37 protein-coding genes are annotated in these 44,121 nt (G+C 41.1%); 27 read left to right on the forward strand and 10 right to left on the reverse strand.

All coding sequences use genetic code 11. The features are described 5' to 3' along the window. The 6 genes from Q0V26_RS12180 to Q0V26_RS12205 form a co-directional block, all read left to right on the forward strand. The coding region (locus tag Q0V26_RS12180) for a DNA translocase FtsK (RefSeq protein WP_297481922.1) at positions 1-2,093 on the forward strand (2,093 nt) is incomplete at its 5' end. 103 nt (positions 2,094-2,196) lie between these two features. Next, on the forward strand, positions 2,197-2,817 hold the full coding sequence (gene lolA / locus Q0V26_RS12185) for an outer membrane lipoprotein chaperone LolA (RefSeq protein ID WP_080157893.1): 621 nt from the start codon (positions 2,197-2,199) through the stop codon (positions 2,815-2,817). A 73-nt stretch (positions 2,818-2,890) separates the two neighbouring features. Then, positions 2,891-4,231 carry a replication-associated recombination protein A gene (locus Q0V26_RS12190; protein ID WP_297481923.1) on the forward strand — a complete coding sequence of 447 codons (1,341 nt, stop codon included), beginning with the start codon at positions 2,891-2,893 and terminating at the stop codon, positions 4,229-4,231. A gap of 126 nt (positions 4,232-4,357) precedes the next feature. Then, positions 4,358-5,665, forward strand: coding sequence for a serine--tRNA ligase (gene serS / locus Q0V26_RS12195; RefSeq protein WP_080157891.1), 1,308 nt, complete (start codon positions 4,358-4,360; stop codon positions 5,663-5,665). A 225-nt stretch (positions 5,666-5,890) separates the two neighbouring features. Next, positions 5,891-6,229 carry a hypothetical protein gene (locus Q0V26_RS12200; RefSeq protein ID WP_297481924.1) on the forward strand — a complete coding sequence of 113 codons (339 nt, stop codon included), beginning with the start codon at positions 5,891-5,893 and terminating at the stop codon, positions 6,227-6,229. A gap of 401 nt (positions 6,230-6,630) precedes the next feature. Continuing rightward, positions 6,631-7,515 carry a DMT family transporter gene (locus Q0V26_RS12205; RefSeq protein ID WP_297481925.1) on the forward strand — a complete coding sequence of 295 codons (885 nt, stop codon included), beginning with the start codon at positions 6,631-6,633 and terminating at the stop codon, positions 7,513-7,515. 762 nt (positions 7,516-8,277) lie between these two features. On the opposite strand, the gene Q0V26_RS12210 is transcribed toward Q0V26_RS12205, so the two are convergent. The 4 genes from Q0V26_RS12210 to metG form a co-directional block, all read right to left on the reverse strand. Continuing rightward, the gene (locus Q0V26_RS12210; protein ID WP_297481926.1) at positions 8,278-9,603 is read right to left on the reverse strand and encodes a dicarboxylate/amino acid:cation symporter; all 1,326 of its coding nucleotides are present in this window, start codon (positions 9,601-9,603) and stop codon (positions 8,278-8,280) included. A gap of 408 nt (positions 9,604-10,011) precedes the next feature. Next, complete coding sequence (locus tag Q0V26_RS12215; RefSeq protein ID WP_080157884.1) at positions 10,012-11,340, reverse strand: CoA-disulfide reductase; 1,329 nt, start codon at positions 11,338-11,340, stop codon at positions 10,012-10,014. 72 nt (positions 11,341-11,412) lie between these two features. Further along, positions 11,413-12,813, reverse strand: a complete 1,401-nt coding sequence (locus Q0V26_RS12220; protein ID WP_297481927.1) for an L-cystine transporter — start codon at positions 12,811-12,813, stop codon at positions 11,413-11,415. A 349-nt stretch (positions 12,814-13,162) separates the two neighbouring features. Beyond that, positions 13,163-15,205 (reverse strand): methionine--tRNA ligase, encoded by a 2,043-nt coding sequence (gene metG / locus Q0V26_RS12225; RefSeq protein WP_297481928.1) that lies wholly within the window; start codon positions 15,203-15,205, stop codon positions 13,163-13,165. A 259-nt stretch (positions 15,206-15,464) separates the two neighbouring features. Between metG and apbC the strand changes: the two genes are divergently transcribed. The 6 genes from apbC to Q0V26_RS12255 all read left to right on the forward strand — a co-directional run bounded on the left by apbC (position 15,465) and on the right by Q0V26_RS12255 (position 23,376). Beyond that, positions 15,465-16,553: an iron-sulfur cluster carrier protein ApbC gene (gene apbC / locus Q0V26_RS12230; RefSeq protein ID WP_297481929.1), complete on the forward strand. Its 1,089-nt coding sequence runs from the start codon at positions 15,465-15,467 to the stop codon at positions 16,551-16,553. 149 nt (positions 16,554-16,702) lie between these two features. After that, positions 16,703-17,347, forward strand: coding sequence for a uridine kinase (udk, locus tag Q0V26_RS12235; RefSeq protein WP_080157880.1), 645 nt, complete (start codon positions 16,703-16,705; stop codon positions 17,345-17,347). A 188-nt stretch (positions 17,348-17,535) separates the two neighbouring features. Further along, the gene (gene dcd / locus Q0V26_RS12240) at positions 17,536-18,129 is read left to right on the forward strand and encodes a dCTP deaminase (RefSeq protein ID WP_080157879.1); all 594 of its coding nucleotides are present in this window, start codon (positions 17,536-17,538) and stop codon (positions 18,127-18,129) included. A 209-nt stretch (positions 18,130-18,338) separates the two neighbouring features. Beyond that, positions 18,339-20,450, forward strand: coding sequence for an AsmA family protein (locus Q0V26_RS12245; RefSeq protein WP_080157878.1), 2,112 nt, complete (start codon positions 18,339-18,341; stop codon positions 20,448-20,450). A gap of 195 nt (positions 20,451-20,645) precedes the next feature. Continuing rightward, on the forward strand, positions 20,646-21,632 hold the full coding sequence (gene yhjD, locus Q0V26_RS12250) for an inner membrane protein YhjD (RefSeq protein WP_297481930.1): 987 nt from the start codon (positions 20,646-20,648) through the stop codon (positions 21,630-21,632). A 421-nt stretch (positions 21,633-22,053) separates the two neighbouring features. Then, entirely contained in the window at positions 22,054-23,376 is a 1,323-nt protein-coding gene (locus Q0V26_RS12255; protein ID WP_297481931.1) for an anaerobic C4-dicarboxylate transporter, read from the forward strand. 106 nt (positions 23,377-23,482) lie between these two features. Here the strand turns inward: Q0V26_RS12255 and Q0V26_RS12260 are convergent, their stop codons facing one another. The 4 genes from Q0V26_RS12260 to rne form a co-directional block, all read right to left on the reverse strand. Beyond that, the gene (locus Q0V26_RS12260; RefSeq protein WP_297481932.1) at positions 23,483-23,917 is read right to left on the reverse strand and encodes a phosphate-starvation-inducible PsiE family protein; all 435 of its coding nucleotides are present in this window, start codon (positions 23,915-23,917) and stop codon (positions 23,483-23,485) included. A 158-nt stretch (positions 23,918-24,075) separates the two neighbouring features. Beyond that, on the reverse strand, positions 24,076-24,681 hold the full coding sequence (gene cobO / locus Q0V26_RS12265) for a cob(I)yrinic acid a,c-diamide adenosyltransferase (RefSeq protein WP_297481933.1): 606 nt from the start codon (positions 24,679-24,681) through the stop codon (positions 24,076-24,078). Positions 24,682-24,803: 122 nt separating this feature from the next. Continuing rightward, positions 24,804-26,360, reverse strand: coding sequence for a SulP family inorganic anion transporter (locus Q0V26_RS12270; RefSeq protein ID WP_297481934.1), 1,557 nt, complete (start codon positions 26,358-26,360; stop codon positions 24,804-24,806). Positions 26,361-26,595: 235 nt separating this feature from the next. Next, complete coding sequence (rne, locus tag Q0V26_RS12275; protein ID WP_297481935.1) at positions 26,596-29,838, reverse strand: ribonuclease E; 3,243 nt, start codon at positions 29,836-29,838, stop codon at positions 26,596-26,598. Positions 29,839-30,277: 439 nt separating this feature from the next. On the opposite strand from rne, the gene rluC reads away from it, so the two are divergent. Then, positions 30,278-31,222: a 23S rRNA pseudouridine(955/2504/2580) synthase RluC gene (gene rluC / locus Q0V26_RS12280; RefSeq protein ID WP_297481936.1), complete on the forward strand. Its 945-nt coding sequence runs from the start codon at positions 30,278-30,280 to the stop codon at positions 31,220-31,222. A 209-nt stretch (positions 31,223-31,431) separates the two neighbouring features. Here rluC and Q0V26_RS12285 read toward each other — a convergent pair whose 3' ends face one another. Further along, entirely contained in the window at positions 31,432-32,013 is a 582-nt protein-coding gene (locus Q0V26_RS12285; RefSeq protein ID WP_297481937.1) for a nucleoside triphosphate pyrophosphatase, read from the reverse strand. Between the two features lie 390 nt (positions 32,014-32,403). Here Q0V26_RS12285 and yceD point away from each other — a divergent pair, with 390 nt between their 5' ends. The 14 genes from yceD to Q0V26_RS12355 all read left to right on the forward strand — a co-directional run bounded on the left by yceD (position 32,404) and on the right by Q0V26_RS12355 (position 43,543). Further along, positions 32,404-32,922, forward strand: a complete 519-nt coding sequence (gene yceD, locus Q0V26_RS12290; protein WP_297481938.1) for a 23S rRNA accumulation protein YceD — start codon at positions 32,404-32,406, stop codon at positions 32,920-32,922. A 20-nt stretch (positions 32,923-32,942) separates the two neighbouring features. Further along, positions 32,943-33,113, forward strand: a complete 171-nt coding sequence (gene rpmF, locus Q0V26_RS12295; protein WP_006231206.1) for a 50S ribosomal protein L32 — start codon at positions 32,943-32,945, stop codon at positions 33,111-33,113. A gap of 9 nt (positions 33,114-33,122) precedes the next feature. Next, positions 33,123-34,148 carry a phosphate acyltransferase PlsX gene (plsX, locus tag Q0V26_RS12300; protein ID WP_162494756.1) on the forward strand — a complete coding sequence of 342 codons (1,026 nt, stop codon included), beginning with the start codon at positions 33,123-33,125 and terminating at the stop codon, positions 34,146-34,148. A gap of 5 nt (positions 34,149-34,153) precedes the next feature. After that, complete coding sequence (locus Q0V26_RS12305) at positions 34,154-35,110, forward strand: beta-ketoacyl-ACP synthase III (protein ID WP_080157867.1); 957 nt, start codon at positions 34,154-34,156, stop codon at positions 35,108-35,110. Between the two features lie 136 nt (positions 35,111-35,246). Next, positions 35,247-36,176, forward strand: a complete 930-nt coding sequence (gene fabD, locus Q0V26_RS12310) for an ACP S-malonyltransferase (RefSeq protein ID WP_080157866.1) — start codon at positions 35,247-35,249, stop codon at positions 36,174-36,176. 23 nt (positions 36,177-36,199) lie between these two features. Beyond that, on the forward strand, positions 36,200-36,934 hold the full coding sequence (fabG, locus tag Q0V26_RS12315; RefSeq protein ID WP_080157865.1) for a 3-oxoacyl-ACP reductase FabG: 735 nt from the start codon (positions 36,200-36,202) through the stop codon (positions 36,932-36,934). Positions 36,935-37,092: 158 nt separating this feature from the next. Further along, on the forward strand, positions 37,093-37,326 hold the full coding sequence (gene acpP / locus Q0V26_RS12320) for an acyl carrier protein (protein ID WP_027697107.1): 234 nt from the start codon (positions 37,093-37,095) through the stop codon (positions 37,324-37,326). 88 nt (positions 37,327-37,414) lie between these two features. Further along, entirely contained in the window at positions 37,415-38,653 is a 1,239-nt protein-coding gene (fabF, locus tag Q0V26_RS12325; protein WP_297481939.1) for a beta-ketoacyl-ACP synthase II, read from the forward strand. Between the two features lie 105 nt (positions 38,654-38,758). Then, on the forward strand, positions 38,759-39,568 hold the full coding sequence (gene pabC / locus Q0V26_RS12330) for an aminodeoxychorismate lyase (protein ID WP_297481940.1): 810 nt from the start codon (positions 38,759-38,761) through the stop codon (positions 39,566-39,568). Further along, entirely contained in the window at positions 39,562-40,578 is a 1,017-nt protein-coding gene (gene mltG / locus Q0V26_RS12335; protein WP_297481941.1) for an endolytic transglycosylase MltG, read from the forward strand. The genes pabC and mltG overlap by 7 nt, the downstream gene beginning before the upstream one ends. Further along, a complete protein-coding gene (tmk, locus tag Q0V26_RS12340) occupies positions 40,575-41,204 on the forward strand; it encodes a dTMP kinase (RefSeq protein ID WP_297481942.1) in 630 nt (209 codons plus the stop codon). The genes mltG and tmk overlap by 4 nt, the downstream gene beginning before the upstream one ends. Positions 41,205-41,206: 2 nt before the next feature. Then, on the forward strand, positions 41,207-42,169 hold the full coding sequence (gene holB, locus Q0V26_RS12345; protein ID WP_297481943.1) for a DNA polymerase III subunit delta': 963 nt from the start codon (positions 41,207-41,209) through the stop codon (positions 42,167-42,169). Positions 42,170-42,230: 61 nt separating this feature from the next. Further along, positions 42,231-43,007, forward strand: coding sequence for a YchF/TatD family DNA exonuclease (locus Q0V26_RS12350; RefSeq protein WP_045031351.1), 777 nt, complete (start codon positions 42,231-42,233; stop codon positions 43,005-43,007). A gap of 386 nt (positions 43,008-43,393) precedes the next feature. Continuing rightward, positions 43,394-43,543: a Hok/Gef family protein gene (locus Q0V26_RS12355; protein ID WP_043128471.1), complete on the forward strand. Its 150-nt coding sequence runs from the start codon at positions 43,394-43,396 to the stop codon at positions 43,541-43,543. A gap of 97 nt (positions 43,544-43,640) precedes the next feature. Here the strand turns inward: Q0V26_RS12355 and Q0V26_RS12360 are convergent, their stop codons facing one another. After that, entirely contained in the window at positions 43,641-44,036 is a 396-nt protein-coding gene (locus Q0V26_RS12360; RefSeq protein ID WP_297481944.1) for a hypothetical protein, read from the reverse strand. Positions 44,037-44,121: the final 85 nt, after the last annotated feature.

The following is a 44,121-nucleotide window of genomic DNA, read 5'->3' on the forward strand; positions in this document are numbered from 1 at the left end:
AACCTCAAACCAATGTTGCACCAGTAGAACAGGCAGCACCGTATGTTGAACCTCAAACCAATGTTGCACCAGTAGAACAGGCAGCACCGTATGTTGAACCTCAGCCATACGTTGAGCCAGTAGAACAGGCAGCACCGTATGTTGAACCTCAGCCATATGTTGCGCCAGTAGAAGAAGCTGTACCGTATGTTGAACCTCAAGCCAATGTTGCGCCAGTAGAACAGGCAGCACCGTATGTTGAACCTCAGCCATATGCTGCATCAGTAGGACATGCTGCGCCGATACAAGGTTTATCTGTTTCTGCACTGGAGCGTGAGCTTGAAAGAGATGAAGATTTTACTGTTGCCGTTGATGAACAAACACAGCATGTGATTAATACTGTTGTTAGTGAGCAACCAGCGGCATCACAAGTCTATGCGGAACCTGTTGCTGCGTCTTTTGCACCGATAGCTGATGTTGATACCTCAGAAGAGGGGTTAACAGACGAGGAAATTTTCCTAAAACGTATTCGTGATAAACAAAAAGAACAAGCGCACCTTGCAGGATTAGATAATCCATTTTTAATGCAAAATGAGCCTGATCTTCCGGTTCCAACATCACCAATGCCGACATTGGATCTTTTACAACCAGCACGTAAAACGGTTGAGAAAGCGTCAGATGAAGAGTTGCAAGCGATTGCTGCTTTGATTGAATCAAAACTTGCGGATTATAAAATCAAAGTCCAAGTTAAAGGTATTTATCCTGGCCCTGTTATTACTCGCTATGAACTTGATCTTGCTCCCGGAGTAAAAGTTAGCCGTATTTCTGGCCTATCAAAAGATTTAGCGCGCGCATTATCAACCACATCAGTACGTGTTGTTGAAGTAATTCCGGGTAAACCTTACATTGGTTTAGAGCTACCGAATAAGAGTCGTGAAACGGTTTATATGTCGGAAGTGATTGCCAGTGAGCAATTCCAAAATGTTGGTGGCGCATTACCTATCGTGCTTGGTAACGATATTGCGGGTGAAGCCGTTGTTGCTGATTTAAGCAAGATGCCGCACTTATTGGTAGCAGGTACTACAGGTTCTGGTAAATCAGTTGGCGTAAACGTGATGATTTTGAGCTTACTTTATAAATGTAAGCCAGAAGATTGCCGCTTTATTATGATTGACCCGAAAATGTTGGAATTATCGATTTATGAAGGTATTCCACATCTATTAACGGAAGTGGTTACGGACATGAAAGATGCCGGTAATGCACTACGTTGGTGTGTCGGTGAAATGGAACGCCGTTATAAAGTATTAGCCGCCTGTGGTGTACGTAGCCTTGCAGGTTATAACGCCAAACTAAAAGAAGCAGCAGAAGCGGGTCACCCAATTCACGATCCATTGTGGAAACCAGGTGATACCATGGACGAATACCCGCCACTATTGGAAAGCATGCCAAGCATTGTGGTGATCGTCGATGAATTTGCTGATTTGATGATGGTTGTTGGAAAGAAAGTTGAAGAATTGATTGCACGCCTTGCTCAAAAAGCACGTGCAGCCGGTATTCACTTAGTATTAGCCACTCAACGTCCATCGGTTGATGTTATTACCGGCTTAATTAAGGCCAATATTCCAACGCGAATGGCATTTACGGTTTCAACCAAAACTGACTCACGCACTATTCTTGATCAAGGTGGTGCAGAAACATTGTTAGGTATGGGTGATATGCTGTACTTACCATCAGGCCAAAGTCATACCATTCGTGTTCATGGTGCGTTTGCATCTGATGAAGATGTGCATAATGTGGTTAACGATTGGAAAGCGCGTAGTAAGCCCCAATATATAGATAGTATTCTAAATTCAGATCAAGGTGCAGATAGCTTGCTTCCGGGTGAAGCGCCATCGAGTGATGATGATTTAGATCAGCTATTTGATGAAGTGGCTGCTTTTGTTGCAGAAACGCGTCGAGCATCTATTTCAGGCGTACAGCGTCGATTTAAGATCGGTTATAACCGTGCTGCACGTATTGTTGATCAATTACAAGCACATGGCATCGTGAGTGCTCCTGGACATAATGCTAACCGCGAAGTGTTAGCGCCGCCGCCAGTACAGCATCACGATTAATGTCTAGCGATAAACAACCATGATGCTTTAAGCACTAAAGTGTAAATAAAACCGCTGTGGTAGTGATTATCACAGCGGTTTAATACTAAAGAGGTTAGCGAATATGATGAAGAAACTCGTAATGAGCATGTTAGTTGCCGCACCAATGTTGGTTGCGTCAAGTGCATGGGCTGCAACTCCGCAACAAGCACTAAGTAGCCGTCTTGATAAAGTGAATGCATTTAGCGCTAACTTTACTCAAAAAGTCACCAGCCCTGATGGTGAAGTTTTAGTGAATGGTACTGGCGACTTATCGATTAAACGCCCTAATTTATTTCGTTGGAAAACCGTAACACCGGATGAAAGTTTATTGGTTTCTGATGGTAAAACAGTATGGTATTACAGCCCATTTGTAGAGCAAGTAACAGCAATGTGGCTTAAAGATGCTACAGAGCAAACCCCGTTTGTATTATTAACCCGTAATAGTGCAAGTGATTGGTCGAAGTATAATGTCGCTCAGTTAGTGGATACCTTTACCTTAACCCCAAAAGATAAAACATCATCAATGGATAAATTTGTGGTCACGGTATCAAAAGCAGGTGATGTACGTAATTTCTCAGTCATTGAAACTGATGGACAACGCAGCCAGTATGTCTTGAGCGATTTTAAACGCACAACACCAGCTGCCAGTTTATTTACCTTTACACCGCCAAAAGGTGTGGAATTAGATGACCAACGTAACTAATTGTTATTCTAATTAATTATTATGAGAAGGTGGCGAATGAGCCACCTTTTTCTGTCTTAGGGGAGTCATTATATTGAATAATTTCAGCCTAGATTTTGCCTCAGATTTTAGACCATTGGCAGCAAGAATGCGGCCACGAACGGTAGAGGAATATATTGGTCAGCAACATATTCTTGGTGAAGGAAAGCCGTTACGTCGAGCATTAAAAGCGGGTCAATTGCACTCGATGATTTTGTGGGGACCACCAGGAACAGGTAAAACAACGTTAGCTGAAGTGGCTGCCAATTATGCCAATGCTGAAGTTGAACGCGTCTCTGCGGTTACCTCTGGCATTAAAGATATTCGCGCAGCAATAGATAAAGCGCGTGATAATAAAATGGCAGGCAGACGGACTATTTTATTTGTTGATGAGGTGCATCGGTTCAATAAAAGCCAGCAAGATGCGTTTTTGCCACACATTGAAGATGGCACCGTGACTTTTATTGGTGCGACTACTGAAAATCCTTCGTTTGAGCTTAATAACGCTCTGTTATCCCGTGCTCGGGTATATAAATTAAAATCCCTTGAAGATGATGAAATTCTTGAAGTGATTGAACAAGCGTTAACAGATAAAGAACGTGGTATTAGCGAAACTGATTTTGTGTTTGTCGGTGAAGTTAAACATCAGTTAGCTGAGTTTGTGCGTGGTGATGCACGAATGTCACTCAATTATCTTGAACAGCTGATTGATATGGCTGAAGAAGATGAGCAGGGTATCAAACAAATTACGGTTGAGTTGTTGGCTGAAGTGACAGGTGAAAAAGTCGCTCGGTTTGATAACAAAGGCGATCTTTGGTATGACATGATCTCTGCGGTACATAAATCTATTCGTGGTTCTAATGCCGATGGTGCGCTGTATTGGTTTGCGAGAATGCTGCAAGCAGGGTGTGATCCACTGTATGTTGCGCGTCGATTATTAGCCATTGCATCAGAAGATATCGGTAATGCTGATCCTCGTGCGATGCAAGTGGCGGTGTCGGCATGGGATTGTTATACCCGCGTTGGCGCTTATGAAGGTGAACGCGCAATAGCCCAAGCCATTGTCTATTTAGCCTGTGCTGCCAAAAGTAATGCGGTGTATGTTGCGTTCAACCTTGCTAAAGCCGATGCGCGTGAATTTCCTGATTTTGAAGTGCCGCCACATTTGCGTAATGCGCCAACCAAACTGATGAAAGAATTGGGTTATGGTGAAGGGTATCGTTATGCTCATGATGAGCCAGGTGCTTATGCTCCCGGTGAAGTGTATTTACCGCGTGAAATTCGTGATCGGGTTTATTATCAGCCTTCAAAACGGGGTCTAGAGATAAAAATATCCGAAAAGTTGGAATATCTTGCTTCTTTAGATGCAAAAAGCCCGCTAAAGCGCTACCAATAATAAGGCTTTTTGGGTATCGTTAAGTGATTGGCAACAATTTGTTATGGTTGCCTCCCAACTACAACTATTTTAATAAGAAATGCCTAAATAACGCGCATTTCAGACTATTAAGAGCACAGGATTAGCATGCTAGATTCTAAATTACTTCGAACTGAGCTGGATGAAACAGCTGCAAAACTCGCGCGTCGTGGTTTTAACCTTGATGTAGAAACTTTACGCAACTTAGAAGAGCAACGTAAGTCTCTTCAAGTAAAAACTGAAGAACTTCAAGCACAACGTAACTCGCGATCGAAGTCGATTGGTCAGGCAAAAGCAAAAGGTGATCACGCTGAAGCTGAGCGTATTATGGCGGAAGTCGGCAACCTAGGTTCTGAGCTTGATGAAGCAAAAACAGCATTAGCTGAGCTTCAAACTCAACTTGATACTATCACTCAAATGCTACCAAACATCGCTGATGAATCAGTACCAACAGGTAAAGATGAGTCAGAGAACGTTGAAGTTTCACGTTGGGGTCAGCCAAAAGCGTATGACTTCGAAGTGAAAGATCACGTTGATCTTGGTGAAATGGCTGGTGGTCTAGATTTCGCAAGTGCAGTGAAAATTACTGGTGCACGTTTTATCGTAATGAAAGGTCAATTTGCTCGTCTACACCGCGCAATTGCACAGTTCATGCTAGATCTTCATACTGAAGAACACGGTTATACAGAAATGTACGTACCGTACCTAGTGAACGCTGACAGCCTATTTGGTACAGGTCAATTACCTAAATTTGGTGAAGATCTATTCCACACTCAACCGCTAACTGAAAAAGTGAATGATGAAGAGCCTCGCGTGCTTTCATTAATTCCAACAGCGGAAGTGCCTGTAACTAACATGATGCGTGACACCATTACTGATGAAGCCGATTTGCCAATCAAGATGACAGCACACACTCCATGTTTCCGTTCAGAAGCAGGTTCTTACGGTCGTGATACTCGTGGTCTTATTCGTATGCACCAGTTCGACAAAGTTGAACTTGTACAGATCACTCGCCCTGAAGATTCAATGGCAGCACTTGAAGAACTAACAGGTCATGCTGAGAAAGTGCTACAACTTCTAGAGCTACCTTACCGTAAAGTGGTACTTTGTACTGGCGATATGGGCTTTGGTTCTTGCAAAACTTACGATTTAGAAGTGTGGGTTCCTGCTCAAGAAACTTATCGTGAGATTTCTTCATGTTCAAACATGTGGGATTTCCAAGCACGTCGTATGCAAGCGCGTTTCCGTCGTAAAGGCGAGAAGAAGCCCGAGCTACTACACACATTAAACGGTTCTGGTCTTGCTGTTGGTCGTACTATGGTTGCTATTCTTGAGAATAACCAAGAAGCCGATGGCCGTATTATGATCCCTGAAGTACTACGTAAGTACATGCGTAACGCAACGCACATCGGTTAATCACCGATACTGCACTATAAGCGTTAAGTTAAAGAACCCAGCCGATAAGGCTGGGTTTTTTTATGGCAGCAAGGTGGTGAAGTTTAGAGAAAGCGAGTGTCGAGATTAATAGCTATGCTGTTTATTGCTTTGCCTCGCCCTTATTTCCTTCGATCTTTATGGACGATTTATACCTGAGATTACCCCACCGATAAACCCAATTTATCGGGTAGTTTGAGTCAAATCGTGACCAAGGTTGGCGAGCTAAGAAAGCAAGATCTGACCTTTAGTAACCCAAGTCAGGAAGTAAAAAAAGTTATTACCCAAATTAAAGGTAAAGCCGATGCCATTATTTTAGTGGCGCATATGGGGATCGGTAACGAAAACAACATTACCGATACTGGTGTAGGTGATATTGCACGTGCCAATCCAGAGTTAGTGGTCATTGTTGTAGGTCATATACACGTAAAAGTGGATAAGGCGATGACCAATGGCGTTATTATTACTGAACCGTATAAATATGGTCGCGCGTTATCTTGCGTTTATTTGAATTTCAAAAAGATGTGCAGGGAAAATACACCTTAATCAATTAAAGGTAGCTTCATTTACACTATGAATAAATTACCATCAGACCCAATGATGGAAGCTATCTTTAAGCCTTATCATCACACACTTCAAAAGGGCGTATCATGCGCCCTTAATTTATTCTACCCATGCTGCTGCCTTTCTTTGTTCAATAAGTGTCATAACTAGAGTTGATGTTTAATAGCGTTCAATATATTGCAAGTAGAATAATATATTTGCATTTTTTAATATGGTAGTAAGTGTTTATACTTTTTCTATATAAAAGTAGTATTATTTTCTATACATTGCTTGAATTATAGATGTAAATGAAATTTATTTCCCCGCTTATATCCCTATAATGTAATACATTATTATCGCGCTACAGGACGATGATTTAAATAATTATTAAATAAGGGAATATTATGAATTCAAAGCTACTCACTACCTTTCTTTTTATTTCTGTTTGTTTAATTTGGGGAACGACTTGGTTTGCTATGGAAGTGGCATTGAATTCTATTCCACCTATTTTTGCAACAGGGCTACGTTTTTTAATTGCGGCACCTCTACTGGTGGTATTGGCAAAAGCCTTCAGCCAGCCACTGCTGTTCCCAAAAGGTAAGCGTCGGTGGTTATTTATTGTCGCACTGATGTACTTTGCTATTCCGTTTACGTTGATGATCTTTGGTGAGCAATACATATCTTCTGGTTTAGCATCGATTATTTTTGCCAATATGCCTGTTGCGGTAATGCTGATGTCTGGCTTATTCCTCGGTTTAAGACTGGAAAAGCATCAAATATTTGGGTTAATTACAGCCGTTGTGAGTTTATGTTTCATTCTTGCAAATGAAATGCAGATGGGAGGCGATGATTATCTCATTGGTACCGTTTGTTTAGGTGTTGCTGTTGCTATGCATGCTATTATGTATGTATTGGTTCAAAAGCACTGTCAAGGTATTGAAGTACTGACCTATAATGCGTTACCGAGTTTTATTGCTTCTCTATTTTTATTTGCGGTTTCAGCTGTGAGTGAAAACGTAAATGTTGAAGTATTTACTTGGGATTCAATTTCAGCTGTTATTTATCTTGGCTTGGTGGCGAGTGTTGGCGGTATTGTTGCTTATTTCAAACTGGTACAGATATCAACCCCTTTTAAAGCATCTATCTGTTTTCTAATTTTCCCTGTGGTTGCGCTATTTATTTCTAGTTACATTAATGGTGCGGCATTGTCTCTGCAATCATTGGTAATGATGTTTCCTCTTCTTTTGGGTATTTTATTAACTAAAGTGCCGAGAGGTATTTTCAAGTAGCGTTCTGCTGTAAAAACAGTGAGCAGTAATTAAGATTGCTTTCTTACTGGAACATCAAAGGCTGATTAATTTTGTTATTGGCATAGACAAGTATTTATTGTCTATGCCTTTCGATTATTGGTTTTTATTGTGAGCACAGCAATCCCGTTATTCCCTACAGTGAGGTTACGAACGAGATAGGGAATCTACTGTCTGCGTGTTGTAGAGTCAGTATTTTTGTTGGAATTCTAGCGTATTTTCATTGGTGTTTTTGAGGCTCCATCACGCAGTGAGTAGATCCCGAATAGCCTCGTCCCTCAACTTTCGGGATGACGATAATGGGCTGAGTGAATGCCAAGCCTCATTCCGTCATTCCCTACAGTGAGGTTACGAACGAGATAGGGAATCTACTACTCACGCGTTGTAGGGTTAATTTTATCTTTTTAGGGCTTCTGTCCGTTAAATATCACTAAATGTGTATTATCGTTATTGTTAATCTAAGTAACAAAATAACAACGTAATGTTTTGACTGATTTCTATGGATAAAGCTTATTAAAATATGACCAAATCGATATTTTTTGTATGAATTGAGATCACGTTGTTAGTACACATAAATAGCCATACTGTTAAATACCGTCTCTATAGGCGGTATTTTTACATCAGAAGCACAACCGTCAATCAGGTAGTAGCTGTGCCTCGCCCCTATAACCCTATATCCCAACCAAAAAAAGGGCACGAAAAGTGCCCTTGAATTATGTTATGTTCGCAAGTTTTTACTCGCTGTTATGATTTCTGTGCTTGAGGTTGAGGGTTCGGATGGAAACGAACCGCTTCATCTTCTGTTGCTGCTAGTGGATCATTAAAACGCGCAATATCCATTTCACCTTCAGACTTAGCGACAATACAGGTTACAACGCTGTCACCCGTAATATTAACCGCAGTACGGATCATATCCAGTAGACGGTCAACACCCATAATCAGTGCGATACCTTCAACCGGTAGACCCACTTGGTTTAGTACCATCGCCAACATAATAAGACCAACCCCAGGAACACCCGCCGTACCGACTGATGCTAATGTTGCAGTTAGAATAACCATGAGGTAATCAGTCATTGTAAGGTCGATATTAAACGCTTGAGCAATAAATACTGTTGCCACACCTTGCATGATCGCGGTGCCGTCCATATTAATGGTTGCACCAAGGGGAACTGTAAATGAGGCAATTTTATTGTTAACACCTAAACGCTTAGTCGCCGTTTCCATCGTTACAGGAATGGTTGCATTTGATGATGCGGTTGAGAACGCAAACATCACTGCATCTTCCATTTTCTTCAAGAACGTAATTGGGCTTAAACCGGTAAACGCTTTTAGCATCACGCTGTAAGTGATTAAAGCATGGAATAACAGTGCAGCCACTAAGACTAAGAAATAGTTAATTAAACTAAAGATCGCATCTAAGCCTAAACCTGTGAATAATTTTGCCATTAAGAAGAACACACCGTATGGGGCAATGTTCATTAATAACGCCACCAACTTCATGATCACTTCATTTAAATCAGCAAAGATTGCCGCCAGACGCTCGCCGGGTTTACCTGCAGCACTGATTGCGATGCCAAATAAAACCGCAAATACAATAATCTGAAGGGTATTACCACTTGCCATTGCGCTGATTGGGTTAGTTGGGAACATACCCACAATAACGCTGCCTAGTGATGGCGCTTCTTTAGATGCAAATGTTGTTGCTGCACTTAAATCAGCACCTGTACCAGGTTGGAAGATATTTGCCATGGTCAGTGCAAGGGTAATGGCTAATGCCGTCGTTGTTAGATAAAACGCGAGAGTCTTACCTCCTAAACGACCCAATGTTGCTAAATCTTTTAATGAGCTAGTACCACAAACCAGTGATACAAATACTAGAGGCACTACTAACATTTTTAAGCTGGCAATAAAGATTTTACCACCGACATCAAACAGACCATTTACGATATAGTCATGAATAAAAGCGACATCAGCAAAAAGGGAACGGATTATAAATCCTGTCAGAATACCTAAAATCATACCGAGGATCACTCGGCCAGTCAGTGACATTTTTTTCTTTTCTGTCGTCATTAGAAATTATCCTTAATGTTTATTTCTCTCTGTCCATCGATTATCAGAGTGCGTTCGGAGAGTAGCAGTTATTCGTCTGTTAACGCGAAGTAATAATTGATATTAACTGCTAAAGTTTGCGACATGTCACAAATTTTATACCGATTTAATGTTTATAAAATTTGATTTTAACTAAAATTTAACATAAATCGCGATTTGAATGTATAAATATGCAATAAACTGTTGTTTTTTCGAGGTGTATAGTCGGGATTTTCGAAGGCTAACTATTGGTTCGAAAAATAACGAGTAATAGGTTTGTTAACATGGCGATCAAAATAGGAAAGAGAAGACGGTCACGTATTGTTTGTATGAGGAGTATCAAAAATACGTGACTGTGGGGCTACATGTTAATGCAATTAAAACTGGTAATTATTTCGCCACATTACCCGCGACATTCATGATATCCCAAGTACGGGAAAATGGCGGCGCATAGGCAAAATCCATCATACCTAATTGTTCCGTTGTTGCGCCAAGGCTGATGGCTACGGCAAGGGCATCAACACGGTGAACAGCACCTTTATTACCAATCATTTGTCCACCAAGTAATTTTTTATTATCAGAGCGGTAAACCAATTTAATATAAAGTGGTGATTGACCTTCACAGTAGTTGGTGTGGCATTTATCACTGATATATACGGTGCTGTAATCAATATTCGCTTGTTGAGCTTCACGCTCTGAGAGTCCGGTGCGAGCGGCTTCTAAGCCTAAAACTTTGACACAACTGGTGCCTAATGTGCCGTCATAACTGAGGTTTTTGCCAGCGATATTTTCACCGACTAAACGGCCCATTTTATTGGCGCCTGTTGCGAGTGGAATATAAACAGGTTGTTGTAACTGTGCATGCCAAATAGTGGCGCAATCGCCAGCCGCCCAAATATTATCTAGTGATGTTTTCCCTTGTTGATCAATGATTATTGCGCCATTGGCTAAACGTTCAATGCCTGTTGCTGCAATAAAATCTGTATTGGGCTTCACACCAGTACAGCAGATCACTAGATCAGTCGCATAAATGTCTTTATCGGTTTTAATACTAGTAACACGATCATCACCAATAATCTCACTCACTGATTCTCTAAGGTGAATCTGTACGCCAGCTTGTTCAAGTTCAGGTTGAATATGTTGGCTGATTTCAGTATCAAAGGCATCGGGAATTAAGCAGGCGGCACGTTCAATTAAGCGTACTGTTTTACCTTGATGGATCATGGCTTCAGCCACTTCTAAGCCAATAAAACCAGAGCCAATAATCGTGACATGTTGGCATAGTGGATCGGCAAGGGCGGTTTTAATATCAAGGCCATCTTGCATACGACGTAGTGAATAAACCCCATGTTTTTCAAGGCCAGCTATTGGGGGTAATATTTCTTTGGCCCCTGTTGCAATCATTAAACGATCATAATGGGTAACGAGTGTTTCCCCTTGATGTTCAACGGTGAGTTGCTGTTGTTGTGGGTCGAGACCAATAACACGATGTTGAGTTAAGACCTGAATCCCTTTTTCTGCAAATTGTGCTGGGGTAAATTCCGCCATGAAATTAGCGTCAGAAAATTCATCACCAATATAATAAGGTAGGCCACAAGCGCCAAAAGAGATCACATTAGACGCTTCATAAACAACAATCTCAGCGGTTGGGTTAATGCGTTTTGCTTTTGCTGCTGCGCTCATGCCAGCGGCTTCACCACCAATAATGATAATTTTCATACTATTGTCTCTTCCTTAAAAAATGGAGAAGGGAGGCAATCAACCTCCCTTAAAACGAGTGTTAAATGTTGATTAAGCCGCTGATTCTTCGCCGTCTAAGTTAACAACGTCATCGCTATTAAAGATAGCCATATCTGTTTCGCCCATCACTTTACTGGTGATTGTGCCTGCGGTGATTGAACCTGATACGTTAAGTGCAGTACGACCCATATCAATAAGTGGTTCAATTGAGATCAAAAGACCGGCAAGAGCCACTGGCATATCCATTGCTGAAAGTACAATCAGTGCCGCAAATGTTGCACCGCCACCAATACCTGCAACACCAAAAGAGCTCACAGTGATAATCGCAACTAAAGTACATAGAAAGCCGATATCCATTGGGTTTATACCCACGGTTGGTGCAATCATTACTGCCAGCATGGCTGGGTAGATTCCTGCGCAACCATTTTGACCGATAGTTGAACCAAACGAAGCGGCAAAGTTAGCAATACCAGATGGAATACCAAGGCATTTTTCTTGGGTTTGCACGTTCATTGGAATTGAACCAGCACTGGTGCGAGATGTGAAAGCAAAAGCCAGTACTGGAATGATTTTTTTCAAGTGGCGTAGTGGGTTAATACCAACAAGCGCAACAAGTGCTAAGTGAATCATAAACATCAGAATTAATGCGGCATAAGAAGCAAAAACGAAGTTGGCAAGATTCACAATATCAGTGTAGTTTGAGCCTGAAATTACCTTGGTCATTAGTGCTAATACGCCAAATGGTGTTAGACGTAATACTAACGTTACCATACGCATAACAATCGCTTGGGCAACTTTAATGAAGCCTTCAAATTGTGCGAAAATTTCAGGTTTTTTCTTAGCAATACCTGTTGCTGATAAGCCAATGAAAATAGAGAAGATAACCACAGCGATAGTTGAAGTACGACGTGCACCTGTCATATCTAAGAATGGGTTGGCAGGAATAAACTCAATTACTAATTTAGCAAACGACATTGCTTCTACATTAGAAAGGGTTGATTCAAGACTTTTAGCACGTGCCATTTCAGCCGCACCTGATGTTAGTCCTTCTGCGGTAAGACCAAAAAGGTTGGCCATTAGAATACCGACACAAGCGGCAATCATAGTGGTAACAATTAGAACTCCAAGAGTAAGGCTACTGATTTTACCGAGTGAGGCGCCGCCATTCAGTTTAAGAATGGCAGAGATAATAGACACCATCACTAATGGAATAATGATCATTTGTAATAGGCGCACATAGCCTACGCCGACAATGTCAAAATACTCAATCGATGTTTTGATGACCTCAGAGCCAGCACCATAAAAAACTTGTAGCGCAGCACCAAAAGCAATACCTAATCCTAAACCGGCAAACACACGTTTAGTAAAACTGTAGTGTTTATTTTGCATATGATATAGAAATGCTATCAAGCCAACAAATATGGCGAGGTTCGTTACAATACCTAAAGTCATCATGAATCCTTCATATCAAATAAAAAAGTAGGTTTTTTTTATTGTTCCTATCTATTTAGGGGTAAATTTTGCTGGTTTTATAATTAACTGCAAGCAAAATAACGCAATTAATGTAAGGGATATTACTTGAAGGAAAAACGATCAAGATCGCTAATTCTGAACGAGAGATGAATATTTATTTATAAAATTAGAGTTTGCAGCGGAGCTAGATCGATATTCAACAACCTATTAACAATGACAAATAAGTCGATATATTTGATGTGATATATAAAGAGGGGGAATGTATAAAAAAAGTAAAAAAATACCGACAACTGAGTTATCGGTATTTAGTCTTAAAATGTGGTGTAAATTACATTACACGCATACCTGGTTGAGCACCTTCATGGGGTTCTAAAATCCAAAGATCTTTACCACCAGGGCCCGCTGCAAGGATCATACCTTCAGACATACCAAATTTCATTTTACGCGGTTTTAGGTTAGCAACCATTACTGTTAGTTTGCCAACAAGCTCTTCTGGTGTGTAAGCTGATTTAATACCAGAGAATACTTGACGCATTTCACCACCGATATCCAATTGGAATTTCAATAGTTTGTCTGCTTTTGGCACGGATTCACAAGCAACAATCTTCGCGATACGCATATCAATCTTAGCGAAATCATCAAATTCGATTTCAGCTTCAATTGGCTCTTCTGTTAATGGACTTTTTGGTTGAGCAGCTTCAAGTGCGGCTTTATCAGCAGCAGCTTCTTCTTTTGATGCTTCAACCATTGCAGCAACATGTACAGGATCGATACGGTTAAACAATGCCTTGAACTTAGTGACTTCATGGTTTGTTAGTGGTGTTTCGATACCTTCCCACGTTAATGTTTCGTTTAGGAAGCCTTCAGTACGCTCTGCAAGTTTTGGCATTACAGGTTTTAGGTAAGCCATTAACACGCGGAATAGGTTGATACCAACAGTACAGATTTCCTGTAGCTCTTGATCTTTACCTTCTTGCTTAGCAACAACCCAAGGTGCTTTTTCATCAACATACTGGTTAGCTTTGTCAGCTAGCGCGGTGATTTCACGAATTGCGCGGCTGTATTCACGGCTCTCATAAAGATCACCAATACGTGCAGCTGCTGCAACGAACTCAGCATAAAGCTCTGGTTCTGCAAATTTCTCAGATAACATGCCGTCAAAACGCTTAGCAATAAAGCCTGCGTTACGTGATGCTAGGTTAACAATCTTGTTCACAACATCGCTGTTTACGCGTTGAGTGAAATCTTCAAGGTTAAGGTCGAGATCATCAATACGGTTGTTGAGTTTTGCTGCGTAGTAGTAACGTAGGCATTCAGGATCAAGGTGGTTTAGGTAAGTACCAGCCTTAATGAATGTGCCTTTAGATTTTGACATCTTCGCGCCATTCACGGTTACGTAACCATGTACGAACACGTTATTTGGCTTACGGAAACCTGCACCATCTAGCATTGCAGGCCAGAATAGGCTGTGGAAGTAAACAATGTCTTTACCGATGAAGTGGTAAAGCTCAGTTGAACTGTCTTTGCTCCAGAACTCGTCAAAATCAAGATCATCACGCTTGTCACAAAGGTTTTTAAATGAACCCATGTAGCCGATTGGTGCATCTAGCCATACGTAGAAGTATTTGCCAGGTTCGCCAGGGATCTCAAAACCGAAGTAAGGAGCATCACGAGAGATATCCCACTGTTGTAGGCCTGACTCGAACCACTCTTGCATCTTGTTTGATGTTTCATCTTGAAGTGCGCCAGATTTAGTCCATGCTTTTAGCATGTCTTCAAACTGTGGCAGATCAAAGAAGAAGTGCTCTGAGTCTTTCATGATTGGTGTAGCACCAGATACAGCTGATTTTGGATTAATCAGATCTGTTGGGCTGTAAGTTTCACCACAGTTGTCACAGTTATCACCGTATTGATCTTCAGCTTTACACTTAGGGCAAGTGCCTTTTACAAAGCGATCAGGTAAGAACATTTCTTTCTCAGGATCAAATAACTGAGAAATAGTGCGGCTAGTAATAAAGCCTTTGTCTTTTAACTGGGTGTAAACAAAAGAAGCAAGTTCACGGTTTTCAGGTGAGTGCGTGCTGTGGTAGTTACTAAAGTCAATATCGAAACCGGCGAAGTCAGCTTGGTGCTCTTTGCTCACTTCTGCAATCATTTGCTCAGGTTCCATACCCATCTGCTGGGCCTTAAGCATGATTGGAGTACCGTGTGCGTCATCTGCACAGATAAAATGAACTTCGTTGCCGCGAAGGCGCTGGTAGCGCACCCAAATATCCGCTTGAACATGCTCTAGCATGTGACCTAAGTGGATAGAACCGTTAGCGTACGGCAGGGCGCAGGTCACCAGAATTTTTCTTGGATTAGCAGCCATAATTACTTCTTTTGCTCATGATGGGTAGAAAAACATAGCTATAAATACTACCTGATGGACGGCATATTGACTAGCATCGGATACTGATTTATCTGTTTTTGGACGGGGGAAATCGGGCAGAAAGGGTGCTTTGGTGGTAGCATGAGGAAAAAGAGGGTGATATTACCCCGCAGCATCAATGTTACTGGTTGTTTTATATACTAATACCGTGACGTAGATGTTGCTAATAAGCGATGACATTTATGTGGAGTGCTAATTTATGGCAATAGAAACAAACCATTTCGATAACGTTGGTGATATTAGCCAATGGCTAAACCAATTTGAACATCCACTTTTAAGTGCGGAATGGGCTGATGTGCCACACTTTGTCTCGGTATCGGCCGAGGGTGTTATCGTTATTACGATTCCATTTGCAGCCAACGAATTAGCGCAACAATTACGTCAATGGATTGCAGAGCAACAGCAACAAGGCATCATTAATGCAGCGCTAAATTTTGATGTTCGTTGTCGAGTGGTGACGTTAGCTGTTGTTGATAAACAGCCACTTAATGGGGCTAAAAATATCATTGTTGTGAGTTCTGCAAAAGGTGGTGTGGGTAAATCAACAACATCGGTTAACTTAGCGTTGGGTTTACAGCAACAAGGCGCGAAAGTGGGATTACTTGATGCTGACATTTATGGCCCTTCAGTACCAATGATGTTAGGCACAATGGATGCTAAGCCGCAATCACCTGATGGCAAAATGATGCTACCAATTGAAGCCCACGGTTTATACACTAACTCTGTGGGTTATTTAGTGCCAGCAGAAAGTGCCACTATCTGGCGTGGTCCTATGGCATCAAAAGCACTGGCGCAAATTATCACTGAAACATGGTGGCCAGATCTGGATTACCTTGTGATTGATATGCCACCAGGTACGGGTGATATTCAGTTAACGCTATCACAGCAAATTCCTGTAACAGGGGCAATTGTTGTCACTACACCTCAAGATCTTGCTTTAGCTGATGCGATTAAAGGTATCAGCATGTTTAATAAAGTTGATGTGCCTGTGCTGGGTATTGTTGAAAATATGAGTTATCACATTTGTAGCAATTGTGGTCATCAAGAGCATATTTTTGGTACCGGTGGCGCAGCTAAAATGGCACAAGATTATGCGGTGCCGTTATTGGCACAATTACCATTAGATATCAAAATTCGTGAAGATATTGATAACGGTAAGCCAACGGTTATTGCTGCTCCTGAATCAGAACAAGCAGAGGCATACATTATGTTAGCAGCCAATATAGCGAGTCGATTATATTGGCAAGGTGAAACTGTGGCTGAGAAGATTACTATTCGTACAATATAGTTGTTTGGTAATCAAAAAACGCTGAGATTATAATCAGATATGACAGAGGCCTCATTTTTGCTGGTATCTGTCATTGCAACTGCTTATAATCGGAGGGTTTAATTTATCCATATTCGCCTTGCTACGTGGTCTAATAGGTACTTTCTGATATGTCTGAAACTTCACACCAATGCGTTATTATCGGTATTGCAGGCGCTTCTGCTTCCGGTAAAAGTCTGATTGCCAGTACAGTTTACAAAGAGTTAAAAGAAAAAGTCGGCGATCATCAGATCGGTGTAATCACGGAAGATTGTTACTATAACGATCAAAGTCACCTGACTATGGATGAGCGAGTTAAAACTAACTACGATCATCCAAGCGCGCTAGATCACAATTTATTATGTGATCATTTAGAGCAGTTAATGAAAGGTGAAGCAGTAGAAGTACCACAATATAGCTACAGCGAGCATACTCGTTTACAAGAAAGTACCACGATGACACCGAAAAAAGTGATCATCTTAGAAGGTATTTTATTGTTAACTGATCCTCGTTTGCGTGACATCATGCACGCAAGTATCTTTATGGATACACCACTGGATATCTGTTTGTTACGCCGTTTGCAACGTGATGTTGCTGAACGTGGCCGTACAATGGAGTCAGTGCTGGTGCAATATCAAAAAACTGTACGTCCAATGTTTATGCAGTTTATTGAACCATCAAAACAATATGCGGATATTATTGTCCCTCGTGGTGGTAAAAACCGTATTGCAATCGATGTGTTAAAAGCACACATTGCTAAATTGCTGCGTTCGTAATGATTTAAATGAATAAGGCTGACAATATGTCAGCCTTATTTTTATGGTTATAATTGTAGGTTATAACCCCATTACCCTTTGCTGACCCATCATCGACACTGTGAGTCTTATTGATGTGTTTTGGTATACCACTCTTATGTGCTGAGCACTGATAAGACAGAGTGTGTATTATGCAGGAGAGAGTTTAAATGAGACTTTGTGATAGAGATATCAGGGCTTACCTTGATGAAGGTAAAATCAGCATTGAGCCTCGACCATCAGATGATTGTATTAGTGGTTTAACGATTGATGTAAGTCTTGGAAATAATTTCCGCGTCTTTAATGATCACGGTGCGCCATTTATCGATTTATCGGGTAAAAAAGAAGATGTAGCTACTCAGCTTGATAAAGTGATGAGTGATGAGATTGTGGTTGCGGAAGAAGATGCATTTTTTCTTCACCCTGGTCAATTGGCTTTAGCCGTGACCCATGAGTCTGTTACGCTTCCCGATAATATTGTTGGTTGGTTAGATGGTCGTTCATCATTAGCCCGTTTAGGCTTAATGGTGCATGTGACTGCACATCGTATTGATCCCGGTTGGTCAGGACGTATTGTGCTTGAATTTTATAATTCAGGTCGCCTACCATTAGCACTACGTCCCCACATGCCAATTGGTGCGCTAAGTTTTGAGACCTTATCTGGTCCTGCGGAAAAACCGTATAACAAGCGTATTGATGCGAAATATAAAAATCAGCAAGGTGCAGTGGCAAGTCGTATCAATGAAGATGACAAACAAAGTTAATCTGTTTAGATGCTAATTGTTATTGCCATCATTCAATAAATTATTAAAGGCAGCCCTCGGGTTGCCTTTTGTTTAGCTATTCTATTTATGATGAACTAATCTTGGGGTTGGTGGTCTTAATGACATTGATTTATAGGGTTAATTCTCAACCAATTATTTTTGTATAGCACACGATTTATTGTGACGCTATATGCATATCCGAGGGCGTAATGAAAAAAATACTGTATATATTACTCGGGCTGATTTTATTAGTCGTGATTGGTATTGGCGCACTAGTTACCTTTGTTAACCCTAATCAGTTTAAGCCGTTGCTGACTGAGCAAGTTAAGAAAATGACAGGCCGTGACTTAGTTATTAATGGTGATATTAGCTGGCGATTCTTTCCAACATTAGGATTAAGTGTTGGTGATACTGAATTTCGAAATCCAGCAGGGTTTGCTGAACCTAATTTGATTCAATTTAAGCAAGCTGATTTATCCGTGTCGGTTTTACCGTTGCTATCTCAACATCTTGATATCGGTGAAATGCGGTTAGATGGCGCACATGTTTTTATTCAAACTTTAAATAATGGTGCGACCAACCTTGATGGTTTAACAGATAAGACCGCTGTTGCTGAAACAACAACGGGTAATACCGTGACACATGGTGAGAAAAATACGCATTGGAATGTTTCTGTCGCAGGCATTAAATTAGTAAATGCCAGTGCAGAAGTACGCAATGATAAAACCAAGATGGTCGCGCAACTTAATCACATTAATTTTACACTTGATAGCTTTCAGCCCCAAACATGGACCAAAGCCACTTTTGATGTGCAGGGTAATGTCAACGCATTAACCTTTAGTGCTCAAGGTAGTACTGAGATTAATCTTGCTGCTGATTATAAGAATGTGCGATTGAAAGCATTATCAGCAACAATGAACATGACCGACGGCAAAACTGAGATCAAAAATGCACAATTAGGACTGGATCAATTTAACCTTGGTCAATGGTCAAATATGACTTTCTCCGTTAATGGTAAAGTACCTAATCTAAATTTTGATACTCATGGCACAGCTAAAGTAAAATTATCAACAGATCATAATGTTATTACTGTTCAAGGACTAAAAGTAACTAATGATTTAGTGGGTAAAACATTACCACGACCAACGATAAACTTAGTGGTTGATGCGGATGCAACGTATGATATTAGCCAAAAATTAACCTTAGTAAGTCAGCTTTCCATTAATGCTGATGGTACTCAGGCTTCGGGTTCTGGTTCATATTTAGCCACTGCTATTCCTGATATTCGTTTTGCTTTATCAAGTGATAATATTAATCTTGATAGCTGGTTACCAGCAAAAACAGCCGTAGCTAATACTAACAATAGTACGACTGCCGCAGGCGCTGCCGCGATGAATGCACCAGTCGCTACTGAAAATAATGCGAAGACTTCAACCGCAGAACCTGATCTGAGTGCCTTAAAAAATATCAACCTTGCGGGTATGATCGCGATTAAGCAATTAACCGTTGATCACGCTAATGTGACAAATGTTAAAGTGGTGACATCGATTAAGCAGGGGGTGGCGACCATTAATCGTTTTGAAGCTAATTTATATGGCGGTAAGGTCACAGGCAGTGCGGCTATTGATGTAAATAGTGCATTACCAAGTTATCGTTTGAAAAATACTATTTCTAACGTAGATCTTTTACCGTTACTAAAAGCGGTTGCGAATAATAATTTGCTTGCAGGTAAAGCTAATATTACGACAGATCTAAGAGGTCAGGGGCTATCTGAAGCGAATATTCGTCATAACATTACTGGTTCAATTAAGGTCAATGTGTCTGATGGCGCAGTGTATGGCGTGAATATTCCTGATCTATTGCGTAATGCGAAAGCTAAATTCAAAGGTCAGGCCGATACGGGTACTGATACGGCGAAGAAAACTGACTTTTCAGCCTTAACAACAACGTTAAAGTTACATAATGGCACTGCATCAACAGATAATTTTAAGTTGGCATCACCATTAGTGGCAATCACAGGTCAAGGTAATACCAGCCTTGTTAATGAAAGTATTGATCTGATGATTAATTCTGAAATTGTGGCGAGTGGTAAAGGGCTGGATGAAATTAAAGGTATTGCTGTGCCTATTCATGTAAGTGGTACTTGGCAACAACCTAAATATAATTTAAATATTAAAGACTTATTTAAAAATAATGCAGCACTAGAAAGTAAAGCCAAGAAAGAAATTAATCGTGGTTTAGAGAAATTGCTTGGCGATAAAGCGAAAGATGAAAACATTAAAAATGTCGCAGATAAGCTTTTGAAAGGGTTATTTAATTAATCCGCCATTAGTGAAGTGGTATAGTTAATGTAAATTATGGTCGAAAAGGTTTGCCGTTATTGGCAAGCCTTTATTTTTTAATTATATAATCAATTGCGTAACAGGCAGTGAATGACTTGTTATTATTAGATTGGGTTTGTTTTTATCCATTGCTAATATTGTTGAGTATTTTTTTATGACACACCCAATCAAATTATGACTAATAAAACAATATCTTCTGAAAAATCGACATTACTCTCTAAAATTATGGGAGTGTTTACTATTATTGGCAATGCGATTAAAGCATTACCTCCGATTGATCATTTCATTCGCGCAGCGGATCGTTTTAATGATCGTTTAGGCAGTCAGTTCGGTGCAGCAATTACCTATTTTTCTTTTTTATCATTGATACCCATTTTAATGGTGCTGTTTGCTGCAGCTGGTTTTGTGTTAGCGTCTAACCAAGTGCTGCTGACCAATATTATTGATAAAATAGTTTCTGGTGTAACTGATCCTAATTTGGCAAATACCTTAAAACAAATGGTACAAACGGCTATCAGTCAGCGTACAACTGTCGGTTTGAGTGGCTTGGCGATTGCACTCTATTCGGGCATCAGTTGGATGGGCAACTTACGTGAGGCTGTTCGTGCTCAAACCCGTGATGTGTGGGAACGTAAACCCGAAGACAAAGAGCATATTTTACTTCAATATGCTAAAGATCTTGTTGGCTTAACCGGATTAGTTGCTGCGTTGATTTTTACTGTGGTGCTAACGTCTGTTGCTGGTTCAGCACAAGCGACAATTGTTGATGTGCTAGGATTAGGTGGGATCAGTTGGTTACGCCCAGTACTTACTACTATTGCACTGACTATTTCTATCCTAGCGAACTATCTAATGTTCTTATGGATATTTTGGATGTTGCCTCGTCGTCGTTTTAATCGTAAAAGTTTAATGCAGGGAACATTACTCGCTGCTATTGGTTTTGAAGCGATTAAATTTGCCATGACGTTCTTACTACCTAAATTGGCAAGTTCACCCTCAGGTGCTGCGTTTGGCTCTATCATTGGTTTAATGGCTTTCTTCTATTTCTTTGCGCGCTTAACATTGTTCTGTGCTGCTTGGATAGCAACCGCAAAAGAAAACCGTCCAGGTTATGGGGTTACTGAAGAGAATGTTGTCACAGAGAGTGTTACTGAAGAATAGTTTTGCTAGGTAATAAATAGATATTAATGGATAAAAAGGATAGCGTTATCGCTGTTCTTTTTTTTTGCGGTATTGTTACGAATATTGAGTGTTAATACTATTTATATACGGATATTGAATGCAAGTTGATGAGTATTGCTATCGCTGTATAAATAATCGTAGTGATCCATTTGTCACCACTGGTAGGGTGGCGGTTACTTTATGGTGACGCATTTGTGAGTATATGTAACCACTTTAGTGATAAAGTTGTTTTTCTGTGGCGACAGTTATTTGTGATAGTTCTCATAAGTGAAATTTAGCGTTGATTGCTATTAAGTAGTTTGATATTTATCAATATGGCAGATGAGTAGAAGAGGCATTTTGCTCCTAATAATCGGTACTTTGGTTAATAGAGTATCAATGATATATAGGGAGATAAGTCATGTTGTATTTGGAATTTTTATTCCTGTTGTTAGTGTTATATGCAGGTAGTCGTTTTGGTGGTATTGGACTTGGGGTTGTTTCAGGATTAGGTTTGCTGGTGGAAGTGTTTATCTTCCGTATGCCACCGACATCACCTCCTATTACCGTGATGTTGATTATCCTTGCAGTTGTAACATGTGCGTCAATTCTGGAAGCTGCGGGCGGCTTAAAATACATGCTGCAAATAGCAGAACGTATTTTGCGGAGTAACCCAAAGCGCGTCACTATTGTCGGTCCGTTAGTGACTTACGTGATGACATTTATGTTGGGTACCGGCCATGCGGTGTATTCAATTATGCCAATCATTGGTGATGTAGCTCTTAAAAATGGTATTCGTCCCGAGCGCCCAATGGCGGCTTCCTCTGTTGCCTCTCAACTTGCGATTACCGCCAGTCCTATTTCTGCTGCTGTCGTTTATTACCTTGCTCAATTGTCTACGATCACTGACTCTATTCATTTATTATCCATTTTGATGGTGACAGTTCCTGCAACATTAGGCGGTACATTATTATTATCATTGTACAGTTTACGTCGTGGTAAAGAGCTGGCTGATGATCCTGAATATCAACGTCGATTACAAGATCCTGTATGGCGAGATCAAATTCTTCATACCACTAAAACCTCACTTAATGAGCAATTACCTCGTTCTGCTATGCATGCTGTAATGCTGTTTGTTCTTGCATTGGTGACAATTGTGGTTGTGGCGATGGTGCCAGAAATTCGCACTATTGGTGATGCTAAGCCTATTTCCATGTCATTAATTATTCAAATGATGATGCTAGGTTTTGGTGGCTTGATTCTTTTAGTGACACGCACTAATGTGCAAAAAGTGCCTGAAGGGGTAGTGTTTAAATCGGGTATGGTAGCAGCGATTGCTATTTTTGGTATTGCTTGGATGAGTGACACCTATTTCCAATATGCGATGCCATCGTTTAAATCGGGCATCACGGCAATGGTACAAGATTACCCGTGGACCTTTGCATTAGCGCTATTTACTGTTTCTGTGGTTGTTAATTCACAAGCAGCAACTGCGCGAATGATGTTACCTGTTGGTTTGGCTATGGGATTAAATCCTGCGTTATTAATTGGTTTAATGCCTGCGACATACGGCTATTTCTTCATTCCTAATTATCCGTCAGATATTGCAACGGTTAACTTTGATGTTACGGGAACCACTAAAATTGGTAAGTGGTATTTCAATCATAGCTTTATGATGCCTGGTTTAATTGGGGTTATCTCTGCCTGTTGTATTGGTTATATTCTCGCTCAAATGATCATTTAAGCCGTAATTTGTATCACTTTGTTGTGAATAGTTTTTAAATAATAAAGGGCGAATCATTAGATTCGCCCTATTAAATTTAATGTGTGGTGTATTTTAAATCTGACAATTAATCGTCAGATTGTTTCTTACCCGGCTCTTCTGGTTCTTCGTAAGGCCAATAGTGATGACCAATTCGAATTAAAACAGTCGCCGCGGCAAGAATAAATGCTGCCAGTGATAGCCAAATAATAAATGTACCATCGAGCTCTTTCATGCCAAGGGTGATATAACGCGCAATGGCCATTATGGCAATATAAAGTGGGTATCTTACTGGAATCTTACCGTGAGCCACAAATTGCTGCACCATGGCGAGGATTTCAAGATAGATAAACATTAATAATATGTCAGTTAATTGAATATGACGGTTTACAAACACATGGATAAATTCATTCGCCATTGCAACAACGGTTGCTAAGGTGATTGCTATTAATAATATGGCTTCTAAAATATGAAACACTTTTAGAAATGGTTTACTAAATGAGCGGGGTAAATGAGATGGCATATTTTCTCCAGCTATTACGCTGTTTATAATTTTAATAGGTATTTTTGTATTATAAAATGTAATGCTTATTCTAATAGCAAAATATCATTCATTTTTGATGAGTGTTACTTTATTGTTCGAGTTGCGCTGTTTCTGAACGTGTTGATGTTTGTTTATTTTTACCAATCAACACCTTTACGGGCTTTTATTCCTTGTTCAAAAGCATGTTTAACATTACGCACTTCAGAAACTGTATCTGCAATATCAATCAAACGGCGGTGAGCTGCGCGTCCTGTAATAATAACGGTTTGGTGTGACGGTCTGGCGTTGATTGCGTTAATAATTTCATCTAAATCGACATAGTCATAAGTCACCATGTAAGTGAGCTCATCTAGCAATACCACATCTAAAGTATTATCCGCTAACATCGCTTTACAATCAGCCCATGTCGCTTGAGCTGCGAGGGTATCTGTCGCTTTATTTTGGGTTTCCCATGTAAAGCCTGTCGCCATGACTGAAAACACTACGCCATGTTGCTGAAGCAAGTTACGCTCACCACAATCCCACGTACCTTTAATAAATTGACCAACGCCACATTGTTGACCATGGCCGACTGCACGCGTAATCATGCCAAAACCAGAGGTCGATTTTCCTTTACCGTTACCCGTAATAACCAGCACTAAACCTCGTTCTTGTTGGGCGGCATTAATTTTATTATCAACTTGTTGTTTTAAACGTTGTTGACGGGCTTGATGACGTTCATCCTTGTTGGTTGAATCGACCATAATTTCCTCTTTGTAACATTGTTGGATTGACCATAAATACAATCATAACGTATTGGTGATTATAAATGAAAGCCCGCGTAGTCACAGGACTACACGGGCTTTATTTTGATATCTAACAATGATTAACCTAGTACATCAGTTGCAACTTTATAGGTTGGATCTTCAAGCATATCGACTTCAACTAAGTTGCCAGCTTTTTGTAGTAATCGGCGACATTCTGGGCTTAAATGACGAATATGAAGGTTTTTGTTTCGGTTTGAATAACGTTCTGCAAGGGTATCAATCGCTTCAATCGCTGAGTGATCGGCTACACGTGAATGGGCAAAATCAATAATCACTGTTTGTGGATCATTGGGCGCATCAAATAGCTCAAGGAAATGAGAAGCAGAGCCAAAAAACAATGGGCCATTCACTTGGTAAACTTTGGCACCATTGTTATCAATGTGCGAACTCGCATAAATTTGCTTGGCATGATTCCATGCAAACACAAGTGCTGAGTAAATAACACCAACAAATACCGCAACAGCCAGATCCGCGGCTACCGTTACACCAGTAACAAGAATAATGGTGAAGAAGTCATGTTTTGGCACTTTACGCATCATACGTAAACTTGCCCATTCAAAGGTACCAATAACCACCATAAACATCACACCAACCAATGCAGCCAGTGGGATCATTTCAATAAAGGCTGATCCAAATAGAATAAACACCAGTAGACCAATAGCGGCAGTAATACCTGATAAACGGCCACGACCACCAGAGTTAATGTTGATCATTGATTGACCAATCATCGCACAACCACCCATAGCACCAAAAACAGAACAGGTGATGTTTGCCATACCTTGACCGACACATTCACGGTTACCGTGACCACGGGTATTGGTCATTTCATCAATAACAGTCAGTGTCAGTAATGATTCGATTAAACCTACCGCGGCTAAAATCAAAGAATAAGGCAGAATGATTTTAAGGGTTGCTAGATTAAAGCCAACATCAGGTAGGGCAAAAGTGGGGAGTGAGCCTGCCAATGTTGCATTAGCGTCCCCACTCATAGTGCGTACGAAGTCTACTACAGTACGTGAATCTAGACCTAATACATGCACCAGTGCTGTTACGGTTAAAATGGCAACTAACGAAGAAGGGACCGCTTTGGTGAGTTTAGGTAAGAAGTAGATGATAGCCATGGTTAACAACACTAAGCCCAGCATAATATAAAGCTGAGTACCGTGCATCCATTCTAAGCCACCCGTTGCAGAGGGAACTTTAAACTGACCGAGTTGCGCTAAGAAGATAACAATCGCAAGACCATTCACGAAACCAATCATGACAGGGTGCGGTACCATACGAATAAATTTACCGAGGCGGAATACGCCGGCCAGTATTTGAAATACACCCGCTAACATCACTGCGGCAAACAGATATTGAATACCGTGTTGAGCAACAAGGCTAACCATGACAACAGCCATCGCGCCTGTTGCACCAGAGATCATGCCAGGACGACCGCCAAAGATGGCTGTAATTAAACCAACAATAAATGCAGCGTACAGACCAACCATAGGATCGACACCAGCAACAAACGCAAAGGCAACGGCTTCTGGTACTAGAGCAAGTGCTACAGTTAATCCAGAAAGGATATCATTTTTGACTGATTGTTGTGAGACTTGAGGAAATTCAGGCATATATTAGGCGTTCTTCTCTTCGCTAAAATGAATGGATTATTTGAATATATTGAGTAACAGAATGTTACCGAAAGATTTACAACGCTTCAACTTAAGACGCTAAAAGGTGCTTGTATAGTATGTTAATTAAGTTAAACCATGAAAATGTTAAATTTTGTGGTTATTTCTGACTCAAAAGTCGGTGATAAAAAAAGCCATGCAGATGCATGGCTTTTTATTGGCAGGTTACACTAACTTAGTCAAAAGATGGCTTAGTCATTGGTGCTGCTGCTGTGTTGGTTGCTGTTTGGCTTCCCGCAGAGCGTGTTGTTGCAAGCTCACGTAATGGTGCTGCTTCAACATGCACTTTTGCTGTTGTTTCAACAGGTGCTGGCGCTTTAGTCATTGCTGCTATCGCATGGAAACCACGTGGAGACGTTGCCGTAACCGCAACAGCTTCAGTAACGATTTTCGTCATTGGTGCTGATGCTGTGTTAACAACAGGTGTTTCAACAACAGGTGTTTCAACAACAGGTGTTTCAACAACAGGTGTTTCAACAATCGGCGCTTCAACAACAGGTACTTCAACAACTGACGCTGCACGTAATGGGAATGCTTTACCCATTGCAAGTTCAGGCATCGCTACACCGCCTAAAGCAGGTTTTGACTTAACTTCAGGTAAGGCTTTCGCGATTGCTGAATGATTAACAATGATAAGATCATCGTTAGTTTCAGCGACTGTTTCAGTTACAACAGTTTCAGTTACAACAGTTTCTGTCATAACAGTGGCTGCTGGTGCTTCAATTGTTGGTTTAAGGCGAGACCATACTTTGCCCATTGCCATTTCAGGTGTTGCTACACCTGATGTTTGACGTGGTGCTTTTGGTTTATCAACAATAGAAACAACATTTACCATATCGCTAATCGTGTCTGTCGCCTCAACAGCAGCGTGTTCAACTGCATCAGCAACGTTATAACAGCTTGGATCTTCATGCTGCTCGTAATCTTGTTTTTCAACACGAGTGTCACGAATACGGCGACGGCGTTGACCGCTAGCGCGTAGGTGGCGTGGTGAACGACGGTTACGACGTTGATTGTTGTCTTGCTCATTTGTTTCTGACTGCTCATCAACAATAGCGTGATCTTTAGTCGACGTTGTCTGTGCTTCTTTAGCAATCGTTGTACCCATTTCCATTAATGGTGATGGGGCAGTGATCGCTGCAGTTTCAACAATTGTTTGGTCTTCAACAACCGGTGTTGCTTTGTCAGTTATACGAATTTTCTTCTGCAACTGACGACGTTGACGACGTTGTTTAACTTTAACAACATTTTTGTCTTCGGCTTCAACTTGATCTTCAACTACAACGTTCTGGTTAGCTTTTGTTTTAGCTTCAACGTCGTTTGACTGGCGTTGTTGCTTCTGCGCTTGAATCTCTTCTTTACGAGATTGGCGTTGTTGCTCTTTCGCTTCTTCAGTACGAGGTTGACGCGTTTGCTTCGCTGGACGCTCGGTTTGAGGCTGACGGTTTTTGTCCGTACGCTCATTACGGCGACGAGATTGACGTTGCTCGTTGCGATCTTGTTCAGCTTTGTTGTCTTGATCACTCTCTTGATTGTTGTGACGACGAGTGTTATCACGGTTACCTTGACGGTCATTGCGACGGTTATCAGGACGACGGTTATTGTTGTTACGACGATTATTATTTGTTTGTTCTTTTACTGGAACCTCAGCCTCTTGTTTAGCGGCAGCTTTTTGCTCTGTGCCGTTATTGAAGAATGAAGAAATAGCAGCAAAAATACGACTAAAGATGCTAGGCGCTTGAGCAATAATCGTTTGTGGCTTAATTATCGATTGTGCTTCAGGTGTTGATACTACAGGAGCTGGTTGTTTTGGTGCAGCAAAACCGTGTAGAACAGGTTCTTCACGTTTTCTTGCTGTACGCTCTTGTTGAGGAGCTTCAGTTGCTTCCGCTTCTTTCAGTGCATCAATTGCATTTGGAAGGTGGTACGAAAGTGTCTCTTGCTCTTCACCTTCACGAATACGTAACACTTCAAAGTGTGGCGTTTCCATGTCTGCGTTTGGCACAATAACAACATGCACATTATGGTATTTCTCAATGTGCTGTACTGCTGGACGTTTTTCGTTTAATAAGTAAGAGGCAACAGGTACAGGTACAATTGCAAGTACTTGTGAACTGTTATCTTTTAATGCTTCTTCTTCTATTAAACGCAAGATAGAGAGTGATAGTGATTCATTATCACGCACAACACCCGTACCTGTACAACGTGGACAAACGTGATGGCTCGCTTCAGCTAGAGATGGGCTTAAACGTTGGCGTGACATTTCTAGCAAACCAAAGCGAGAAATGCGGCCAATTTGTACTCGCGCACGGTCAACACGAACAGCTTCACGTAAACGGTTTTCTACCTCACGTTGATGACGAACTGGCGTCATATCAATGAAGTCAATAACCACTAGACCACCAAGATCACGTAGACGTAATTGACGGGCAATTTCATCAGCGGCTTCTAGGTTAGTTTGCAAGGCTGTTTCTTCGATATCGCCGCCTTTTGTTGCACGAGCGGAGTTGATATCAATAGATGTTAGTGCTTCTGTTGGATCAATAACAACTGAGCCACCTGAAGGTAAACGAACTTCACGCTGGAACGCAGAGTCAATTTGGCTTTCAATTTGATAGTGACTAAATAGTGGAACTTCACCTTCATAACGCTTAATACGCGATAAGAAATCAGGGCGAATTAATTTAATATGATCACGCGCACGCTCAAAAATTTGCGGGCTATCGATAAGGATTTCACCGATATCACGACGAAGATAATCACGAATAGCGCGTGCAATTACATTACTTTCTTGGTGGATCAAGAATGGAGCTGCTTGAGATTCAGCGGCTTCTTTCACTGCATTCCAGTGATTAAGAAGCACATTTAAATCCCACTCAAGCTCTTCACCTGATTTACCTACACCTGCAGTACGAACAATTAAGCCCATGCCGTGAGGCAGTTCTAATGTACTTAATGCAGCTTTAAGTTGTGTACGCTCTTCACCTTCGATACGACGAGAAATACCGCCAGCACGAGGGTTATTAGGCATTAATACTAAGTAGCTACCAGCTAACGAGATAAAGGTTGTAAGTGCAGCACCTTTGTTGCCACGCTCTTCTTTATCAACTTGGACGATAACTTCTTGGCCTTCTTTTAAGACTTCCTTAATGTTAGGACGGCCTTGGTAAGAATAGTTTGATGGGAAGTAATCTTTAGCGACTTCTTTTAAAGGGAGGAAGCCATGGCGTTCTGCACCGTAATCAACGAACGCAGCTTCCAGGCTTGGTTCGATACGAGTGATGCGGCCTTTGTAGATATTTGCTTTTTTAGATTCGTGACCAGGGCTTTCGATATCAAGATCAAATAGCTTTTGGCCATCAACTAATGCGACGCGCAACTCTTCCTTCTGAGTTGCGTTAATCAACATTCTTTTCATTATATTGTACTCATTATTGTCGTTGTGTATTAGCGCCGCTAATTACATCAATTTTTTGATGGTGCCTGACTCCAAGTCTGATGTACGGGTGCAACCTCACGGTTGGAATGCAGGAGTGCTCTATGGCCACACGTATTAGCCAACTGTGTCGAGATGGTTAGATCTGAAACACACAGCTGGTATCACCACATCGAGGTGTGGTTGTATCTGTTACATCAAAAAAATCTGTAATCTGACGTGCTAAAAAAAACTCCGGTAACCATAACGTCTTACGCCACGTGCTGCGTTTATTACCTGAGTTGTATATAAAATAGCCGAAATGGTGAGAGTATGCTCACCTTGTCAGTAAAATAAGCAAAAAAACTTATTCTAGAATGCAATCATAACAGGCTCACTTTTTTGCGGCAATCTGCTTTATTTGCATGGTACAATCAAACTTATGACAGAAGATAAACCTAAAGTGCAATTCATCGATATTACTGATGATTTTGCTGGCCAACGGATCGATAATTTTCTCCGTGCTAGGCTTAAAAACGTACCAAAAAGTATGATTTACCGTATTTTGCGTAAAGGCGAGGTGCGAGTAAACAAAAAACGTATTAAACCTGAATATAAATTGCAGGATGGTGATCTCGTACGCGTCCCACCGGTTTTTGTTCCAGAGAAAGATGAACAAGCACCGATCAGTACCAAACTGAATAAAGTGGCTGAACTTGAATCATGTATTATCTATGAAGATGATCATGTGTTGATTTTGAATAAGCCATCAGGCACAGCTGTTCATGGCGGTAGTGGCTTGAAGTTTGGGGCGATTGAAGCGTTACGTGCATTACGACCTGATGCTCGATACCTTGAGTTAGTACACCGCATTGACCGAGATACTTCAGGTATTTTGTTGGTAGCGAAGAAACGCTCTGCGTTACGTAAACTACAAGAGCAATTTAGAGAAAAAACGGTTCAGAAATATTATTTTGCCTTAGTGATGGGGGAATGGAAGGCAAACTGTAAGAGAGTAAATGCACCGTTATTGAAAAATGAAGTTAACAGCATTGTACGTGTTAACCCACAAGGTAAAGCTTCAGATACTCGCTTTAAAGTATTAGAACGTTTTTCTCAAGCGACACTGGTACAAGCAAGTCCAGTGACCGGGCGTACTCACCAAATTCGTGTACATTGCCAATATGAGGGCCATCCTATTGCTTGGGATGATCGTTATGGTGACCCACGTTTTGATGCTTACACTAAAAAAACAGGTTTAGGGCGGTTGTTCTTGCATGCGACGAACATTAAATTTACCCATCCACATACCGATGAGTTAATGGATATTAGTGCGCCAATGGAACCTGTGTTAGAACGCTGTTTAGTCAAGCTTCGCACATTTTAATGATAATAAATGTAATGAGGCGAGCACTGTGCTCGCCTTTTTTATGATTTTTTATCTTTTGTAATACCAACCCCATATAAGTTAGCTAGCTATCTTTCATAGCATTAGGTTCAAAATCGTCCTCGCAGGCATTCATTGTCGGGAATGACGAAAGAGGTCATTAAATTAGAATAGAAACTTATTGTGATTAGTGTAATACCGATAAAGGCTTATAAAACAGCTAGATGCTCATTAGCAAGCATTTCTCGTAAAGCAATAAGCGGTAATCCCACCAACGTATTGGGATCCCGTCCTTCTAATCGATCAAATAATGCAATGCCCAGCCCTTCACTTTTAAAGCTTCCCGCGCAATAAAGAGGTTGTTCTTGAGTGACGTAATGCGTGATTTCATTATCGGTTAATGTTCTAAAATGTACATGAAACGGTTCACAAATAACTTGCGTCGTTTGTGTATGCGAATTATATAAACATAAGCCAGTATAAAAAGTAATAATTTTGCCACTAGCTGCCCGTAGTTGAGCACAAGCGTTTGTTTCGGTATGCGGTTTTCCTAAAATTTCCCCGTCAATGACACACACTTGGTCAGAACCTATAATAAGATGACTCGGGTGAGATTCTGTACAAGCGAGGGCTTTGGCTTGTGCCAATCGCATTACTAATGCTGTCGCTGATTCATTGTCTAGTATGGCTTCATTTACATTTGGATTTGCTGTTGTAAAAGGGAGCTGTAGTTTTTCAAGTAAACTTTTACGGAATGGTGAAGTAGATGCAAGAACAAGTGGCTGGTTCATAGGTTTTTAGTGATTTAAAGGAAGTGATGTCATAAGTGTACTTATCGCTGTGATTCAAAGCCAGTGAGCTTTATTTGTTGATTGTTTTAATTTCAGTGCAGACAGACGATGTTATCGTTACAGCACAATGCTATTATAAGGGCACAATTATTAATTTAAATTTTAGCAATACCATTATTGGTTAGCATTTAAACAATGATTGAGTGATCTTTCGTCATTTTATTAGCAATCGTCAAGTGATTGAGTGATGAAGAAATAAAAACTTTTTAATGAGGAAGGGGAATGAATGTTGAACGAATTTTCATGGCAGCACGAGAATTGTTCAAAAGCTGTTAATTCCGGCACATTTCCTTTGACTCAACCAGACTATAAGGCTAATATTCGCGCCCTATGCAAAAGGTAAAATTGCCGATAAAGGTAGATCCAGTACGCACTGCACAGAAAAGACTCGACTATGATGGCATCATCAAAGCTGATCTTCTGTCTCGTTTAGCTGGCTCAACCCAGAGCGTAATAAGTGATGCAAACGTCAACTTGTCTTTTGACCTTGACCAACGTCGTATTCCTTTCATGCGCGGAAACGCAAGTGTAGATGTGATGTTGACCTGTCAGAGATGTCAGGAAGAATTTCCACACACAATTAGTGTTGAATTCTGTTATAGTCCGGTTCGTGATGAAGAGGCTATTGATAAGTTACCGGAAGCCTATGAGCCGACAATTGTCGATGAAAATGGCGATATTAATCTAATTGAACTCATCGAAGATGAATTGATGTTAGAATTACCACAAGTTGCAAGACATGATGATGACGATTGTAATATCGGCACGCATAACTTGTCTTTTGGTGATATTCCCGTTGCTGATGAGCGTCCGAATCCGTTTGCAGTATTGAAAAATCTTAAAAGTTAAATTTAACAGGAGTAGGGTTAATGGCCGTACAAAAGAGCAAAAAATCACGTGCAGCACGTGGTATGCGTCGTTCACATGATGCGCTAACTACAGCAGCTGTATCTGTAGATTCAGCATCAGGTGAAACTCACCTACGTCACCACGTGACAGCTGACGGTTTCTACCGTGGCCGTAAGGTTATCAACAAGTAAGGTTGAACCTTGATGGGTCTTACCGTTGCACTTGATGCAATGGGCGGGGATTTCGGTCCTCAAGTAACAGTGCCTGCCGCCGTGCAGGCACTGTTGCATTCGCCTGAGCTCAAACTCATTCTATTTGGTGATATTAGTGCTATCACTACCCAATTAACTCTTCTTAATAAGCTCAATCACCCTCGATTGTCTATCGTGCATTGCGATAATGTTATAGCCAATGAAACACGTCCATCACAAGCATTACGTCATAGTAAAGGCTCTTCGATGCGGATGGCATTAGATGCTGTTGCCGCTGGCGATGCAGATGCCTGTGTTAGCGCTGGCAATACAGGGGCATTAATGGCTTTATCCCGTTATGTGCTCAAACAGCTTCCTGGTGTTGAACGCCCCGCTTTAATTTCAGAAATTCCTAATCGCCACGCTAACCACACTTGGTTATTAGATCTTGGTGCCAATGTCTCCTGCGATGCAGATACTTTGTTCCAATTTGCCGTTATGGGATCTGTGGTCGCGGAACAAACATTAGGTTCACCACCTCGCGTGGCATTACTTAATATTGGCGAAGAAGCCATTAAAGGGAATGATCTGGTTAAACGTTGTGCTGAAATGTTGAGTCAATCTTCCGATATTAATTACATTGGCTATATTGAAGGTCATCAATTGTATTCCGATAAAGCGGATGTGATTGTATGTGATGGCTTTGTCGGGAATGTGAGTTTAAAAACCAGTGAAGGGGTAGCAAACCTATTCATTGATTGTATTAAGCGTAATATTGGTCGTAATCCATTTAAGCGATTGATTGCTAAATGGCTATTTCGTGAACTGTTTGATAGCTTACAGCAATTGAACCCCGACCAGTATAATGGCGCAAGTCTGTTAGGATTACGCGGTATTGTCGTTAAAAGCCATGGAAGTGCCGACACCACAGCTTTGGAGAATGCCATAAGCCAAGCGGTTTATGAGATTAAACGCCAAATACCGATGAAAATCAGTGACCGTCTGGAAGAGGTCTTATTAGAGAGGCATTATTAGTCTTCATGTATAGCAAAATTTTAGGAACTGGCAGCTATTTGCCAACACAAGTTCGCACCAATGCGGATTTAGAAAAAACGATAGACACCAGCGATGAATGGATCGTTGCTCGTACTGGTATTCGTGAGCGTCGCATTGCATCGGCTGACGAAACAGTGGCAGTGATGGGTTATCATGCTTCTTTAAACGCGATTGAAATGGCTGGCATTGATAAAGAAGATATCGATCTTATTATTGTTGCTACGTCTAGTGCAAGTCACTCATTTCCCTCTGCGGCTTGCCAAGTACAAGGCATGTTAGATATTAAAGGTTGTCCTGCTTTTGATTTATCTGCGGCATGTACAGGCTTTGTTTATGCATTAAGTGTTGCTGATCAGCATATTAAAACGGGCATGGCGAAAAATGTATTAGTGATTGGGTCTGATGCACTTTCTCATCATTGTGATCCACAAGATCGCTCAACCATTATATTATTTGGTGATGCGGCAGGTGCGGTCGTTCTTGGCGCAAGTGAAGAGCAAGGTATCATTTCAACGCATTTATATGCTGATGGTCATTTTGGTGGTTTGCTAAGCCTTGCTGTACCAGAACATGATAAAGACTTTGATGCAAATACTTGGCTTTACATGGCAGGTAACGAAGTATTTAAAGTTGCTGTAACACAACTGTCTAATTTGGTTAAAAATACGCTTACTGCCAATAATATGGATAAATCTGAACTTGATTGGTTAGTACCACATCAAGCGAACATGCGTATTATTTCAGCAACAGCGAAAAAATTATCAATGTCGATGGATCAAGTGGTGGTTACACTGGATCGTCATGGTAATACGTCGGCGGCAACAGTACCGACAGCATTAGATGAAGCGGTACGTGATGGCCGTATTCAACGTGGTCAAACGTTATTATTAGAAGCGTTTGGTGGCGGTTTCACTTGGGGCTCTGCACTAGTGAAATTTTAAACTAAATCAAGAATCGGTTTAGTTTTACGCGTTAAAAGAATTTTGCGATAAGGCAGAAGGTTGAATATAGTTAACGCTGTCTTATTAGCCTATTAATTTACTGAACGATCAGTATATAAAGAATAAGGATTCTCAAATGTCTAAGTTCGCGATTGTTTTCCCTGGACAGGGTTCTCAAACTGTTGGCATGCTTGCTGATTTAGCAGAGCAATTTGATGTGGTTAAGCAGACGTTTGCTGAAGCCTCTGATGCGTTAGGTTACGATCTATGGGCGTTAGTTCAAAATGGTCCTGTTGAAGATCTTAACCAAACTCAGCGTACACAACCTGCGTTATTAACTGCATCTGTAGCAATTTGGCGTGTATGGCAGCAGCAAGGTGGTGAACAACCTGTTGTTTTAGCTGGTCATAGCTTAGGTGAATACTCTGCACTTGTTTGTGCGGGTGTGATTGATTTCCAAGCGGCAGTTAAGTTAGTTGAGTTACGCGGTAAGCTAATGCAAGAAGCTGTACCTGCTGGTGTGGGTGCAATGTCTGCAATTATCGGCTTAGATAACGACGCCATTGCAGCCGCTTGTGCGCAAGCAGCAGAAGATCAAGTGTGTTCTCCTGTTAACTTTAACTCGCCAGGCCAAGTGGTTATTGCGGGTAACAAAGAAGCAGTAGAACGTGCCAATGTATTGTGTAAAGAAGCCGGTGCTAAGCGTGCATTGCCATTACCAGTTTCTGTTCCTTCACACTGTGCGTTAATGAAGCCTGCGGCTGACAAATTAGCTATCGCATTGGAAGGCTTAGCATTTAGTGCACCGACTGTGCCTGTAATCAATAATGCTGATGTAGCGACTGAGACTGATCCTGTTGCGATTAAGCTGGCACTTGTTAAGCAACTATATAATCCAGTACGTTGGACTGAGTCTGTTGAGCGTATGGCGGCTGAAGGCGTTGAAGAATTGCTAGAAATGGGACCGGGTAAAGTATTAACCGGTCTGACTAAACGTATTGATCGTGCACTTGGCGGCGCAGCAGTCAATGATGTTGCATCATTAACCGCAGCACTAGCGAAGTAATTAAGCTTAAAAGAGGATTTACAATGAGTCTGGAAGGTAAAATTGCACTAGTTACAGGTGCGAGTCGTGGTATTGGTCGTGCTATCGCTGAAATCTTAGTTGAGCGTGGCGCGACAGTAATCGGTACAGCAACCTCTGAGAGCGGTGCTGATGCGATTAGTGCGTATCTTGGCGATCACGGTAAAGGTTTTGCGTTAAACGTAACCTCACCAGAGTCAATTGAAGTAACATTAAAGCAAATTAAAGAACAATATGGCGATATTGACATTTTAGTGAATAACGCTGGTATTACTCGTGATAATCTACTTATGCGTATGAAAGACGACGAATGGCAAGATATCATGGATACCAACCTAACGTCGGTTTTCCGTCTGTCTAAAGCCGTGCTACGTGCTATGATGAAAAAACGTAATGGTCGTATCATTAGCATTGGTTCTGTTGTTGGCACTATGGGCAACGCAGGTCAGACAAACTACGCAGCTGCTAAAGCAGGTTTGCTTGGTTTTACAAAATCGATGGCACGCGAAGTTGCTTCTCGTGGAATCACCGTTAACGCAGTTGCACCCGGTTTCATTGAAACGGATATGACAAAAGCGTTAAATGATGATCAACGCGCTGCAACGTTAGCAAATGTTCCTGCTGGTCGTTTAGGCGATCCGCGCGAAATAGCAGCGGCTGTTGCTTTTTTAGCCTCTGATGAAGCTGCTTATATAACAGGCGAAACATTGCACGTTAACGGCGGCATGTATATGATTTAAGCAAATTTGTTGTAATACTTCATGATTCAAGTCAAATTGAACTATTTTTCTGGTTAAATCGTGGTTTGACCAGCATTATGAGTGTTGCAACTTTTGCTGTAATGAATAAACTACAACAAATCGCATTAGCGAATTCTTGTTAAAGGAAATATATTAGTATGAGCAACATCGAAGAACGCGTAAGAAAAATCATCGTTGAGCAACTAGGCGTAGACGAAGCAGAAGTTAAAAACGAAGCATCTTTCGTTGACGATCTAGGTGCTGATTCTCTAGATACAGTTGAACTAGTAATGGCTCTTGAAGAAGAATTCGATACAGAAATCCCTGACGAAGAAGCTGAAAAAATTACTACTGTTCAAGCTGCAATCGACTACGTAAACAGCGCACAGTAATATAAAAATGAATATTCCCAGGCGGTCATTATGACCGCCTGTTTTTTTTCACTTCCTGTTTTATCCTCAATTCCCGGAGAAATTAATCGTGTCTAAGCGTCGTGTAGTTGTAACTGGCATGGGTATGCTTACCCCGGTTGGTAATTCTGTTGAATCTTCTTGGAAAGCTTTACAATCTGGCACTAGTGGTATCAGTACCATTCAACATTTTGATGCAAGCGCATTTGCTACTCAATTTGCCGGAATGATCAAAGACTTCAATTGTGAAGATTACATGTCTAAGAAAGATGCACGCAAAATGGATTTATTTATCCAGTACGGCGTTGCAGCTGGCGTACAAGCATTCAAAGATTCTGGTATTGAAGTTACTGAAGAAAACGCACCACGTATCGGTGTCGCTATTGGTTCTGGTATTGGTGGTCTTGGTTTAATTGAAGCTGGCCATCAAACATTGATTGACAAAGGACCGCGTAAAATCAGTCCGTTCTTTGTACCATCAACAATTGTTAATATGATCGCAGGCCACATGTCTATCATGTACGGTCTACGTGGTCCAAATATCGCGATTTCTACTGCGTGTACGACGGGCCTTCATAACATTGGCCATGCTGCACGTATGATTGCATACGGCGATGCTGATGCGATGCTAGCGGGTGGTGCAGAAAAAGCATCAACAGAGCTAGGCATGGCAGGCTTTGCTGCTGCAAAAGCATTATCAACACGTAATGATGATCCTCAAGCGGCTTCTCGTCCATGGGACAAAGATCGTGATGGTTTCGTATTAGGCGATGGTGCTGGTGTGATTGTGCTTGAAGAGTACGAACATGCCAAAGCACGTGGCGCAAAAATTTATGCAGAGCTTGTTGGCTTTGGCATGAGTGGTGATGCTTACCACATGACGTCACCAAGTGCAGACGGTTCTGGTGGTGCATTAGCTATGGAAGCTTGTATTCGCGATGCGGGTATCAATGCTGACAAGATTGGCTACATTAACGCACACGGCACATCAACGCCTGCTGGTGACTTAGCTGAAACCATGGGCATTAAACGAGCAATGGGTGCAGCTGCTGATAAAGTAATGGTTTCATCAACAAAATCAATGACAGGTCACCTATTAGGTGCTGCAGGTTCGACTGAATCTATTTTCACTATTTTAAGCCTTGTTGATCAGCTTGTACCGCCAACAATTAACTTGGAAAATCCAAGTGAAGGTTGTGATCTTGATTATGTTCCAGGTGAAGCGCGTCAAGCTAACCTAGAATACGCTCTATGTAACTCATTCGGTTTTGGTGGCACTAACGGTTCGTTATTGTTTAAGAAAATTTAATTCACTTATTTGCGTGTTGAGCAATAAGCGCCATAACCTGATATGATTAAGTAGCCTGATATTTCGATATCAGGCTATTTTTTTATCTGTATCAAGGAACAGTTAATGACCTTAGTGAACGGTTGTGAACAACAGCAACTTACTATTACCGATAGAGCGACTCAATATGGTGATGGTTGCTTTACAACAATGCTGGTTGAGCAACAGCAGGTTCAACTGTGGTCACTACATTTAGCACGTTTTAAAGTAAGCCTTGAAAGATTAGCGATAGCTGAGCCTGATTGGCTGCAGGTATATACTGATGTTGTTGCCCTTGCATTAAAATATCCACATCAAGGCGGTATCAAAATTTTAATTAGTCGTGGCTGTGGGGGTCGTGGCTACAACCCGACCGGGTGCCATGATACTCAAGTGATCATCACCCATTTTGAATGGCCATTGCATTATCAGCAGTGGCAACAACAAGGAATTACATTAGGTGTATGCCAGCAACGAATGGGTAATAGCCCAATGCTTGCAGGAATGAAGCACCTAAATCGGCTTGAACAAGTATTATTGAAACAAGAAATTGAAAAAGTGGGTTGGGTTGATGCGGTTGCATTAGACGTTGATGACCATGTTATTGAAACAACTGTTGCAAATCTATTTTGGCGTAAAGGCAATACTGTATATACTCCAGCGTTGCAGCGGGCAGGCGTTGCTGGGGTTATGCGTCAATACGTACTTGATATGCTTAATGAATTAAATTATGACTATCAAGTCGGTGACTTTGATCTTGCGGCAGTACTGACTGCTGATGAAGTTTTTATTACTAACGCATTGATGACGTTAGTACCTATAAATCAAATACAAACAACACAATATAGTGAACGTACAATGTTCAAAATACTATGGAAGAGGTTACATTCGTGCTAAAGAAGTTGATTATTGTGGTTTTTATATTGCTATTATTAATAGCAAGCGCGACTGGTTGGGGATTTCTTCAAGTTAAATCAACGCTTGATAAACCAGTGCTTACTGAACAACAAACATTTATCACCGTTAAAGCGGGGACATCTTTCCATAGATTGTTAACACAGTTAAGTGGCGATAAGATCATAACATTATCGCCATGGTTACGTTGGGTTAGATATTTGGAGCCAGCATTAACGGATATTAAAGCAGGGACGTATGCGATCAAACCGCAAGCGTCTTTGCATTCTGTCTTAACCATGATCACGGAAGGCAAAGAACATCAATATTCGATCACGCTGGTGGATGGTGAACGTTTTAGTGAATGGCGTGAATTGTTACAAGCGGATCCCCATTTAGTGCACTCCATAGATGATATGACTCAAGCGCAAATCAGCACTGCGGTTGGAATCGAAAATGATAAAATTGAAGGTTATTTCCTACCGAATACGTATCATTTTACTGCGGGTACCAGTGATATCAGCATTCTAAAGCGTGCTCATAATGCGATGGTGAAAGAATTAGATCTTGCATGGCAACAACGCGCACCAGATTTACCCTTAAAAACGCCATATCAAGCATTGATCATGGCATCTATAATTGAAAAAGAAACCGCCGTAGCCAGTGAGCGTGGTTTAGTTGCATCCGTCTTTATGAATCGTTTACGTGCCAATATGCCATTACAAACCGATCCAACGGTTATTTATGGTATGGGCGATAACTATCATGGCAATATTACGAAAAAAGACCTACGCACACCAACAGCTTATAACACCTATACCATGCATGGTTTACCGCCAACACCGATATCAATGCCAAGTAAGGCAGCTATTATGGCTGCCGTTGATCCTGACAACAGTGACTTCTATTATTTTGTTGCTAATGGTAAAGGGGGTCACAAATTTTCAACTACGCTAGTCGAGCACAACCGCGCGGTTCGTGCCTACCTTAAATTATTAAGAACACAGAAATGATCGGTAAATTTATTGTCATCGAAGGCCTTGAAGGGGCCGGTAAAAGTACAGCCATTGCACAAGTCATAGCAACATTAGCGCAGCATGGTATTACAAACCCACAATCAACGCGCGAACCAGGTGGTACACCGTTGGCCGAGCAAATGCGCGCGTTGGTTAAACAAGGCCATCCTGATGAACCTTTAACAGATATGGCTGAGTTATTACTGTTGTATGCGGCGCGTATTCAATTGGTTGATAATGTGATAAAACCAGCCCTAGCAGAAGGGCGTTGGGTGGTGGGTGATCGTCACGATATGTCATCACAGGCTTATCAAGGTGGTGGTCGTGGTTTTGATCAAGCATTGATGGAAAACCTGCGTGATACCGTTCTAGGGGGGTTCTGTCCTGATCTGACTATCTATATGGATATTGATCCCGTATTGGGCTTACAGCGCGCACGTGGCCGTGGAGAGCTTGATCGTATTGAACAAATGGATATCAGCTTCTTTGAACGTGCTCGTGAGCGATTTTTAGCATTATGTAACAATCAACCGAATGTGATTATTATTGATGCGAGCCAAACTCTAGAGCAGGTTACTGCCGATTTAACCCAAGCGTTACAGTCTTGGTTGGAGCAACAATAATAATGATCTATCCATGGCAACAAACTTTGTGGCACAACTGGCAGCAGTTGCTTGAGCAGCGACGTTTACACCATGCTATTTTGTTATTAGCGGCAAAGGGCAGTGGGCGTGGTGTACTAACTCGACAATTATCTAAAACCGTACTTTGCCAAAATTCACAAACCGAGCCTTGTGGTGTTTGCCATAGCTGCCAGTTATTTGATGCTGAAAACCATCCTGACTTTCATGTTATTAAGCCAGAACAAGAAGGTAAGCAAATTGGTGTTGATGTGGTTCGTCAGTGTAATCGCTGGGCAACGGAAACCTCACACCTTAATGGGCAGCGAGTTATTTTAATTGAAGATGCGGATGCACTGGGTGAAGCGGGTGCGAACGCGATATTAAAAACATTAGAAGAACCGCCAGCTGGATGCCAATTTATTTTGACGGCACAAAGTTTAGATCGGTTACTACCGACAGTGGTGAGCCGTTGTAATAAGTGGCGCTTAAATCCACCAGAAGAAGCTAATGTTAAAAGTTGGGTTGAAAGCCAACTTCAACAATCTATCTTTTTAGAAAGTGTACGACTTAATAATGGTGCGCCATTAGCAACGTTAGTATTTATTGAAAGTGGATTAGATATTCGTTATGGCCACTTAGTTAAAGCGTTTACTGAATTTGTACAGCCGCCGCATATTGGTATTTACGATGTGGCAGCAATGTGCACCGCTGATGGTATTGTGACATTACAATTGCTCAGTTATTTTCTGGTTGATTGTTTAAAGTGGCAGCAAGGGGCGACGCAATATCTTGTTCATCAAGAATCGTTACTTGCAGTTGAAGCTGTTGCGACCACGATACCAACCGCATTATTATTAGAACAAGTACGGAATCTTAATAACTTACATCGTCAATTAGCTAAACATACAGGGCTAAATATTGAGTTGTTAGTCGTTGAGTGGTTAAGCGGATTTATTGGTAAATAGCTTTTATTATTTAGTATCGCCGTTATGAAATGAAGCATAAGAATAAACAAGAGGAAAGCCTGTGTTAGTCGATTCACATTGTCATCTTGATAAACTTGACTATGACAAATTACATACAGGGATTGATGATGTATTAAATAAGGCCAAGGAACGTGGCGTTGAATATTTTCTATCAGTAGGGGTGACATTAGCGGCTTTTCCTAAAATGATGGAAATGATCGCACCTTACGATAACGTGTTTGCATCCTGTGGTATTCACCCATTAGATGTTGAGTCAGGTTATGACTCTGAGCAATTTAAAGCTTATGCGCGCCATGAAAAAGTGGTCGCGATTGGTGAAACAGGGCTTGATTATCACTACCAGCCTGAGACTGCAGAGCTGCAGCAAAAGTTGTTCCGCGAGCAAGCACGTGTGGCGGTTGAATTGAATAAGCCGCTAATTATCCATACTCGTATGGCACGTGAAGATACGATGCGTATCTTACGTGAAGAAGGCGCAGAAAAGTGTGGCGGTGTATTACATTGCTTTACTGAAGATTTGGATATGGCATTAGCTGCGATTGAGCTAGGCTTTTATATCTCAATCTCTGGCATTGTGACGTTCAATACTGCCAGTGATTTGAAAAATGTGGTGAGTAAGTTACCGCTAGATCGGTTATTGGTTGAAACCGATTCTCCATTCTTAGCGCCAATTCCATACCGTGGTAAGCAAAACCAACCTGCTTACACACGCGAAGTTGCACAATATATTGCGCTATTAAAAGGCGTATCGGTTGAGGAAGTTGAGCAAGCAACCACCAAAAACTTCTTCACATTGTTTTCACTAGCGAAACAGTAAAGGCTATTGTTGGTATGACATTAAAGAGAAGCTTCGGCTTCTCTTTTTTTGTTGGTGAAAAGGGGCTGGTGGTTGATGTGACATTTCTAAATGGGACTTACAAACTTGGTAGACATAATACCTATTATGTTCAATAAAGGCCAAAAAGCAGAAATTTACTTAATTTATAGGTTTGAAGGTTCAATGACAAAAAAATGATAGGGAGTAGATGAGTTAATGTATAATCAGCGTGGGTGCTCTTGGCTATCTAGTCTTGAGCAACGAACAAAAATGTTTTGTGATAGACCAGATAGATGAAAGCCCCGTTAATTTTAAATCAACGAGGCCGACAAATGACTCTAGACAATTCATATGTTAGTGCCTCTCACTATAGGAGGCAAGTAAAAATGCCAAAAAGAAACTTCCCAACAGGATTACTAATTGTGTGTCTCACATTATTAGTTGCATTGGCACTCGTCAGGGATGACTTGTGTGAAGTTCAGTATCAGGATGGTACGAAACTCTTTAAGGCGGTACTTGCCTACGAAGTGAGATAATCTAGCCTAAATGGTGGGGCAGTAATGCCTCACCATTTCAGGTTTTGTTTGGTTACATTGCCAATGAGCACCCAATCCTCATATTTTCAAATTAGTCTCATTTAACATCACAACTTTTATGCGTACTGGATAAGTGAGCTTTTTTTATTATCGAAAATGCTAACTTATAATTAGAGTTAGATAATTTAGCCTCATATACATCATAATCTAAACAATGATCTAATATTAGTTGTTTAAACTCAGAACTAGCATGAGCTCCAATTAATATCTCCGTTATAGCATCTGGTGGAATATCGATTAAAGACACTCTATTACCATTGGCATCATTACCATTTAAACCTAACAAGTTGGATTTAAATACTCTCACTTCCTGCTCATAAGCCCAATCATTGGATTTTTGAGTTAACATTTTCCTAAATATATCAATACCATTATCATTAAAATCAATAGGCTGCTTTGTGTCTGAATATGTAACATCAACAGGGCTTGTCACACGATTTAAAACGTCATTTTGATGAAAAAATTTACCTGATTACCACCGAGCTTCAGCCAAAGTTAATAACTTCTCAGGCATCGGT

It is taken from the genome of uncultured Photobacterium sp. (assembly GCF_947039875.1).
Lineage (GTDB): Bacteria > Pseudomonadota > Gammaproteobacteria > Enterobacterales > Vibrionaceae > Photobacterium.

What these genes read in the sequence shown, in the direction of transcription:
- lolA (WP_080157893.1), top strand. Translation starts at nt 2,197, where the DNA reads ATGATGAAGAAACTCGTAATGAGCATGTTAGTTGCCGCACCAATGTTG.
- serS (WP_080157891.1), top strand. Translation starts at nt 4,358, where the DNA reads ATGCTAGATTCTAAATTACTTCGAACTGAGCTGGATGAAACAGCTGCA.
- Q0V26_RS12205 (WP_297481925.1), top strand. Translation starts at nt 6,631, where the DNA reads ATGAATTCAAAGCTACTCACTACCTTTCTTTTTATTTCTGTTTGTTTA.
- Q0V26_RS12210 (WP_297481926.1), bottom strand. Translation starts at nt 9,603, where the DNA reads ATGACGACAGAAAAGAAAAAAATGTCACTGACTGGCCGAGTGATCCTC.
- Q0V26_RS12215 (WP_080157884.1), bottom strand. Translation starts at nt 11,340, where the DNA reads ATGAAAATTATCATTATTGGTGGTGAAGCCGCTGGCATGAGCGCAGCA.
- Q0V26_RS12220 (WP_297481927.1), bottom strand. Translation starts at nt 12,813, where the DNA reads ATGACTTTAGGTATTGTAACGAACCTCGCCATATTTGTTGGCTTGATA.
- metG (WP_297481928.1), bottom strand. Translation starts at nt 15,205, where the DNA reads ATGGCTGCTAATCCAAGAAAAATTCTGGTGACCTGCGCCCTGCCGTAC.
- apbC (WP_297481929.1), top strand. Translation starts at nt 15,465, where the DNA reads ATGGCAATAGAAACAAACCATTTCGATAACGTTGGTGATATTAGCCAA.
- udk (WP_080157880.1), top strand. Translation starts at nt 16,703, where the DNA reads ATGTCTGAAACTTCACACCAATGCGTTATTATCGGTATTGCAGGCGCT.
- dcd (WP_080157879.1), top strand. Translation starts at nt 17,536, where the DNA reads ATGAGACTTTGTGATAGAGATATCAGGGCTTACCTTGATGAAGGTAAA.
- Q0V26_RS12245 (WP_080157878.1), top strand. Translation starts at nt 18,339, where the DNA reads ATGAAAAAAATACTGTATATATTACTCGGGCTGATTTTATTAGTCGTG.
- yhjD (WP_297481930.1), top strand. Translation starts at nt 20,646, where the DNA reads ATGACTAATAAAACAATATCTTCTGAAAAATCGACATTACTCTCTAAA.
- Q0V26_RS12255 (WP_297481931.1), top strand. Translation starts at nt 22,054, where the DNA reads ATGTTGTATTTGGAATTTTTATTCCTGTTGTTAGTGTTATATGCAGGT.
- Q0V26_RS12260 (WP_297481932.1), bottom strand. Translation starts at nt 23,917, where the DNA reads ATGCCATCTCATTTACCCCGCTCATTTAGTAAACCATTTCTAAAAGTG.
- cobO (WP_297481933.1), bottom strand. Translation starts at nt 24,681, where the DNA reads ATGGTCGATTCAACCAACAAGGATGAACGTCATCAAGCCCGTCAACAA.
- Q0V26_RS12270 (WP_297481934.1), bottom strand. Translation starts at nt 26,360, where the DNA reads ATGCCTGAATTTCCTCAAGTCTCACAACAATCAGTCAAAAATGATATC.
- rne (WP_297481935.1), bottom strand. Translation starts at nt 29,838, where the DNA reads ATGAAAAGAATGTTGATTAACGCAACTCAGAAGGAAGAGTTGCGCGTC.
- rluC (WP_297481936.1), top strand. Translation starts at nt 30,278, where the DNA reads ATGACAGAAGATAAACCTAAAGTGCAATTCATCGATATTACTGATGAT.
- Q0V26_RS12285 (WP_297481937.1), bottom strand. Translation starts at nt 32,013, where the DNA reads ATGAACCAGCCACTTGTTCTTGCATCTACTTCACCATTCCGTAAAAGT.
- yceD (WP_297481938.1), top strand. Translation starts at nt 32,404, where the DNA reads ATGCAAAAGGTAAAATTGCCGATAAAGGTAGATCCAGTACGCACTGCA.
- rpmF (WP_006231206.1), top strand. Translation starts at nt 32,943, where the DNA reads ATGGCCGTACAAAAGAGCAAAAAATCACGTGCAGCACGTGGTATGCGT.
- Q0V26_RS12305 (WP_080157867.1), top strand. Translation starts at nt 34,154, where the DNA reads ATGTATAGCAAAATTTTAGGAACTGGCAGCTATTTGCCAACACAAGTT.
- fabD (WP_080157866.1), top strand. Translation starts at nt 35,247, where the DNA reads ATGTCTAAGTTCGCGATTGTTTTCCCTGGACAGGGTTCTCAAACTGTT.
- fabG (WP_080157865.1), top strand. Translation starts at nt 36,200, where the DNA reads ATGAGTCTGGAAGGTAAAATTGCACTAGTTACAGGTGCGAGTCGTGGT.
- acpP (WP_027697107.1), top strand. Translation starts at nt 37,093, where the DNA reads ATGAGCAACATCGAAGAACGCGTAAGAAAAATCATCGTTGAGCAACTA.
- pabC (WP_297481940.1), top strand. Translation starts at nt 38,759, where the DNA reads ATGACCTTAGTGAACGGTTGTGAACAACAGCAACTTACTATTACCGAT.
- tmk (WP_297481942.1), top strand. Translation starts at nt 40,575, where the DNA reads ATGATCGGTAAATTTATTGTCATCGAAGGCCTTGAAGGGGCCGGTAAA.
- holB (WP_297481943.1), top strand. Translation starts at nt 41,207, where the DNA reads ATGATCTATCCATGGCAACAAACTTTGTGGCACAACTGGCAGCAGTTG.
- Q0V26_RS12355 (WP_043128471.1), top strand. Translation starts at nt 43,394, where the DNA reads ATGCCAAAAAGAAACTTCCCAACAGGATTACTAATTGTGTGTCTCACA.